The organism is Clostridium sp. AM58-1XD, from assembly GCF_003464085.1.
Taxonomy (GTDB): domain Bacteria; phylum Bacillota; class Clostridia; order Lachnospirales; family Lachnospiraceae; genus Lachnoclostridium_A.
The window spans coordinates 1-57,671 of sequence record NZ_QSDR01000001.1 but is presented as its reverse complement, the minus strand read 5'-3'; the positions used below and the strand labels follow the sequence as shown (position 1 = coordinate 57,671).

At 46.3% G+C, this 57,671-nt stretch carries 52 protein-coding genes, 2 pseudogenes and 1 other annotated feature (1 of these 55 running past the window's edge); of the genes and pseudogenes, 9 read left to right on the top strand and 45 right to left on the bottom strand.

Translation table 11 applies throughout. The features are described from left to right. Nucleotides 1-164, top strand: partial view of a LysR family transcriptional regulator gene (locus tag DXA13_RS00260; RefSeq protein ID WP_118241182.1) — the 3' portion only. 193 nt of this gene lie to the left of the window's left edge; only the last 164 of its 357 coding nucleotides appear in the window; its start codon lies beyond the left edge, outside the window; its stop codon occupies nt 162-164. A 4-nt stretch (nt 165-168) separates the two neighbouring features. Here DXA13_RS00260 and DXA13_RS00255 read toward each other — a convergent pair whose 3' ends face one another. The 6 genes from DXA13_RS00255 to DXA13_RS22605 form a co-directional block, all read right to left on the bottom strand. Next, nucleotides 169-1,203 (bottom strand): XdhC/CoxI family protein, encoded by a 1,035-nt coding sequence (locus tag DXA13_RS00255; protein WP_181995474.1) that lies wholly within the window; start codon nt 1,201-1,203, stop codon nt 169-171. Nucleotides 1,204-1,240: 37 nt separating this feature from the next. Beyond that, complete coding sequence (hemW, locus tag DXA13_RS00250; protein ID WP_118241180.1) at nt 1,241-2,404, bottom strand: radical SAM family heme chaperone HemW; 1,164 nt, start codon at nt 2,402-2,404, stop codon at nt 1,241-1,243. Then, nucleotides 2,394-4,208 carry a translation elongation factor 4 gene (gene lepA, locus DXA13_RS00245; protein WP_118241179.1) on the bottom strand — a complete coding sequence of 605 codons (1,815 nt, stop codon included), beginning with the start codon at nt 4,206-4,208 and terminating at the stop codon, nt 2,394-2,396. The genes hemW and lepA overlap by 11 nt, the downstream gene beginning before the upstream one ends. Before the next feature lie 105 nt (nt 4,209-4,313). Next, the gene (locus DXA13_RS00240; RefSeq protein WP_118241178.1) at nt 4,314-5,615 is read right to left on the bottom strand and encodes a stage II sporulation protein P; all 1,302 of its coding nucleotides are present in this window, start codon (nt 5,613-5,615) and stop codon (nt 4,314-4,316) included. Between the two features lie 95 nt (nt 5,616-5,710). Beyond that, complete coding sequence (gene gpr, locus DXA13_RS00235) at nt 5,711-6,556, bottom strand: GPR endopeptidase (RefSeq protein WP_347559627.1); 846 nt, start codon at nt 6,554-6,556, stop codon at nt 5,711-5,713. Then, on the bottom strand, nt 6,553-6,741 hold the full coding sequence (locus tag DXA13_RS22605; protein ID WP_347559626.1) for a hypothetical protein: 189 nt from the start codon (nt 6,739-6,741) through the stop codon (nt 6,553-6,555). Before DXA13_RS22605 ends, gpr begins: the two co-directional genes overlap by 4 nt. Nucleotides 6,742-6,929: 188 nt before the next feature. Here DXA13_RS22605 and rpsT point away from each other — a divergent pair, with 188 nt between their 5' ends. Continuing rightward, nucleotides 6,930-7,193 carry a 30S ribosomal protein S20 gene (gene rpsT, locus DXA13_RS00230; protein WP_118241177.1) on the top strand — a complete coding sequence of 88 codons (264 nt, stop codon included), beginning with the start codon at nt 6,930-6,932 and terminating at the stop codon, nt 7,191-7,193. Nucleotides 7,194-7,554: 361 nt separating this feature from the next. Further along, nucleotides 7,555-7,791, top strand: a complete 237-nt coding sequence (locus tag DXA13_RS00225) for a helix-turn-helix transcriptional regulator (RefSeq protein ID WP_118241294.1) — start codon at nt 7,555-7,557, stop codon at nt 7,789-7,791. Nucleotides 7,792-7,850: 59 nt separating this feature from the next. Here the strand turns inward: DXA13_RS00225 and DXA13_RS00220 are convergent, their stop codons facing one another. The 3 genes from DXA13_RS00220 to DXA13_RS00215 form a co-directional block, all read right to left on the bottom strand. Further along, nucleotides 7,851-11,363 (bottom strand): InlB B-repeat-containing protein, encoded by a 3,513-nt coding sequence (locus tag DXA13_RS00220; RefSeq protein WP_181995473.1) that lies wholly within the window; start codon nt 11,361-11,363, stop codon nt 7,851-7,853. After that, the gene (locus DXA13_RS20820) at nt 11,321-11,800 is read right to left on the bottom strand and encodes a hypothetical protein (RefSeq protein ID WP_181995472.1); all 480 of its coding nucleotides are present in this window, start codon (nt 11,798-11,800) and stop codon (nt 11,321-11,323) included. Before DXA13_RS20820 ends, DXA13_RS00220 begins: the two co-directional genes overlap by 43 nt. Nucleotides 11,801-12,183: 383 nt before the next feature. Then, entirely contained in the window at nt 12,184-13,206 is a 1,023-nt protein-coding gene (locus DXA13_RS00215) for a hypothetical protein (protein ID WP_147347970.1), read from the bottom strand. 309 nt (nt 13,207-13,515) lie between these two features. Between DXA13_RS00215 and DXA13_RS00210 the strand changes: the two genes are divergently transcribed. Then, on the top strand, nt 13,516-14,193 hold the full coding sequence (locus DXA13_RS00210) for a rubredoxin (RefSeq protein ID WP_118241174.1): 678 nt from the start codon (nt 13,516-13,518) through the stop codon (nt 14,191-14,193). A gap of 4 nt (nt 14,194-14,197) precedes the next feature. Then, nucleotides 14,198-14,686: a 4Fe-4S binding protein gene (locus DXA13_RS00205; RefSeq protein ID WP_118241173.1), complete on the top strand. Its 489-nt coding sequence runs from the start codon at nt 14,198-14,200 to the stop codon at nt 14,684-14,686. Between the two features lie 140 nt (nt 14,687-14,826). Here DXA13_RS00205 and DXA13_RS00200 read toward each other — a convergent pair whose 3' ends face one another. The 8 genes from DXA13_RS00200 to DXA13_RS00165 form a co-directional block, all read right to left on the bottom strand. After that, nucleotides 14,827-15,096, bottom strand: coding sequence for a DUF1905 domain-containing protein (locus DXA13_RS00200; RefSeq protein ID WP_118241172.1), 270 nt, complete (start codon nt 15,094-15,096; stop codon nt 14,827-14,829). Nucleotides 15,097-15,109: 13 nt separating this feature from the next. Further along, nucleotides 15,110-15,544 carry a flavodoxin gene (locus tag DXA13_RS00195; RefSeq protein WP_118241171.1) on the bottom strand — a complete coding sequence of 145 codons (435 nt, stop codon included), beginning with the start codon at nt 15,542-15,544 and terminating at the stop codon, nt 15,110-15,112. Between the two features lie 24 nt (nt 15,545-15,568). Continuing rightward, nucleotides 15,569-16,174, bottom strand: a complete 606-nt coding sequence (locus tag DXA13_RS00190; RefSeq protein WP_118241170.1) for a DUF3793 family protein — start codon at nt 16,172-16,174, stop codon at nt 15,569-15,571. A gap of 398 nt (nt 16,175-16,572) precedes the next feature. Beyond that, nucleotides 16,573-18,987, bottom strand: a complete 2,415-nt coding sequence (locus DXA13_RS00185; RefSeq protein WP_118241169.1) for a substrate-binding domain-containing protein — start codon at nt 18,985-18,987, stop codon at nt 16,573-16,575. A 48-nt stretch (nt 18,988-19,035) separates the two neighbouring features. After that, entirely contained in the window at nt 19,036-20,241 is a 1,206-nt protein-coding gene (locus tag DXA13_RS00180) for an MFS transporter (protein WP_118241168.1), read from the bottom strand. A gap of 448 nt (nt 20,242-20,689) precedes the next feature. Continuing rightward, nucleotides 20,690-21,001 carry a YbjQ family protein gene (locus tag DXA13_RS00175; RefSeq protein WP_118241167.1) on the bottom strand — a complete coding sequence of 104 codons (312 nt, stop codon included), beginning with the start codon at nt 20,999-21,001 and terminating at the stop codon, nt 20,690-20,692. Nucleotides 21,002-21,103: 102 nt separating this feature from the next. Further along, on the bottom strand, nt 21,104-22,489 hold the full coding sequence (locus DXA13_RS00170; protein ID WP_118241166.1) for an MATE family efflux transporter: 1,386 nt from the start codon (nt 22,487-22,489) through the stop codon (nt 21,104-21,106). After that, the gene (locus DXA13_RS00165) at nt 22,486-23,106 is read right to left on the bottom strand and encodes a TetR/AcrR family transcriptional regulator (RefSeq protein ID WP_118241165.1); all 621 of its coding nucleotides are present in this window, start codon (nt 23,104-23,106) and stop codon (nt 22,486-22,488) included. Before DXA13_RS00165 ends, DXA13_RS00170 begins: the two co-directional genes overlap by 4 nt. 185 nt (nt 23,107-23,291) lie before the next feature. On the opposite strand from DXA13_RS00165, the gene DXA13_RS21340 reads away from it, so the two are divergent. Further along, on the top strand, nt 23,292-24,143 hold the full coding sequence (locus DXA13_RS21340) for an HD domain-containing protein (protein WP_243008889.1): 852 nt from the start codon (nt 23,292-23,294) through the stop codon (nt 24,141-24,143). A 5-nt stretch (nt 24,144-24,148) separates the two neighbouring features. Further along, complete coding sequence (locus tag DXA13_RS21335; protein WP_243008888.1) at nt 24,149-24,646, top strand: HD domain-containing phosphohydrolase; 498 nt, start codon at nt 24,149-24,151, stop codon at nt 24,644-24,646. Here the strand turns inward: DXA13_RS21335 and DXA13_RS00155 are convergent. The 23 genes and pseudogenes from DXA13_RS00155 to DXA13_RS00040 form a co-directional block, all read right to left on the bottom strand. After that, nucleotides 24,603-24,968 carry a hypothetical protein gene (locus DXA13_RS00155; protein ID WP_118241164.1) on the bottom strand — a complete coding sequence of 122 codons (366 nt, stop codon included), beginning with the start codon at nt 24,966-24,968 and terminating at the stop codon, nt 24,603-24,605. The genes DXA13_RS21335 and DXA13_RS00155 overlap by 44 nt on opposite strands. A gap of 24 nt (nt 24,969-24,992) precedes the next feature. After that, the gene (locus tag DXA13_RS00150; RefSeq protein ID WP_347559633.1) at nt 24,993-26,246 is read right to left on the bottom strand and encodes a DNA polymerase IV; all 1,254 of its coding nucleotides are present in this window, start codon (nt 26,244-26,246) and stop codon (nt 24,993-24,995) included. 222 nt (nt 26,247-26,468) lie between these two features. Further along, nucleotides 26,469-27,053 (bottom strand): SOS response-associated peptidase family protein, encoded by a 585-nt coding sequence (locus DXA13_RS00145; RefSeq protein WP_118241162.1) that lies wholly within the window; start codon nt 27,051-27,053, stop codon nt 26,469-26,471. 55 nt (nt 27,054-27,108) lie between these two features. Continuing rightward, nucleotides 27,109-27,249 (bottom strand): annotated as a pseudogene (locus tag DXA13_RS00140) (TIGR04076 family protein); the annotation flags it as partial. A gap of 52 nt (nt 27,250-27,301) precedes the next feature. Beyond that, on the bottom strand, nt 27,302-28,522 hold the full coding sequence (locus tag DXA13_RS00135; RefSeq protein WP_118241293.1) for an MFS transporter: 1,221 nt from the start codon (nt 28,520-28,522) through the stop codon (nt 27,302-27,304). Nucleotides 28,523-28,870: 348 nt separating this feature from the next. After that, nucleotides 28,871-29,791 carry an AraC family transcriptional regulator gene (locus tag DXA13_RS00130; protein WP_118241161.1) on the bottom strand — a complete coding sequence of 307 codons (921 nt, stop codon included), beginning with the start codon at nt 29,789-29,791 and terminating at the stop codon, nt 28,871-28,873. 162 nt (nt 29,792-29,953) lie between these two features. After that, nucleotides 29,954-31,177: a tyrosine--tRNA ligase gene (gene tyrS, locus DXA13_RS00125; RefSeq protein WP_118241160.1), complete on the bottom strand. Its 1,224-nt coding sequence runs from the start codon at nt 31,175-31,177 to the stop codon at nt 29,954-29,956. 182 nt (nt 31,178-31,359) lie between these two features. Further along, nucleotides 31,360-31,606, bottom strand: a binding site (T-box leader). Nucleotides 31,607-31,715: 109 nt separating this feature from the next. After that, a complete protein-coding gene (locus DXA13_RS00120) occupies nt 31,716-32,282 on the bottom strand; it encodes a TetR/AcrR family transcriptional regulator C-terminal domain-containing protein (protein WP_118241159.1) in 567 nt (188 codons plus the stop codon). Between the two features lie 55 nt (nt 32,283-32,337). Next, the gene (locus tag DXA13_RS21330) at nt 32,338-34,017 is read right to left on the bottom strand and encodes an ATP-binding protein (protein WP_243008887.1); all 1,680 of its coding nucleotides are present in this window, start codon (nt 34,015-34,017) and stop codon (nt 32,338-32,340) included. 35 nt (nt 34,018-34,052) lie between these two features. Continuing rightward, nucleotides 34,053-35,609: a PAS domain-containing protein gene (locus DXA13_RS21325; protein WP_243008886.1), complete on the bottom strand. Its 1,557-nt coding sequence runs from the start codon at nt 35,607-35,609 to the stop codon at nt 34,053-34,055. Between the two features lie 117 nt (nt 35,610-35,726). After that, nucleotides 35,727-36,566, bottom strand: a complete 840-nt coding sequence (locus DXA13_RS00110; RefSeq protein ID WP_147347969.1) for a hypothetical protein — start codon at nt 36,564-36,566, stop codon at nt 35,727-35,729. A 19-nt stretch (nt 36,567-36,585) separates the two neighbouring features. After that, nucleotides 36,586-37,806, bottom strand: a complete 1,221-nt coding sequence (locus tag DXA13_RS00105; RefSeq protein WP_118241157.1) for a cation:proton antiporter — start codon at nt 37,804-37,806, stop codon at nt 36,586-36,588. A gap of 240 nt (nt 37,807-38,046) precedes the next feature. Then, nucleotides 38,047-39,300 carry a GGDEF domain-containing protein gene (locus DXA13_RS00100; RefSeq protein ID WP_118241156.1) on the bottom strand — a complete coding sequence of 418 codons (1,254 nt, stop codon included), beginning with the start codon at nt 39,298-39,300 and terminating at the stop codon, nt 38,047-38,049. Nucleotides 39,301-39,312: 12 nt separating this feature from the next. Continuing rightward, complete coding sequence (locus DXA13_RS00095) at nt 39,313-39,849, bottom strand: V4R domain-containing protein (protein WP_118241155.1); 537 nt, start codon at nt 39,847-39,849, stop codon at nt 39,313-39,315. 35 nt (nt 39,850-39,884) lie between these two features. After that, nucleotides 39,885-41,060: an enoyl-ACP reductase FabV gene (gene fabV / locus DXA13_RS00090; protein ID WP_118241154.1), complete on the bottom strand. Its 1,176-nt coding sequence runs from the start codon at nt 41,058-41,060 to the stop codon at nt 39,885-39,887. A 215-nt stretch (nt 41,061-41,275) separates the two neighbouring features. Next, a complete protein-coding gene (locus DXA13_RS00085) occupies nt 41,276-41,662 on the bottom strand; it encodes a hypothetical protein (protein WP_147347968.1) in 387 nt (128 codons plus the stop codon). After that, nucleotides 41,659-41,868 (bottom strand): hypothetical protein, encoded by a 210-nt coding sequence (locus DXA13_RS00080; RefSeq protein WP_118241152.1) that lies wholly within the window; start codon nt 41,866-41,868, stop codon nt 41,659-41,661. Before DXA13_RS00080 ends, DXA13_RS00085 begins: the two co-directional genes overlap by 4 nt. Next, nucleotides 41,865-42,251 (bottom strand): MGMT family protein, encoded by a 387-nt coding sequence (locus DXA13_RS00075; RefSeq protein ID WP_118241151.1) that lies wholly within the window; start codon nt 42,249-42,251, stop codon nt 41,865-41,867. The genes DXA13_RS00080 and DXA13_RS00075 overlap by 4 nt, the downstream gene beginning before the upstream one ends. 78 nt (nt 42,252-42,329) lie before the next feature. Continuing rightward, the gene (locus tag DXA13_RS00065; protein WP_118241150.1) at nt 42,330-43,631 is read right to left on the bottom strand and encodes an ABC transporter substrate-binding protein; all 1,302 of its coding nucleotides are present in this window, start codon (nt 43,629-43,631) and stop codon (nt 42,330-42,332) included. After that, on the bottom strand, nt 43,628-46,540 hold the full coding sequence (locus DXA13_RS00060; RefSeq protein ID WP_118241149.1) for a response regulator: 2,913 nt from the start codon (nt 46,538-46,540) through the stop codon (nt 43,628-43,630). The genes DXA13_RS00065 and DXA13_RS00060 overlap by 4 nt, the downstream gene beginning before the upstream one ends. A 409-nt stretch (nt 46,541-46,949) precedes the next feature. Further along, nucleotides 46,950-47,426: a flavodoxin gene (locus tag DXA13_RS00050; RefSeq protein ID WP_118241147.1), complete on the bottom strand. Its 477-nt coding sequence runs from the start codon at nt 47,424-47,426 to the stop codon at nt 46,950-46,952. Nucleotides 47,427-47,476: 50 nt separating this feature from the next. After that, a complete protein-coding gene (locus DXA13_RS00045; protein WP_207662136.1) occupies nt 47,477-48,478 on the bottom strand; it encodes a DUF362 domain-containing protein in 1,002 nt (333 codons plus the stop codon). Nucleotides 48,479-48,513: 35 nt separating this feature from the next. Continuing rightward, nucleotides 48,514-49,056, bottom strand: coding sequence for a flavodoxin family protein (locus DXA13_RS00040; protein WP_118241145.1), 543 nt, complete (start codon nt 49,054-49,056; stop codon nt 48,514-48,516). A gap of 127 nt (nt 49,057-49,183) precedes the next feature. Between DXA13_RS00040 and DXA13_RS00035 the strand changes: the two genes are divergently transcribed. Further along, complete coding sequence (locus DXA13_RS00035) at nt 49,184-49,624, top strand: MerR family transcriptional regulator (protein ID WP_118241144.1); 441 nt, start codon at nt 49,184-49,186, stop codon at nt 49,622-49,624. 162 nt (nt 49,625-49,786) lie between these two features. Here the strand turns inward: DXA13_RS00035 and DXA13_RS00030 are convergent, their stop codons facing one another. From DXA13_RS00030 to DXA13_RS00025, 3 genes are all read right to left on the bottom strand, one after another. After that, the gene (locus DXA13_RS00030) at nt 49,787-52,531 is read right to left on the bottom strand and encodes a GGDEF domain-containing protein (protein ID WP_118241143.1); all 2,745 of its coding nucleotides are present in this window, start codon (nt 52,529-52,531) and stop codon (nt 49,787-49,789) included. A gap of 468 nt (nt 52,532-52,999) precedes the next feature. Continuing rightward, nucleotides 53,000-53,416: a hypothetical protein gene (locus DXA13_RS21220; RefSeq protein ID WP_207662135.1), complete on the bottom strand. Its 417-nt coding sequence runs from the start codon at nt 53,414-53,416 to the stop codon at nt 53,000-53,002. Between the two features lie 191 nt (nt 53,417-53,607). Beyond that, nucleotides 53,608-54,852: an AIPR family protein gene (locus DXA13_RS00025; RefSeq protein WP_207662134.1), complete on the bottom strand. Its 1,245-nt coding sequence runs from the start codon at nt 54,850-54,852 to the stop codon at nt 53,608-53,610. Between the two features lie 93 nt (nt 54,853-54,945). On the opposite strand from DXA13_RS00025, the gene DXA13_RS20815 reads away from it, so the two are divergent. Further along, nucleotides 54,946-55,254: a hypothetical protein gene (locus DXA13_RS20815; RefSeq protein ID WP_181995471.1), complete on the top strand. Its 309-nt coding sequence runs from the start codon at nt 54,946-54,948 to the stop codon at nt 55,252-55,254. A gap of 88 nt (nt 55,255-55,342) precedes the next feature. On the opposite strand, the gene DXA13_RS00015 is transcribed toward DXA13_RS20815, so the two are convergent. Further along, entirely contained in the window at nt 55,343-56,383 is a 1,041-nt protein-coding gene (locus tag DXA13_RS00015; RefSeq protein ID WP_118241142.1) for a virulence RhuM family protein, read from the bottom strand. An 823-nt stretch (nt 56,384-57,206) separates the two neighbouring features. Next, a pseudogene (locus tag DXA13_RS20810) lies at nt 57,207-57,671 on the bottom strand (hypothetical protein); the annotation flags it as partial.

Sequence of the window (57,671 nt, the reverse complement as noted above, 5' to 3'; positions counted from 1 at the left end):
TGGGATTCTCCCTGATTATTAAACAAAAAGGCGGAGCCGGACACGCCGGCTCCGTCCTAACTCCCGAAGGAGCGGATTTATTAAAAAATTATCAGGAATTTGAAAGCGCCTCACGTCAGGCTGTAGGCGCTCTGTTTCATCAGTATTTCGGAAAGGAGGGCTGACAGCTTATGCCTGCTGTGAGGAAGCCCGTACAAGGATCAGTTCTCCTGTTATGCTGACCGCGATTTCCTCTGGCGTTTCCGCCCTGATCGGCAGACCGATTGGTGTTGAGAAACGTTTGATCTGGTCATCTGAAAATCCATCTGCCGCCAGTTTTTCCGCAATCACTGCTGTCTTCCTGCTGCTGCCCATCACACCGATATAGCGGGCGGGTGATGTAATCACCTGTTTCTGTACAAGATAGTCGTACTGATGACCGCGGGTCATGATGCAGATATAATCATCTTCCGTGATTCTGATTTGATTCCGTATATTCTCAAAATCTCCTGTTATAACTTCATCTGCCTCAGGAAAGCGCTCTCTGCAAGCAAATTCCGGTCTGTCGTCAAAGACGGTACAGCAGAATCCTACCCGGTTGAGCAGGGGTACAAGCTCTGCCGCCACATGACCGGCGCCAAATATATATACCTTTCCGTCTTCTGATGTGTACTCGCAGTATACCATCTTCTTTTTATCTTCCGAAACCAGTAAAATGCTCTTTCCTTCCCTGCAGGTCAAGCAGGCTTTTTTTATGTCCTGTTCTTCTTCAGACAGCTCCTGTTCGGAAAGGGCCTTCAGCCTCCATTCCCTTTCGCTGCCCGCTTCCACTTCTAAAATAAGCCAGCACTTTTCCCGGCGGTTAGCCGCTTCGCAGATCCGTTCCAGCTGCTTATAGCTGTCCGTCTGACTCCCGTTCAGATAGTGAATCCAAAAGGTCAGGCTTCCTCCGCATATCATCTTAAGGCTGTCCGCTTCCTCCTGGTTCAGTCTGAAAAAACAACATCTGGATTTTTTCTCCTTCAGCACTTCAAGAGCCATGAGAATACCGCGGTGTTCCACTTCTCCGCCTCCAACCGTTCCAATCACGCTTCCGTTCTCTCTCACGGCCATTCTGGAGCCGGCCCCTCTCGGCGTGGAACCTGCGCTTTCCACTATCGTCACCACCGCCAGGCTTTCCCCCGATTTCAGCAGTCTTTTTATATCATGAAAAATTGTCTTCACTCTTGTTCTCCCGTCAACGATGTCTCGCCATGCCGTTTTACAGAATAAATTCACTGAGGGCATAATTGCTCACATCAATCCCCCTGTCTGTCAGCCAGATCCTGGGCTCTCTCACTTCCAGCAGCCCTTCGTCTCTCAGCTTATTAATCTGCTGTCCGTAAACATTCCACATGTTCTGACCGAACCTGGAGGCAAATTCGCTTCCAGATACGCCCTCCATCATACGGAGTCCCAGAAACATAAATTCTTCCATTTTCTCCTTTGTGTCAAGGAAACTGATATCCTGATAGAGGCAACCTGGAAATCCCTTTTTGGTGCTTGTATCCAGATATGTTCTCAGATCATTTTCCTTGCAAAACCGGTATCCGCTGACATAGGACGAAGCTCCCAGGCCAAGGCCAATATAATCGACGCCTGTCCAGTATCCGATATTGTGGCGGCATTCCTTTCCAGGCTTTGCATAATTGGATATCTCGTACCGCTGGTACCCGTATCTGGCCAGAATTTCCTTCGTCAGATAGTACATCTGCCGTTCTGTCTCTTCATCCGGCAGGGGAGGGTATGCATTTTCTCCCTTCCCGTATATTTCATAAAAAGGCGTTCCCTCTTCTACGATCAGACTGTAGGCCGAAATATGCTCCGGTTTCAGCATGAGGACTTTTTTCAGCGTCTTTTCCCATGATTCTACCGTCTGTCCCGGAAGAGCCGACATCAGATCCACATTCACGTTGTCAAAACCGGCCAGGCGGACCCTTTGATAAGACTTCAGAAATTCGTCATACGTATGAATCCGCCCCAGCACCCGCAGCTCCCAGTCATCTGCCGACTGAAGCCCCAGGCTTATGCGGTTGATTCCGGCCAGACGGTAATCCGCAAGCTTTGGCTGTGTCAGTGTTCCTGGATTTGCTTCAATTGTGATTTCCGCAGTCTTCATCACGTCGTAATTATCCCAAACAGCCGCCAGGATCTGTACGATACATTCTGACGGCAGGACGGACGGAGTCCCACCTCCGATGAATATGCTGCTCACCTCATATTCCCGAAGGCCGGCGCTCTCTGCGCGTATTTCTTCTATTAACTTGTCCGCATATGCCCGATGCGCTGCGGCCGGCGTCACGAATGACAGGAAATCGCAGTATTCACATTTTCTGGCGCAAAACGGTATATGGATATACAGTTCCAGCTTCTTTTTATTCTTCATCTAATTTTAACACACTCATAAATGCTTTCTGTGGTATTTCTACACTGCCGATCTGGCGCATACGCTTCTTGCCTTCCTTCTGTTTTTCCAGAAGTTTTCTCTTTCTCGAAATATCACCGCCATAACACTTGGCAAGTACGTCCTTCCTCATGGCTTTCACCGTCTCGCGGGCAATGATCTTGCCTCCCACGGCCGCCTGAATCGGTATTTCAAACAGATGTCTCGGTATCTCATCTTTCAGCTTTTCACACATCTTTCTGCCGCGCTCATAGGCAGAGCCTTCAAATACGATGAAGGAGAGTGCATCTACTTCCTCCCTGTTCACAAGGATGTCCAGCTTTACAAGCTCGGAGCGCTCGTATCCCTTCATCTCGTAATCAAATGAAGCATAGCCTTTCGAGCGTGATTTCAGCGCGTCGAAAAAGTCGTAGATAATTTCGTTCAGCGGAAGCTCATATTTCAATAGAGCTCTTGTCGTTTCGATATATTCCATGCCCAGATAGACTCCCCGCCGCTCCTGGCAGAGGCTCATAATCGCTCCTACAAATTCCGTTGTAACCATGATTTCAGCCGATACGATCGGCTCTTCCATGTATTCAATTTCCGTAGGATCAGGAAGATTTGACGGATTCGTCAGCTCAATCATATCGCCGTTATTCTTATGGACACGGTAGATAACTCCAGGCGCCGTCGTCACCAGGTCCAGATTATACTCCCTTTCCAGCCTCTCCTGAATAATCTCCAGATGAAGAAGGCCTAAAAATCCGCATCGGAAACCAAATCCAAGGGCAAGGGACGTCTCCGGCTCATAGAAAAGAGAGGCATCGTTGAGCTGGAGCTTCTCCAGCGCATCTCTCAAATCGGGATATTTTGCGCTGTCCGCCGGATAGACGCCGCAGTAAACCATAGGCGTTACCTTTTTATATCCTGGAAGCGGCTCATCGCACGGCTCTTCCCTGTTTGTAATCGTATCGCCCACGCGGGTGTCCTTTACATTTTTTATACTGGCCGTGACATAGCCTACCATACCTGCATCCAGTTCATCACAGGGAATGAACTGCCCGGCTCCGAAGTATCCTACTTCCACTACATCGGCTGCAGCTCCCGTAGCCATCATCTTAATCGGCGTCCCTCTCCTGACCGTACCTTCCTTAATTCTGCAGAAAACGATCACGCCTTTATACGGATCATAGAGAGAGTCAAAAATCAGAGCCTGCAGAGGCGCTTCTCTGTCCCCGGAAGGAGCCGGTATCTTATGGACGATCGCCTCCAGCACATCCTCCACATTTAAGCCGGTTTTGGCCGAAATGCGCGGTGCATCCGCCGCTTCAATACCGATCACATCTTCGATCTCCGATGCCACCCAGTCCGGATTGGCGCTGGGAAGGTCGATTTTATTGATAACCGGAAATACATCCAGATCATGATCCAGTGCAAGGTATACGTTGGCCAGCGTCTGCGCTTCAATTCCCTGGGCCGCGTCCACAACCAGGATTGCTCCGTCACATGCAGCAAGGCTTCTGGAAACTTCATAGTTGAAATCCACATGGCCTGGAGTATCAATCAGGTTGAAGATATACTCTTCTCCGTCTTCTGCCTTATATACGGTTCGGACAGCCTGTGATTTAATCGTGATTCCCCGTTCCCTCTCCAGGTCCATGTTGTCAAGTACCTGCGACTGCATTTCCCTGCTTGTCAGCAGCCCTGTCTTTTCAATAATCCTGTCTGCCAGCGTGGATTTTCCATGGTCGATATGCGCTATAATACAAAAATTCCGAATCTTACTCTGGTCAACTGATGCCATATTTTTCCTCTTTTCTAACCGGGCGAGGCCCGAAATTTCTTAATGGTGAGCGTTCACGCATCCCCTTTCGGGGCATAATGCTACGAATAGAAATATACCATTTTTTTATTTTCCTTGCAACACCATATCTAAAACTTCTGCCAGAGGTTCCATGGCATTTTTGGCCTCTTCGTATGTATTCGTCTGTGCTCCTACTTCGATGAGTGCCGAACGCGGCCGTACATGCAGATTATATCTCAGCCCTTTTAAGTATATCTTTCGCGTAAGACCCGGAAAATATTCCGCCGCCTTCAGCTGCATCTGAAAGCTGAACGCCAGGTTGGATTCCAGGTTTGGATTAGGCAGATACTCGATCGGCCCAGTAGGAGTCCTGCTCATCCCGTCAAAAAACATGATCGGCGCCGTCTGCTTCCCATTTACTTCCGAAACCATATGATATCCTTCCTTCACCCCGTCTCTGTGGATATCCAGCACCACTTCAATAGAAGGATTTTCCTGAAGAATCCCCGAAATTCCTTCCAGGGCATACGTATAAGCCCTGCTTCTGTCTAATTTTCCGTCCCTCAGATCATAAACGGAAGTGTCATGAATGACGTTGTACCCTTTCGCTTTCAGCAGCTCTGCCAGATAGCTGCCCAATCCGACTACCCCTGCCTCCGTATTCTCCGGTCCGTAATCTGCAAACGTCTCCTGGGAATGGGTATGATAGATCAGGATCTGCGGTTGATCTGCCGTTTGTGCCAGGCTGAGATCACGGTCCAGAAAGGCTGCAGCACTCATAATATCTCTTCCGGCCGTCGTGGATGAATGAACACTGAAAAAGTGGCTCATCATAAAATCGTAGTCTGCCAGCTGCTCTCTCGGATAAACCAGCCCTTTCCCAGGAAGTGCTTCCGCTCCAGCTTCCGCTGTATTTTCCGCCAGCTGTGCAGGAGATTCTTCACCCTTTCCTCCTGTTTGGCCACTTTCGCTTTCGTGGTTTTCTCCAGCCTGTGTATCCTCGCCGCCCCAGCCGAGAAGAGCTTCATATTCCGTCGCAAACCGCCTGTTGTCTACATATGTCTGATAGGAAGGATCTTCCCTTCCTGCTGTCAAAGCCGTTTCTTCAGAGACAGTTCCGTATCGGTAAAGCGGCAGGCTTTCCCACAGCCAGTCCAGCCACCATTCCTCTCCCTTATTTTTCTGTACATTTCCTTCGGCCGCCGATCCCGCAGGATAATAATGGCGGAATATCCATCCGAAAAGGAGAGGTGCCCGTTCTCTCCCTTCTTCTGCAACGGTCCTCACCTGATTTTCCAGAACCGTTTTCCATGTTTTTCTCCCTCCAAACAGTACAAGTACTGATAAAAGAAGGATTCCAAATGTCCTCAGTCTTTTTTTCTGACGTCCATATCTTCCATTTTCCATCCTTCCATCACCTGTTTTTCAGCCTATTATCATCATATGCAGGGAAAGGTCCGAAAATATATTGTTAGCCGGAAAGATTACGCGAAAGCACCGCCTCAGCCTTCTGAATGAAAAAGAGCTTTGTGAATTCCTTCAGAAATGGTAAAGCTGAGCATCTTAATAGTTTCATCGATATCCGGAGGCGTCACATAGAAAGAGCCAAATTCCGGTTCGAGAATTTCCCGGATAAATGCATACTGCTCTTCTGTCCCCATGTCCTCCACAAATTTTCCAATTTCCTTCGTCCCCGGATTTTCCTCTAAAACTTTGATCATGGCGTATACCGTATCCTGAACGATGGCTGCAGCTCCCACGACCGTCGGCACGCCAATCGCCAATACTGGGATGCCCAGGCTGTCTTTCGTCAGCCCATGCCTGTGGTTTCCCACGCCGGAGCCAGGATGGATTCCCGTATCCGTTAGCTGAATCGTCGTTCCAAGACGCTTTACGCTTCTCGCCGCCAGCGCATCAATTGCAATAACCGCCTTTGGTTTTGTTTCCTTAATAATACCTCTTAAAATCTCAGCCGTTTCCATGCCGGTCTGAGCCATAACCCCCGGTACAATTCCGCTTATAATAGGAAAGTTTTCATCTCTTCCGTTTCTTTCCAAATGCCTCGTTACCTGCAGATTGCCAAGGACTCTCGGGCCAAGGGAATCCGGTGTCACGTAATGATTGCCCAGCCCTACCACGAGCACTTCCTGTGCTTTCATCCCATGGTTCTCCTCTCCGGCCGTCTCCTGGAGAAGGCGGCGCACATGAACGGCAAGTTCTTTCGCGACTTCCTCATGATAGCTTTCATCTTTCCAAGCCATCCTTCCGGCTTCCAGAGTGATATAAGTTCCTACCGGTTTTCCCATGGCCTTGGCTCCCCGTTCATTTTTAATAATAACCTCAGTCATATGGATTCCCTTTTCATCTTCGTTCCACTCTTTGAAGGAACTCCGTTCAGTCTCTTTTTTTCCTCCCGGCTCCCCTCTTTCTCCTCCAGCGCCAGGTCTGTTCTGATTTCAAATCTTCGTTTCATTCTCGTTTTCCCTGAAATTCTTCGTCTCTTTTCTGCTGTTCTGAAATGCGCTCTTCTCATACCAGTCTCTCCTTCATCATAAACTTTCCATTCTCATGGTATTTTCTGCAAAAAAACGTGAATTATGTATTGACAGACGGAAGAAGATTCGCTAAAATACAATAGTATGTTTACATTGAACTGTCCGTGTCCAGGCTTTGATGCAAACCAACGATTATAATGATTAAGATAAATTGGAGGTGTACAGATTGGCTAACATTAAATCTGCTAAAAAAAGAATTTTAGTTAACGAAACCAAAGCTGCTAGAAATAAAGCGATCAAATCTAAAGTGAAGACTTCTATTAAGAGGGTTGACGCTGCTATCGCTGCCGGTGACAAGGCTGCTGCACAGGCAAGCTTAGTAAACGCTACAACTGAGATTGATAAGGCTACTACCAAGGGAGTTTATCATAAGAATACAGCTTCCCGTAAGGTATCTCGTTTAGCAAAAGCCGTTAACGCAATGGCTTAGTCCGAGAAGTTTTATTTATATAATTTATTAACCCATGAAGATAATCTCTTTTCCTGCGGGTGTGGCAGGAAGAGAGATTTTTTGTTATATCAAAGGAGCTTGTTCCTTTGATATAACAATCCATCCGGGCAAAATGCGGTACGTTTAAAGTCCGGTCTATGCGTGGTCTGACGCTTTGCTGCTGCATCCCCATATTCGTAATCTTTCTTAATAATTTCTTCATTTCGGGACATTAATATCATCAATATGATAAATAATTATTATCCGTATTTGGATAATAATTTTTAGTGGATAATTGTTCAAATATGGATAATATACATTATCGGAGAAGAACGGTTTAATGTTATCAGAGGTGAAGATTATGATTAGCTACGACAGATTATGGGAAACGATGAAGAAAAAGAACACCAGCCAGTACCGTTTAATTAAGTATTATGGCGTCAGTGCGGGGCAGATCGGCCGCCTGAAGAAGAACATGTATGTATCTACCCATACGATTGACATGCTTTGCAACATCCTGCAGTGCCGTGTCGAGGATGTGATGGAAGTTAAGCCTGATTGGACGAAGGAAATTGAAAACAGACCTGATTTGGATTAGGTTTGGATCTGTATGCGGGAAGTGCTGTGATGATCTTATTCACAGCCTTCCCACTATCTTTACCTTGCTGCAGGCAGCTTCATTCCTTCCGTAAATTCCATATCTACGCAAAGCGCTCCTTTCGAACCGTCTGAGACAGGGTTGAAGAAATACCACTTTCCGTCAATCATATTCCAGTCCGTATACATTCTTCCCATTGTTCCATCTGATACGCCGTGGAGATAGTATCTTTTTCCGTCCTGATCCGTGAACCATCCTGTCTGCATATACCCCTTTTCATCAAAATGGTACCATTCCGTTTTTCCCTGATAAGTGAGCTGAAACCAACCATCTTCCGGCCATGTTCCATCAGGGAATCGATACCACCAGCCCGTTTTGTCAAGCACCCAGGTTCCATTCTGATCCTGTTCTATATTTCCCGATCTTCCTGATCCGCCGCCGGAACTTCCGGAGGATGAACGGCCGGAGGAACCGCTTCCTCCCCTGTGTCCATCGGAAGAATTCTCCTCCTTTTTTCTGTCATCCTCTGTTCCCGGCTTTCCGTCTTCTCCATTCCCCCAAATTTCGTCGTCTTCTGTCCCAAACGCCCCGTCTTTTCCCGGCCGGGTATTCGTCCCGTCTCCATTGTCGATCCAGTCGTCTTCTGTGCCATATTTTCCATCCTCACCAGGATGTATCGGTTTGTCGTCTTCTGTTCCCGGCTTCCCGTCTGTACCGTTCCACCAGATTTCATCGTCTTCTGTCCCAAACATTCCGTCCTTTCCCGGTCGGGTATTCGTCCCGTCTCCATTGTCGATCCAGTCGTCTTCTGTGCCGTATACCCCATCGGGACCCGGATATATCTGTCTGTCATCCTCTGTCCCCGGCTGTTCATCTTCTCCATTCCACCACCGCTCATCATCTTCTGTTCCAAATATTCCATCCTTTCCCGGGCGTGTATTTGTTCCATCCCCGTTGTCTGTATAATCGTCCAATGTACCGAATTTTTTATCCTGCCCCGCATGAATTTTTATCAGGTGTCCGTTTTCGTCATCCGCCTCGTAATAATCATCCGATGTACCGTAGGTTCCGTCGCCTCCCGAATCGATTTTTTTATCATCGCTATTGCCTGGAATTCCATCTCTTCCGTTCCACCAGAGCTCATCATCCTCCGTGCCGAATATCCGGTCGGTTCCCGGCCTCTCATTCCGGTCCGCAGCACTGATTCGGTAATCATCCTCTGTTCCGAATGCATGATCCATACCGGCAAAAATCCGTTCTCCGCTCTCCCCTATGTAAAAATCATCTGCAGTGCCGAATATCCTATCTTTTCCGGGATATATCCTCTTATCATCGTCTGTTCCGGCCTCCTGGTCATACCCGTTTGTATAGTATTTATCATCGGCCGTATCGTACACTCCGTCCTGTCCCGGCCTTCTGTTTGTACCGTTTCCAAGGTCTTCGAAGCGCAGTTTCCAGCTTGCTGTAAGCCTGATATCTTCCAGATCCCGATATACCGTATCCTCAGTTATTTTCCCTCCGTTTTTTTCGTGAAACCATCCTAAAAAGGCGTAATCTTCTTTTGTCGGGACAGGCAGCTCTCCGACCGGGCGGTCATAACGGACCGCCTTCGTTTTCACCAGGCATGTCCCGCCGTTGGGCATAAACAGAATCCTGTACTCTGAGCTGTCCCACTGAGCAAAAAGATGTATTGTATCGTCCTGTACGGAAGCCAGATTTTTAACCGCCTGACCGTCTTTCAGCCGTTCTCCTTCCCCACTTTCCGTCAAAGACCAGCCGGTGAATTGATATCCTGTCTTCTGAAACGTATTGCCGGTCAGATTTTCCGTACGGTCATATGTAAGAATCTGAACAGGCATCTGCCCCCCTGTATCCCCGTTCCCATGCCAGGAAATGATATACGTCACGGGCAGCCATTTTGCCTTTAAGCGGATCACCTTCTGATCCTCAAATGTAAGATTTCTTATTTTTTCCCTATCCCTGTATACGGCTTTGCCGTCTTCCTCCCATCCTGCAAAACGATATCCAGTCCGTCTAAACGCATTGGCCGTCAATTCTTTTTCTTCATCATAGAAAAACATCTCGTTTTCCATCTTTCCTTCTTCTGCCCCGCCGCCATCAAAATGGATCTGATAGGAATTGGGGGTCCACCTGGCATAGACGGTCAGATCGCGGGCTGGAATACGGCTGTTTTCCGTTATCCTAGTTCCGCCCGTCCTGTCGTCCCACCATCCTGTAAACTGGTACCCCGTTCGCGTACTCACAGGCAGCCGGCCGATAGCAGAATCATATTCCTTCGTCACCGATCTGCCTTCCGTGCCGCCGTTTCCATCAAAAGTCACCGAATAGGAGTTAATCTGCCAACGGGCGTATAAGTGTATCGTTTCGTTTCCAGTCAAAGTCAGATTTTTCACTTTCTGACTTTCCTGATATGGGGTCCCAGTTCCGTCTGTAGTCCGGTTCCATCCCATGAAACGATATCCTGTCCTGGTAAACCCGTTGGACGCCAAAGGGGCCTCCGTATCGATATAATGCGTGGTCTTTTCCGTTGAACCACCTGTACTTCCATTACCGTGATACTCCACATAATAGAGATTGGCAATCGTTTCCAGGCGGATACCGCAGCGAAGGCAGTTTTTTATTTTATAGCCCGGAACCGACGAAGTATCATAGTCAGCCGGATTCTGATGCCCAAGGGCTGGGAGTACTTCATTTACTTCCATTCCGCATGAACTGCATGTCCCTGTAACAGAGCCTGTTTGGGTACAGTCTGGTTCTGTTCTTACAAGGCCGCTGTGTTCATGAGCCTGGATACATACCTCAGAAAGATCGATATTTCCAACGCAGGAACGGATGAAATTGTTGTCTCCGCCTTCCCCGTCAGCAGCCAGATAACGGATTCCATATCCGTAACCGGTAATGTATGGACTCGGATTCGTCAGCACCAGCGTACACTCGACATGGGGAACAGCGGAAAATCCTGTCGACTCCCTTTCATATTCTTCGTACCATTCCCTCTTTGTTCCTGTTATTTTATCCGCAATTTTTACGCGGCCAGCTGCATTTTTCTGCGGGACAGTCGGATTAACTTTTTCACATACATAGCTGCCGTCCTCTTCCTCTTTCCAGGAAAGGTACTGGCAGATTCCATCGTATTCTGTTTTCAGGGTGTGATTTGTTACAGATGAGGTTTCCGGATAAAAACCGGCATAAGATTCTCCCGACAGAGAGACATGATTAATTAAGATTCCAATGCTGAACGCATATTTGGATTTCGAATTGTCATAATTGCAGCGCCCCAGTTCATCCACATAACGGATGGTAACGGTATTGCCACTCCTGGTCACAGCCGCAGAGGCCGGACTCCAGGAACGCAGAAGAGCCCTTCGGTAAGACCATGTTCCCGATACTCTGCCGGATTCATCGCAGAGATACCATCTTCCCTCCGTCTGGTCACGGCCCAAACCGTTTTCCATATAGCCGTACATATAATACCATGTGTGCTCTTCTTCTCCGTTCTTAACAGCCGTCATCCATACATCATAACGGCTGCCGTCCGGATTTTCACCCATACCTTCCTTCTTAATTCTGCTTGCCAGAGAATCCGTGCCAAGTCTGTCCTCCAGTTCCCGAAACTCCTTTTCCCCGGCCGAAGGTGCCTGTATATATATGGCGCCAGGCTTTTGTACTCGTCGTCTGCAAGTATGAGCTCCGCATCTGATTCCACCTTTCCTGTGCTGCTGCATGGATACCAGCCTGCCAGTTCCTCTTCCTCCATCCGGCCGTAAACTCTCCAGTACTGCTTTTTATCTCTTCCTGTAAAGGTATAAGACATGTTATTTTCTTTCGATTTTCTGTAATACCCAGGAACGGTTTCCGGCTCATCATATAAAAACGTCCAGGGCACTTCCGAGGCGTCGCCGCCTCTTCCCATATCTCCTCTTCTGTGCGCCATTCTCCCAACTCTGCCTGCCGCAGTTCGGAAGGACTGGCCGCTGCCGTAATCCATTCTCCTTCCCCTGCCCCTTTATTCTGACCATAAGCCAACACCGGCGGCGCTGCTGCCCAGGGCATGACCATAAATACGGCCATGAGGGCGCAGATTTCCCTGATTCTTTTTTTCATCTGCATTTCCTCTCTTTCATTTTTGTGTATCAAAAAATGACGGTACTCTGTGAAACGTACCTGTTTCCATAACCAGTTATTCTATTACAAATAAAATTGGATAATGTGTCCTGACCAGGACAAATGAATCTGAGAATTGCCGCGCGCAATCGGTTTTGATTGGTAGACTTACTATATCATTCACCGTTTGCCGCGTCAATGGCCTATAAAAATTTAATAATTAGGCGATAGCTGTTCCGAATGGGGGCAACATGCCATTTTAATTACCTACAGATACCAAACGTTTAAAAAATATCCGGCTGCCATGCTGGTGCAGTTGGCGGCGACAGAAAAAATCAGAAGCCTGCGTGATGTGAATTCAGGATAGACATGCGTGTATATTCTCCACTCCGCCGCAATAACTGCCGCTTCCAAAAGCACAAATGCCATTGGATATGGTATGCCGGATGATCCTGTCAGATAGAGGGCCAGATTAAAAATGAGATTGCTGACTAGATTGACGCGTATAATCCATTTAACCGGCCTGATTCGAAATAAAAGTCCCGCCGCCGTCTCCGTCACAACCGTAAGCAGGATGGAAAGCAGGAGTGGCAGAACGAGAAACAGGATCATCAGCAGCAGATACGCCGGCCCCGGTCTTTTATATAGATGGGTCTCCACCTTGTTACTGCTCACATCCCATGTAACGGCCCCAGTCAAATAGCTGCCTTTTTTTGCTATCGTACATTCCGGCGATATTTTGAGGATATTGCCCTGGACGTCCAGAAGCGCCAGCTTTATCACAGGGTATTTTTCCTTCAGCTTTTGGAATTTTTCCATTCCCTGGGCCGAAGTATAGAAATAAGCGACTCTTTGGCTTACCTCATCTCCATTATTTGGCGTACTCGTGTATACTGGTTCTTGACCGGTCAGAATTTTCCCCGGCTCTCCATCCCGATGATGGAACATATAGCTTACATAACCGCCTTCCCTGTATCCGGCCGCCTCCGTTTCTTCCGAAAACCCGCATTCCTTTACGGCCTGTGCCATATTTTCTGTGTAATCATCCTCCTCTATGGGAATCAGGATATCTACATACGCTGCATCCGGTATATCCGCATGTTCCAGCCGAACTCCCAGGTACTGAACAGGCGCCGGACTGTTGGCGAAAGCCTCCGACGGACGGCCTGTGGCGGCTCCAATCAAAACGGCTGCTGCCAGTGCCAGAGAACAAAAGTTATAAAACGGCCATTTTTTCTCTGTTCCGTCTGCAGAACTGCTTCTTAATTTTTCAATACGTCGAAACATCATTTTCCCTCCTCTGCCAGAGCGGACATCCATAGAAAAGAAAGGCCATACCTGTATAAACTCCAGCAACGCGCCGTCTGGCATCTCTATTATATCAAATATGGCCATAAAAGAAAATCCAGAAAGGTCTATTAGGCGGAAACTGCAATATACTGATAAAATATACGGTCCGTCCCGAAGGTCTTTGCAGAATTTCAAAATCAATAATAGTTACTATTGTGATTATATCACGGAACTGCTATCGCATTTCTGGTATACTGATATCACATCGGGGAGTATTAAACAGACCGAAACGAAAAGGGGGTTCTATTCATGAAGAAATTTGTATGTACGATCTGCGGCTACGTATACGATGAAGCGGCAGGAATTCCGGACAGAGGTATCAAACCGGGAACAACATGGGAAAATCTGCCGCAGGACTGGTCATGTCCATTATGCGGCGCACCAAAATCAGCGTTCCGAGAAGCAGAACAGGAAAAAAATGTGAAAGAGCCGGAGCATGTAAACCAGAAAGAGGAGATTCAGGAAGACGGCGACCTGAGAGAATTATCTTTTGGGGAACTGAGCGCCATCTGTTCCAATCTTATGAAGGGCTGTGAGAAGCAGTATCTTTCGGAGGAAGCCGGCCTGTTTGCAGAACTGGCTGATTATTTCAAATCCAAAGCTTCTTTGCCGGATGAATTCAGTACATATCTGCTGTCCAGGGCGGTTTCAGAAGATCTGGCCGCGAAATTTCCCGCGGCTGCCGCTGTAGCAGAGGCAGCAGAAGACCGAGGTGCAAAAAGAGCTCTCGTCTGGAGTGAAAAAGTAAGCCGGATGATGGAATCTCTTCTGAACCGGTACCAGCAGGAACAGGATTTCCTGACCGAACATACCAGAATATACGTATGCGATATCTGTGGCTTTATTTACATGGGAGATACGCCTCCCGATATCTGCCCGGTCTGCAAAGTTCCAAATCTGAAAATTACAGAGATAAAAAGGGGGTAATCAAATGTTTGCAGTGAGAAATATCCGATTATGTACGAAAGACTGTCTTTGCCTTTATGTATGTCCTACCGGAGCAACCGATACAGAAACAGGCCAGATCGACGCTTCGAAATGTATCGGGTGCGGGCTCTGTGCCGGCGCATGTCCGTCCGGGGCAATTTCCATGGTGCCTGAGAAATATCCGCCGCAGCAGAAAAAAGCAGAGAATATGGCTACACACCTGAAAAGACTCGCAGCAGGCAAGGTGCAGCAGGAAGCCGCAGCCCGCGCTCTTGCCCGTATAGAAGACCCTGAACTACGCCTGTTTGCACAGGCTCTGGAGAAGTCAAACCGGCTTATGGCGGAAGATTTATATCGTGAGGCCGGATATATGCTTCCTCAGAGTACAAATACCCATAAACTTCTTACATCCATGGTATCTGGCAGCCGGCCCCAGGACTTTCCTAAAGAGGCTGTCAAGCGGCTGCTAAAGCTCCTAAAGACGAATGATTAAAAGGATCATATAACAGAATAACGATTTTTCCAGATAACAAAAAGACGCCTTTGTACGGAATTTCTCATTCTGACTTACGCCAGCACAAAATCCCGTACAAAAGCGTACATGTTTCACTTCTGCACCATCTTCTTTTCCTTTTATTCTCTTTCCCGGACTGTTACGTGTACCATATCGCCAGGCTGTTTTCCTATAGCGGCCCTGATTCGTTTCTGCATCCCCAGGATATGGCAGGGTGTTTTCATTCGTACCAGGCTCCCGTCATATTCCATATCGTCAAAGGAAGCGTGGACCTTTACACGTCCCTTTCCAAATTCTTCCTGTACAGAAAAAGGAATTTCCACATAAGCCCCGTCTATATCAGGAACCTTTTTAATCACTGCGTCAAATTCATAGATTTTCTGGTTCACAGCCGCTCCTTTCCTATGCCATGCCTGCCAGCGCTTTCCCCAGTTGTCTGCACTTTTCTGACGTATCGTCATCAGGAGCTTCCTGGCTGATTACGCCTTCCCCGCCGACAATATTTGCTCCCGCATTCATCATTCTCTCTTCCCATTCACGCATCCACTGGCCGTCTCCCCATCCGTAAGATCCGAACAGTCCTATATTTTTCCCGGCGGCAAATCCTTCCACTTCCGTCACAAAGGGTTCCATTTCCCCTTCTTCCAGAACTTCGTCTCCCATTGCAGGGCAGCCCATGGCAAATACGGAAGCTGCCTTCAGCTGGTCCATGGACACCTTCGAAATATTCACTATCTGTGGCTCCTTTCCTGCTTCCTTTACCCCTTCTCCTACGGCCTCTGCCATGGCCTGTGTATTGCCTGTCTGTGACCAGTATGTGATTATAATATGTTCCATTTTACTTATCCTCCTTATATTCGATCATCCGAATTCTCTTCTTCTGCACATTTCCAGGATCTCCCGTATATTAATTCCCCGCCTCACCATATCCATAACAACCGCCTGGGCTATGTCATACGTTCGAAATGTTCTTATGGCTTCAGCCAGGTTTCCATACACCTTCCAGTATCCTGCACACAGGAAATTCTTTCCCTGATTTTCCATAAAACCGGCTACATCTCCAGCCGGATAACCGAGAAGAAGCCCGATTTCGTGAGGGAAGCAGCAATCCTTATCCATATGATTCGTATATCTTTCACTCACTCGTTCCAGAACTTTATCAAGCTCCATCTTTCTGTAGCCCAGCCGTTCCATCATATCGTTCACATCTTCTCTATTCAGATAATCTTTCATTCTGTCTTTTACATATAAAAGAAAAGTGACTTTTTCCTCTGATTCCCATAGAATATAACAGGAAATGTCCGTCTGTTCAAAAATCCTCAAAATATTCTGTTTCTGCACTGCAGGCACAGTCAGCAGATTCGACATTTTTACAGCTGCCAGCAGCGGTGCACAATGAAAGGCAATACGCGTTTTAATCTCATCAAGATTCATATTTTTCAGGATTTGAAATGCTTCTTCACTCATTCGTTCACTCCTTCCCGGGTTTTTATCCTCATTTTATCTTTCTGTAACAGTATAAGTGAGCTCACATATTTTATACAGAGTTAGTATCAACTAACTCTGTCATATTTTAACAGCTTTTCCTCTTTCATTCAAGCGCTTTTATTCTTTTGATAATAGTTATCAATTATCTTCATTTTAGCTGAAATAAAGGACCGGCTGAAAGTATTATAAAAAGCATTCAACTTTTTGCAACACCCTCAGTCAGTCCCTGATCGCTCTTACTTTTAATAAAAAGCTTTCTTATCAAAATATGAAAACAACTGTATTTTGGAATATCTTGCTGCATTCCTGCTGTGGATATCTGTCAGACGGCTGTATTTTCCTGCGCCAGTATCAATTTTCCTGCCGCATAACTATGATCAGTCATTCGCCATGTATCCCGTCAAAAGCTTCACAACGGTTCTGCCCTGGCTGTCAGACAAGCAGAAGTAATTTCCTCTGCTTACAGCTCTGAACCGTTCATCTTCTGCTAATATTTGTTCTCCATCATCATCGATCGGCATTCCTGCATAATCATAATAGATTATTTCATCTGTCTTTTTGTCAACTATACTTATTGAGGACTCATAATATTCACATGTGATGTCCTTTCCGCCTGCTATAAGCTGATCCATGTCATATATGTATAACTCTCTCTGATTCTCCGGTCCCGTCTCTATCATTATCAGCCGGCCGTATTTCCTGACATTCGTGCTGTCATCAAACGTTCCTCTGTATACGTATTCCTGTCCTCCAATCCCATCACCTACGGTAATTGTATTGTTCTGAAGGCTGTAAAAACAACCGTTTTCCAGATATCCGTTAAATGAGGCGCCGGAATTCGTTTTCAGCGGTATCCCGTTTTCATCGTACAGGCTCACCTGAGTTCCTCTGGTAATCGAAAAGATGCCGTCCCAGAACCAAACGTCTTCTCCCGGAGCATTTAAAAGGCGTTTTTCCTGTGAATCATATGCGAACTGCTGGTTTCCGCAGCGAAGATTCACAATCCTTCCCATCTTATTCCTACTTTCAATATATGGACTTTTCCCCGGCTCGACGCTCATTTGGGCAATTATCTCCTGAGGTATCATATTCATATCCAGAAATATGCTTCCGTCTTCCTGATACAATACCGTACCTGCGCCGTTCATAGAAACAGAGCAGATTGGACCTGCAACCATATAATCGTAAGTTCCATACGGCGTGAAATCGACGGTTCTGACCAGTTTTCCCTCTAAATCATAGATTTCAGACTTGTTTTGTTCCTTGTTCGTTCTCCATATGTAGTGGTCTGTTTCACTGATAGAGATATTTTGGGAATAATCCAGCTTCAATATAGGATTCCAATCCTCATCAAAGTATTCACGCGTATCTCTGCTGTCCGCCCTGCCAAGGCCGTTTCCGATTCTTGTGATGTAGTTGTATTCCGGAGGAAGGATCCACCTGTTTCCCGGCAGATCACGGACTCCATATGCATAGGAATCCGCCGTTTCCTTTTTCACGATAACAGGCTGGTCAATTCGCATAAGAGCTACGGGGTCCGTACGGTTGTCATCCATCGTATAATCCCTGATCAATTTCATGTGCTCCTTATCCCTGTGAATCAGTAGGGTACCTGGTGTCCCAAGAGCATACATTCCGTCTACGGCAATCCTCTCTTCATCTTCCAATTCCATCATCCCATCGAACACTTCGCTTTCCAGAAGGCCCCCTTCTTCCTCTGTTTCTACATCATTCACTGCCACATACCCTAAGCTTTCAATATACGCCTGCCCTGCATCTTCCGTCAGCCATTGGAAGAGACGGTACTCCGCCGAATCCTTTGGACTGTCTTCGCGGACAGCGGCATAAAATTCATTCACGTATGGATATTTCCCTGATTTGATAGTCCTGTTGTCCGGCTCCACCTGATTTACAGCCATAAATCTCAGCCCCGGCACTTCATACATATTTCTGGCATAAAAGTATACGGAATATCCGAGAGCATTCTCGTCATTATTGTAAGAGGCCACGGCGTCCATCAGTTCTCCCATCTCACCTGCTACTCTCGTAGTCGGCGCTTCTGCCATAGCGGTACCTTTCATAACCAGCTTTTCCATCAGATTCTGGCTTCCGGAATCTGACGGCCTCTGAAACGCAGCGATTTCCCTATCCGCTCCGCCAACCTCTGACCAGTTGTCAATTTTGCCCGAATAAATATCCACAATCTGCTGTTCGGTCAATGATTGAACCGGATTTCCCTCGTTTGTCAGAAATACGAGAGCATCTTTTCCAATGGGCTGAATCACCAGTTTTTCATCGCTCTCTTCCATCGTTTTATAGAACTCCTCTGACGGTTCATAAGCGATGACAAGATCCGCCCTATCCCACAGCAGGCTGTAATAAGCATTCGTCGTCTTATAATGCCTAATGTCCCTTTCCGCTTCCTCCTGCGTTGCTCCTGTCACCAGACGATAAAGTCCCTGGGACAGGGGAAGGGTAGCAGTTGAACCATCGACGACAGGATAATCGCTTTTGGACATCTGCGGTACATCTTTGCCGAATGCACCGGCTCCTTTTATTTTCAGGTCGCCCAGTATAAACGGCTCTTCTTCCCATTCCCCGCCTCTCACAGCCTCTTCGTCTCCATCGTCTTTCGCTTCTTTGGCTGCGTCCTCTTTCTCTCTTTCCGCTTCCGAATCTTCTGATTTTGCCGCAGTCAGACCTGTTTCCGTTCCATTATCCCGATTTTCCTTCTGACAGCCTCCCAGCAGTACGGCAGCTGCCAGAATCCATATTATTCCTTTCTTTTTCATACCATCCCTCCATATCGCAGGCCTGAACCGGCTTGCTTTTTCCTGTTATTATCCTTTATTAACAGCCTTCTCAGCTGCGAACTTAAACCAAACTCCCCATGCAGCCAGAAGGATTCCGCAGACAATAATTATTGTCTGTATCTTTACCATGTCTCCCAGAGGACCAAAGCCCAGAATTGCCACTGGCATAACTCCCTGGGAAACAAACTGCAGCAGAGAAAATACACGCCCCATATAATCCATGTCCGTATGCTTTTGGATCACCACTGTCTGCGCCGTAATTAAAAACGGCAGGAATATTCCACAGATACAGTCCAGCATCAGGTACAGCCAGAATTGTCCCGTGAATCCCATCAATGCAAATGTTATGCCAAAGCCGGACAGCGATACGGCAATTGCCGTAATCTTATTATTGAAATCTCCCTTCCATGCGATCATGATTCCGCCTGCAATGGACCCGGCCGTCCAGAACATTTCATTTGCCGTCAGCCTCCATACCTCTTCCCCAAAAGTTCTGGACACCATCAGAGGAGACAGAAACGAGGCCGGCGTGATCAGGATAAACGTAACCGCATAGCAGATCATGAGCACTCTTAAGAAGGGATGACGCCACGTATAGGAAATACCGCCTTTCAATTCCTGCATAACCGTACTTTTTTCCCTGTCCGCCGCCTTTTTTTCCTCCATTTTCATTCGCGACATAATCATGACGGCAGCGGCAGCCGTCGTAACATCCACGAGAAACGTCCATTTGATCCCCATAGTTCCCAGAATCAATCCGCCGACAGCCGGCGAAATCAGCAGCAGAATATTGTTGGCCGTTTGATTGATCCCATTGATTCTGACGAGATGGCTTTCCGGTATGATCTGCGGATAAAGGGCGTTGACCGCCGGAGCCTGAAATCCTCCGCCCATAGAGCGCAGGAAAGAAACCACAATTAAAAATGCCACGCTTTCTTTTCCTGCCTGAAATGCCAGAAATGCTGCCAGCGTTGCAACCGCTGTAAAACTGTCCGATATCATAATAATCCATTTTCTGTCATACCGGTCCGCTACCACTCCGGCCCACAGAGAAACGATCACCTGGGGAAGAAGCGTTGCTATGGTCGCCGCAGTAATCCATATCCCCGACGACGTTTTAAGCGTAATATACCATATAATGGAAAAGCCGACCACAGAGGAACCAAAGATCGAAAGGTTCTGACTGATCAGGAACAGGGCCGCCTGCCTTTTCCAGTTTTTTTGTTCGTTCATTCCGTAATTCTCCTTTATCGTTCTTATTTATCACATATTCGGAGCGTTTTTGCTTTACAGGACACAATTTCCCTTAAAGCAAAAACGCAGGCAATCCCTGCCGGAGATTGTCTGCATACTTAATAAACGAACGGAAATAAACCCAGCGACTGGGCGCACTGACCATGTATTCCATCTATCCGTAAAATAAGTACAACAAGAAATCCCTCCTGCAGGAGTAAGCCGATTTTTTATTGAACAATTATTTTAGAAACGAATAGAATGCCTCATGTTCGTGCAGTACCTCCTTAATTTTTCATTATAATATCCGCTCGGCGGCTACGGGGCCTGCGGCTAATCATAGCGCCCGGATTTCTGCAGAAACGCAGAAACCGGTATGCGCAGGTACAATGCCGCCATGCGGCCATTGTACCATTTTTCTGTCGGTTTATCAATCGGAAAATCTTTGTTATGAAAAGCGTACGGCTGTTCCGTAGGCCATCACTTCTGCAGCTCCCTGTGCCACGGAACTGCTGTTATAGCGCGCCGCCACGATCGCATCCGCGCCAAGTGATTCTGCCTGCTTGATCATTCGGTCTGTTGCCAGTTCCCTGGCCTGTTCCATCATCTCGTTATAGGAAGTCAGTTCCCCGCCTACCAGAGTCTTAAAGCTGTTCATAATGTCTTTTCCGGCATGAACCGTCATGATGCTGGATCCTTTGACGAGCCCGATTATTTCGAATTTATTGTCACCTAAGTTTTCTGTTGTAACAATGATCATTCCTGTTCCTCCTTTGCCTGAAACGGATTTGCTGATAGTTTCAGTATACTGCATTGGAAGAATTTATTTATTACTATTTGTTTAATATTCGCTTGCAGTTTTTTACATTTCCGAGTCCCCGCGGATCACTCCCATATTGTGCAGGGCCGTCTGTTTCATCGGCTTATAGGACAGGGCGCATACGATCAGCGTCAGCACATCTGCCAGAGGCTGCGCCAGACAGAGCCCTGCCGCACCGTACAGACCAGGAAGCAGGAGGATCGCAGGTACATAAAACAGCCCCTGACGGATTGTGGAAAGGAACAGGCCGTACCGGGAAGCCCCTATGGTCTGGAATGTAATCGTCATCATATAACAGAGCCCAAAAGCAGGATACAGGATCACCTGGGAAATCAGAAGCTTCGCACCATACTCGATCACGGTTGGATTCTGGTTAAACAGCATGATCAGTGGTCTGGACAGAAACGTATATGTGCAGCTTACCAATATAGACAGAAGCAGCGTAGTTCTGGATGAAAAATGGGCACTCCTGCTAAACCGTTCTCCATTGCCTGCGCCGAAAGCATAAGCCGCCACCGGCTGATATCCCTGCATGAACCCCATAATTACATAACAGCCGATCAGTATGAGCCGCTGTACCACCCCATATGCAGCGATGATCAGGTCGCCCTCCGGCAGGGCCGCAGCGGCGATATTCGTCAGCGACGTGGCAAGCGCAAGACAGATCTGTATGACCGCAGAAGGAATTCCAATCATAATCACTTCTTTGAACAGCTTTACCGCCGGTTTTATATAACGCCTTCCCAGTTTGATAACCGAGCGCCCGCTTCCATAATACCATACGAGTATGCACAGCGTTACGAACTGAGAAAGTGTCGTAGCCAGGGACGCGCCGCCTACGCCCAATCCCAGGCCCCAGTCGAACATAAATACAGGATCCAGCGCCACGTTCAGCACCGCTCCTGTAATTACTGCTATAGAAGATATTCTGACAGAAGATTCTGCCCTCGCGGCACAGTTCAGGCTTTGAGCCGGAAGATTTGCAAGGGCGGCTATGAACATCCATAATGCATAATCCTTGGCCAGCGGCATCACTTCCTCCGATGCGCCAAAACTGCGAAGCAGCGGTTCCATCAAAAGAAGACCTCCGAAGCACAGAACGGCTCCGATCACTGCAGAAGCCGCCACCACGGTCGATATGGTGATATTTGCTTCTGTTTTCTTCCCTGCTCCTAGCTGTCTTCCAGCCAGAACGGCAGCTCCGGCAGCAAATATATTTTCTATGGATACGAAAATCAGAAGGAGCGGCAAGGTAACGCCTACGGCTGCCAGCGCCGTTTCGCTGTGCAGCATCCCGATATACGCCGTATCCACGATATTATATACCGCTTTCGCCAGCAGAGCCAGCGTAGCAGGAACAGCCAATTTGATAATAGCCTCCGACGGTCTGACATCCGCCAGCAGCGATTCTGCTTTTCTCTCCGTCATAATTGTGCGCCTTCTTTCTCTGCCACACCGTAAAGCATGACGTAAATGGATTTTCTGCAGATTTCTTCATACGTTTCCGGCTCTGTCTGACCATTTTCATCCATCCTGTATCTTGCACTTGCATAATCCTGGTACAGCCGGAACACATCCACAGCCTCCTCTACAGTCATGCCGCCGCGCAGCTTTACTTTCGAAAGCTGCTCCGTAAGAATCGATACATTCCGTCTGTCAAATTCTTCTTTAATCCTGCTGATTTCGCCAAACAGGTGCGCGGGCGGCATGACAACTGCATCGCAGAACACCTTCTGGTACAGAGGATTTTTTTCAAAAAAGCAAAATCTCGTTTCAAAATAATTCTGCAGATTCTTATGAATGCTTTCATCTGAAAACCTTTTTTCGTTCAGCATGGCCGTCAGACTGTCAAAGCACTCTTTCACGCATGCCAGATAGACTTCATCCTTGTCTTTAAAATAATGATACAGGATTCCCTTTGAAATTCCTCCTGCACTGCATATGGTATTAATTGAGCTTAAACCGTAACCTCGTTCTCCAAACTCCTTCATGGCACTCTCCAGAATCTTCTGACGGCTGAGCAGATTTTTTTCCTCACGCTTCATAAACGCCCTCCTCGTAAAATAGACTTACAAGTTTGTTTTTTATAGTTTACCAAAAACAGACCCATAAGTCTATATATTATATATAAAGTTTTTATGAAGTTTTTCTTTTCTGCCGCCATGGTATATGATAGACTAAATGGTAGTGTATGCAGTGGTCCACATACTGCAGAAGGGAGAACTTACCTTTGAAATATACAGAATACATAAGCAATAAAAGCATCCTTGGAATCATTGAACGTGTCTGCAGCTATGTCGATCCCAGGCTCATGGATCACGGTATGCGGGTATCTTACCTGGTCTGGAAAATGCTCGCCCCCCTGGGAACTTACAGCAGGGAAGCGCTTAGAGATATCTGTTTTTTATCGATTCTTCACGATATCGGCGCCTATAAAACAGAAGAAATCAACCGCATGATCGACTTCGAAACGGATCATATATGGGAACATTCCATCTATGGGTATCTGTTTATGCGCTGCTTCTCACCCCTGGAAAGCAGGGCCGGCGTCGTTTTGCTGCATCATATTACATGGGATGTCTTACAGCAGCAGGAAGAAGTCAGCGATGAAATAAAGGAAATTGCCCAGGTTCTCTTTCTTGCGGACCGCATCGACGTCTCTATGGAAGTAGAACAGAACTCATGGGAAAAGACTCTGGAGATCGTACGCGCCGGCAGCGGAACGCGTTTTTCTCCTGCTGCCGTCGCTCTGGCAGAAACGTTGACCATCACGCTTCCCCTCGAAGAAGCGGCTATGGCAGATACGCAGTATTACCACACGCTCTCCGATTATCTGCTGACCCATGCCCAGATCACGGACTACCTGAAAATGATCATATTCTCCATCGATTTTCGCAGCCGCCATACAGTCACCCATACCGTAACCACCACTTCCATCAGCGCAGAGATCGCAGGCCATATGGGTTTGGACGAAGATATCTGCAATCAGATCGTCTGCGGCGCCCTTCTCCACGATATCGGAAAAATCGGTATTCCTGTGGAGATACTGGAATATCCCGCCGTCTCAGCCCTCAGGCTATGACTGTTATGAGAACACATGTGGATATCTGTGAAAAAATTTTCGGTGGTGAAATCGAAGAAACCATAGAGCGTATTGCATTGCGCCATCATGAAAAGATGAATGGTTCGGGTTATCCGAAAGGACTATGTGCGGCTGATCTGACCATTCCGGAACGGATCGTTGCGGTCGCTGACATCATAAGCGCCCTGGCTGGAACGAGAAGCTATAAGGAGGCTTACGGCAAAGACCGCATCATCTCAATTCTGACAGACATGATCCGGAATAATCTCATCGACGCTGACATCACGGGAACTGCCATATCCCACTATGACGAAATCATGGAGATTACCCGCATCCGCTGCAGTCCTCTGATCTCCATTTATCATGGAATACAGGACGAATATCAGGCGCTCATGCAGGCTTCTTCTGCCAGCCAAAGGATACGCATGGCCTGGGAACGAAGTTTTTCTCAGCCGGATTTCATGCCTGCAGAAGGTTCATCACCCACCGTCCTTCATCGATAAAGAAGAGGAGCCTTACTTCTCTCTGAATCCCCTGGTGCCTCAGGACACATCCGTATTCTACGGAAGGGATGCCGGAATAATTCTTTTTTTCACTGTAGGTGATCTGAAAATCACGGACAGTCCGGATGATCCCTTCCTCATCTTCAAATTTTATCATAAGCGGCATACACCTGCCGCCGGATGTATACCAGCATTCACATGCAATATTAATCTGCTTTCCCCGCAGGATTCCCGCGCTGCTCTGTCCACAGTTTGTACCGATTCCGAAGGCCATGACTGCCGCTCCTTTCCTTTCATCTTTCTTTTCATCATCTTTCTTCACATTATCTTTCTTTTCGTCAGTCTTTTATTCAATCTTCAGACGACTGTAATCAACGTTCCGTTTTTCCCTGGAAATCCCTCCCTCCATATGATCCAGGGGGCTTCCCGCAAATACCGCCCGTTTCAGGCAGTCATTGCCGAATCTGCCCCTGATTCTGTCCACCGTACCATCCATCTGCTCCAGCCTTTCATAATCATTTTCGTCGAACAATTCCATTTGCCTCGGCGTATCCTGATCTCTCATCCGGCTTGTATGAATCCCCAGATGACGGATCGGCGTTCCATCCCACAGCTCGTCAAAAAGGCAGCAGGCGGTCTGATGAATCTCGTTTGTAATATTGGTAGCGTTTCCAAGGACTTTCTGATGAGAGGAATAGCCCAGGTCGAAAGTCCTGATTCCCACAGATATTACTTCTGCCTTTACCCCATCCTGACGAAGCCTTGTTCCAACCGTCTCGGCCAGGGCAAGAAGTACGAGTTTTGCCGTTCTTTCGTCTTCCACATCAAATGCAACCGTCGTACTGTTGCCGTAGCCCTTGTTTGGCGGCGCTTCCGTCTGTACCAGCGATACGTCCATGCCGTTGACAAAATTCCAGATCACTTCTCCGTGAGACTTCAGATGCTGCCTTAAAATCTGAGGTTCGGTAACGGCCAGATCACCAATCGTCCTGATCCCCATGGAAAACAGCTTTTTTGTCGTCGCTCTGCCGACAAAAAACAGCTCTGAAACAGGCAGCGGCCACATCTTCTGTTTCATTTCTTCCGGAAACAGAGTGTGAACCATATCCGGTTTTTTGAAGTCAGAAGCCATCTTAGCCAGCAGCTTATTGCTGGAAACTCCTATGTTCACCGTAAATCCCAGCTCCTGTTTCACCTGCTCTCTTATTCTATTGGCAGCGGCCTCCGGCTCTCCCCACAGTTCTTTCGTTCCTGTCATGTCAATAAATGCCTCGTCAATGCTGTACTGTTCCACATCAGGGCTGTATCTCTTAAAAATTTCCATCATCGCATTGGAAGCAGCTTCATACAATCCGTAATTCGGCGGCGCCGTCACCAGATCCGGACATTTCTGGAATGCTTCCCAGACGGCCTGTCCCGTCTTGATCCCGTACCGTTTGGCCGGTATGGACTTGGCCAGAATAATCCCATGGCGCTTCGACATATCGCCTGCAACGGCGGATGGAATTTCTCTCAGGTCCAGCTTTCCTCCCAGATTTTTAAGACGGTGCACCGCCTCCCAGCTCAGAAAAGCAGAATTAACATCCACATGAAATATCACTCGTTCCAAACATTTGTTCACCTCCTGATACTCTCATGGTACCAGAACATACGTTTTGTTTCAAGTGGAGGTTATTACCATTTTTTCATTCAACAAAAGGGTGTTGCAAAAAGGGAAAAAGCATTGCCATCGATACCAGATGTAATGACTTGGCCACTGCCTGGAACGAAATCTGGTGTCGATGGCATGTCTGATTTTACTTTTGCAACACCCTCTATTTCTCTAAAACAGCGTCTGCTGTTCGTACTCCGCCCGTTTTTTCAGAAGAACCGGCGTCTGACCAAGGATTTTTTCCGTGGCGGAATCATTCAGCACCCATTCCTTCAGTTCATTCTCCTCCAGAACCAGCGGCATCCGGTCATGGGTTCCGATCATAGACTGGTTTGCCTTCGTCGTCAGAATGACAAATCGGTCCTCTTCTTCAAACCGGCTGTAAAATCCCGCCATGTAGATCACCGGACGGTCATGGCGAAGAAATGTTATCTTCTCTTTGTTTCTGTTCCATTCATAGAACCAGGCCGCCGGAATCACCGCGCGGCGACGACGTATTCCATCGGAGAAAAGGCGCTTCTCCAGAACCGTTTCTGATCTGGCGTTGAATATCACGCCCTTTCCCTGAAAACCAGGGAATCCCCATCGCTGCCACGACAGCTTCAAACTGTCTAATCCTCCAGTCAAAACGGGAGCTGTATCCGAAGGGTGGATATCGTATCCGAGCCGTTCTTTTTTCAGTTTATTGTCCACCGTCTGAATAAGCTTTTCAATCTCTTTTGCCGTTTCATCATCTACATAATATCTGCCGCACATAATGGCACCTGCCTCCTGATTCTCTCTTTCTTCCGCCGTTTTCTTTTGCCTCGTTTTAGCGTACCGGCGTATAATCGATTTCCGACTCCTTTTGTGTAGCCTTTATCTTAAAAATAACCGGCCTCAGCCCGTCGTTACAACTGCATATTGCCACCCCCGGGACTCTGATCCAGTCTCCGTAGTAGAACAGCTCTTCCTCGCCAGGTTTATCTATGCTACATTATACACGAACCGTAAAGAAATATTTATCAGAATCCCGCCCTTTTATCGAAATAATTCAGTTTCCAGACTGCAAAAGAGATCAGTACAACGGCTGTTCCCGATACTGTCAGGAGTTTCTGAATGCGGATCACATCGGCCAGGGGGCCAAATACGGCCATTCCAAAGGGCAGCGCACAGGAAGAGGCAATCTGCATGAAGCTGAAAACTCTGCCCTGCATGCCGGAGGGGACCTCCTCCTGAACGGTTACGGTAAGAGGCGCGTTATAGCACGGAGACGTAATTCCAATCATGGTATTACACAGCAGATAGATGAGAAATATGGGAGCTGTTCCCAGTCCAATCATCAGCCCTCCGTAGGCGGCGCCTGCCGTCATCGTAGTGTTCAGTTTCTTTTTAAATCCTCCCCACGCCGCAATCAATATTCCTCCCAAAACCATTCCCAGGCTGTAGGTCATCTCGCTTGCCGTCAGCCTCCATACCTCCTGTCCGAACGTTCTGCTTACCATAAGCGGCGTCAGAAAGGCGGATGGACTGATCAGAAAAAGGACGGTCAGCTGAAACAGAAGCAGCCGCCTGACCAGACTGTTTTCTCTGAGATAGGAAAATCCACGTTTCATCTCCTGGAATCCGGAGGTTTCCCCATTTTCCTTCTTCTCATAAGGGGCCACATAAACGGTGGACGTTAGCCCTACTCCGATCACTGCAGTAATCACATCGATCAATAGAGTCGCCTCCAGAGAAGCCGCTGTTAAGACAGCTCCGCTTAAAGCAGGAGCAATGAACATCATGATGGAAGACAGGGTGCTGTGAATGCCGTTGACTCTCATGAAGTGTTCCGAAGGAACAATCTGAGGAATGACCGCATGGACTGCAGGCGTCTGAATTCCTGTCCCCGCAGACCGTACCGCCAGCACTGCAAATAAAAGCAGATTGCTTTTATGGCCTGTGAAAAATGCGGCGGCCAGCAGCAGCGTGGAAACGGCGATTACAGAGTCGGAAATCATGATCATCTTCCTGCGGTCGTACCGGTCAATCCACACGCCTGCGAACAGCGAGATCAGAATCTGCGGCAGAAATCCGCACAATGTAGAAATTGTCAGCATCTTTCCCGACGATGTCGTAAGGGTAATATACCAGATAATGGCGTACTGAACAATGGATGATCCCAGCAGCGAAATCGTCTGGGCAGATAAAAAACGTATCATGGAACGTTTCCAGTCGGACCCTCTCGTATTTAACTCTTTCATATTAATTCCTTTCAAAAATAAAGCTTTTATATCATAAAAGTACTTCCTGTGATGCAAAAAGGCTGCGAGCGAAACACCGCTCACAGCCCAATCCAAGTCGGAAAAATTCTTCTGTTCATCGGAAAATTGGTACACAAACCGGACATACGAAAGCGTATGTATCCAGATACGAATACCTATTTTCCGATGAAATCAAAAGCATTTACGCTCCCAGTTTAAGCTCCGTACAATGTTTCATCGGTACCATCTGCACAGAGCTGATTCGTCTTTTCAATTCATCTATTATTATCCGCTTCATAGTCGTCTTCCCCTATCAGCTTTTTATCATATCATAGATGTCCGCCGCAGTCAATCAGCTGCCTCGCTCAACATCTTACTGTTGTTCCTGTATTCTGTGGGTGTGCAGCCAACCGCGCTGCGGAAAACCTTTCCAAAATAGCTGCTGCTTCCAAGGCCGCAGGAATGGCAGACTGCCGTAAGCGGCTCATCTGTCTCAGCAAGCATGGTACATGCCCTTTGAAGGCGGTAATTCTTCAGACATTCCAGAGGCGTCGTATGAAGATATTCCTGGAACAGGCGAAAGCATGCTCTCTGGCTGATATGGGCTGCTTCTGCGATCTGGGCGACCGTAATTTTCTCCGCATACTGTTCGTAAATAAAGGCAAGCATAATTTTTACCAAATCCCCGGCAGAGGCGGAAGGCGCAGCTGCCGTAAGCGCGTCTGCAGAAATATCCAGCAGTCCGCACCATATTTGCGACAGCATGGACCGCAGCTTCATCTCATAATTTTTCTCCCCATCCGACAGGCAGAATGATTCCTTCAGCAATTCCACCAGTGCCTCATGTCCCTGCTTCTCCGGAAAGAATCCGATGATCTCCAGCTGGGCGGCGGTAACAACAGGAACAATGTAGTTCTGTTCGATCCGTCCCCCCTGGACACCGCTGATTAAAGAGACATCAAATATATGATTGAACTGAATAATATCGCCGCTTTTTTCCGCAGGCTTCGTCATATGGAGAACATTGGAATTGACAAATCCGCCGGAACCGGCCGGAAAGACCAGCTTTCCTCCAGGCGTATAGTATTCCAGTTCCCCATTCTGAATATAAAACAATTCAACCGCCTTATGCCAGTGCCACGGCACATGCCCGCCGATATATTTATTGACCCGGGCACAGGAGGAAATATACGGAAAAGCGGACGTAAAGCCGGGAAGCACCTCTTCCTTGCTCCCTGTTTTAAATTCGATGCTCTGAACATCCCTCAACGCTTCCTGCCCCCTCCCGCCTGCTCCATAGATTCATCATGAAAATTTCGTTTTCCACAAAAACAAATGATGATTTATTATAGCAGAAGCAGACGGCCATCGTCAATAGACGGTCATCTGCCTCATTTTCTCCGTATTATCCAGAAGCATCGCTTCCATTGTCTATTTCATAACCGCCTTATGGAATACTTTCTTCCCCTTTCGTATCCTGATTCCCTCTCTCAAGGCAGAAACAGGCACCATCTCTTCAACTGACCCGACCTTCTCTTCTCCCGCCGTAATTCCGCCCTGCTGGATCAGGCGTCTCGCTTCGCTTCTGCTGGACGCGAGCCTGCAGAGAATGAGCAGATCCACGATATTCACCCCCTCTTCCGATATCTGGTCTCCCGTCAGTTCGGTCGAAGGCATGCTGGAATCATCTCCCGCTCCTGCAAACAGGGCGTATGAAGCTGTCTTCGCCTTTGCCGCCTCATCCTCTCCGTGTACCAGCGCCGTAAGTTCATATGCCAGAATTTCTTTCTTCTCATTAATGCGGCTGTCATCCCATTGTTCCATCTCTTCGATCTGCTCTAATGGCAGGAAGGTCAGCATGCGGATACATTTCATTACGTCCGGATCTCCGATATTTCTCCAATACTGGTAAAATTCGAACGGCGATGTCTTCTCAGGGTCCAGCCAGACGGCTCCGTTTGCCGTTTTTCCCATCTTGTTACCCTCGCTGTTCATCAGCAGCGTAATCGTCATGGCATATGCATTTTCCCCTGTTTTCCGCCGGATCAGATCCGTGCCTGCCAGCATATTGCTCCACTGGTCGTCACCGCCGAACTGCATGTTGCAGCCATAGTGATCATGGAGGTATAAAAAGTCATAAGACTGCATGATCATATAGTTGAACTCAAAAAAGCTCAGCCCCTTTTCCATTCTCTGCCTGTAGCATTCTGCCCGGAGCATGTTGTTGACGGAAAAGCATGCGCCTACATCTCTCAGCAGGTCGATGTAATTCAGCTGCAACAGCCAGTCGGCATTATTGACCATAATGGCTTTATCTTCCCCGAATTCGATAAACCGTTCCATCTGCTTTTTAAAGCAGTTGCAATTGTGCTGAATTGTCTCCGGCGTCATCATGGACCGCATGTCGGTCCGTCCGGAAGGATCCCCTATAAACCCTGTGCCTCCTCCCAAAAGCACTACCGGCTTATTGCCTGCCATCTGCAGCCGCTTCATCAGACACAATGCCATAAAATGGCCGACATGAAGAGAATCTGCCGTAGGGTCAAATCCGATGTAAAACCGGGCGCCTCCATGATTAATCAGTTCCTTAATTTCCGGTTCATCCGTGACCTGGGCAATTAACCCGCGGGCCTGCAGTTCTTCATAAATACTCATTTTAATTTCCTCCTTTGATAGAATGAACAAGACTTCGCTAAAGCGAACTCTCGCGCCGAGCGCAGTACCCGATAAAGCGGGGCACGCTGTTCATAGCGGAGCGCTTTTTACTTTCCAGGAATCAAGCGCTTTACAAGAACAAGGTCCTTCCTGGAAAGTAAAAAATCCCCTGTCCCAAAAGGACAGAGGACGAAATCGTAATTTCCGTGGTACCACCTCTGGTTCGGATACTCCTCACAGAATACCCCTTATCGTGTGCTGACGCACACATACGCGTTATCGGGCGCACCCGTCTTGCCCTACTGTGCGGATGCAGTTCAGGAAGCAGCTCGGGAAGGTATTCAGAACAGATCCGCATGCATCCTCACACCGGCCGGATGCTCTCTGACAAGGGACTTCTGCCTTACTTGGTTCCGTCAAAGCCTTCTTATTACATCACACATTTTATCAGATGGTTCCATCTAATGGAAGTCACAGAATGCCTCATGTGTGCCATTCTGAAGTCTCTGATTCGAACCAATCCCGCTTTCCTGATTCTTTATTCCAGATAGGCCAGCACTTCCCGGGGCAGCGTCCGTTTAATCAGATCTGCCAGCACTTCCTTTTCTTCCTTCATTCCGCAGATCAGCCACCGGATCACCATGTCCGTGCCGCCTCTGGCCGCAATTTCAATGGCAAATTTCATCTCTTTCGACCGGATATCGGCGCCCTTTGCAATTAAATACGTTTCATACGTCTTCCTGGTTACGTCGATGTCGTAATTTCTGAGACCATTCACATCACGGCTGGAATAAGCGTTCCTGAGAACGGCCGCTTTCTGCTCACAGATGGCAAGATACTTCAAAAAAGCAGTTTCCCAGTCGGCGCCTTCCGTAATCTGCCCGAAGCTCCCTTCAAAGAACTGGGAAAAGAACCAGCTTGCCAGATCATATTTATCCTGAAAATGACGGTAAAATGTCCTGCGGGACAGACCGGCTTTCAAAACGATTTCACTCACCTGGATATCGTCCAGGTTCTTTCCTTTCAATAGTTCTTCCAGCGCCTGGGCAAACTTCCGTTTTGCTGAATTCTCCACAGTACTTGCGCCATTTGCCCTTACAGCCATTCTCCTGTCCCCTTTCCTGTCCGTCTATCTAAAAATTTACAGTATAAGCTCCCGTTCAGCTTTCTTTTTTCGACTTTATCCAATCGTGCATGACATCCAGAAGTCTGTTGATTTCCAGAGGCTTTGCCACATGTTCGTTCATTCCGGCCTGTTTTGCCTGATAAGCATCATCTGCAAACGCATTGGCTGTAAGCGCTATAATCGGAATTTCCGCCGCATCTGGCCGTCCTCCCCCTTCCCCCAGTCTCCTGATTGCCCTTGCCGCGCCATAACCGTCCAGCACCGGCATCTGAATGTCCATCAGAATGATCTGATATGTTCCCGGAGGATCCGAAGTGAATCGCTCCACGGTTTCCTGTCCATTCGATGTGCACACGGTCTGAATTCCGGAAAGGGAAAGCAGTTCTACCACGATCTCCTGATTGAGAAGATTGTCCTCTGCCAGCAAAACCCGTGTTCCAGGATCAAACGAGGCCTGTACCTTCGGAACCCCGGAAGCTGTTCCCGCCTGGTCCGTTCCATCTCCCTGCACCAGTTTCAGATACAGGGTCGCCGTGAACACCGTTCCGCAGTTCAGCCTGCTTTCCACCTGTATCGTTCCATTCATCATCTGGACGAGGCTGCGGGTAATCGCCAGTCCGAGTCCGGTTCCCTGTACCTGGCTGACGCGGGAATCCTCCGCCCGTTCAAACGGAAGAAACAGTTTCTCTAAAAATTCCGGCGCCATGCCTATGCCATCGTCTTCTACCGCAAATTCAAAGCAGCCCACTCCTGTTTCACTGGAAAGTTTCTCTTCCAGCCTGACAGAAATATGGCCTTCGTCCCGTGTGTATTTCACGGCGTTTGACAGCAGGTTGAGCAGAATCTGTTTTACACGGACATCATCCCCATGTACGGCATCGTGTTCGAGATCCTTGACATTGACGGAAAAATGCTGGTGTTTTCGTTCCATATCCGGTTTAATAATCTGAGCCGTCTCCTTCAAAATGTCGTTCAGGCGGAATTCGTTCTCATTCAGGCTCACATTTCCTGATTCAATCTTAGACATATCCAGCACTTCATTGATCAGTCCAAGAAGATGGCTGCCTGAAAGGTTTATCTTGGACAGACAGTCCGCAATCTTTTCATCATTTCCAATATTTTTTTCTGCAATGGCCGTCATTCCCAGGATCGCGTTCATCGGGGTACGGATATCATGGCTCATCTTAGAAAGGAAATCGGACTTTGCCTGACTGGCGCGGTTTAATGACGCATACGCCTCTTCCAAAGCGACCTTCGCCCTTTTTTCTTCTTCATAATATTCCAGTTCCCTCTGTTTTTCTGCGCTGATATTTCGGAAAGCGATGATGACCGTTTTCGGGCTGCCGCCGTTTGACGCCACCGGATGCGCTTCCATACGCAGCCACAGAGAAGGCTGGCTATTTCTGAACTCCACCTCTATATGTTCATTTTTTCCTGTCAGTTCTCTGAGCAGCCGGCCTCTGTCGCAGATATCCGCGACCTTTTTTTTATCTGAAGAATCAATGTCTCTCAGAATATGGCTGCACAGGTCTAAAGAATAGCTTCCGGTCCGCGGCAGGCCAGTCCCCTTATAGGCTTCCGGCATACGCACTGCATAATAGCTGTCCTGCTGCAAATCTACATAAAAAATGCTGACATAAACGCCATTGATCGCCTGCAACGCCGACTGGCTCATGTAAAGGCGCTCACTGTTTTCCGACAGTTTTGATTTCATGCTGTGAATATTGTGAAGTGCGCCTACGACACGGCTTAGCTTCCCTCTTCTATAATCATCCTGCTGTCCGCCCTGTACCAGATGTATTCGTCCTGCGCTCCGTTCGGGACAGTACAGCGGACTTCAAATACCTCTGTTCGTCCGTTGCAGATATTATCAATTACCGTAGGCACATCGTCCGGATGGACGATCCTGTCTGTCCGCAGTACGCTGGAATAATTCTTAATTTCATTGCGGATTACTCCCCGCCCTTCCCTCGGTTCATAGCTGATAAAGCAGTCTGAGTCTATCAGGTATTCGAACATAACGGAAGAACTGGCTTCCATCGCCACGCGATACATATCCTGTTCCCGGCTCAGCCGTCTCTGAAGGGCTTTACGCTGGGTGATATCCACGATTGTGCGCTGCATGACGGCCTCTCCATCGGAAGTCAGTCCGACAATCATGCTGGTTCCTTCCATCCAGTGTTCGGAACCATCCTTCCACCGCACTTTGTATTCCCCATCTCTCCTGTCGCCAATCCTTTTCAGCTCTTGGTACGTTTCCTGCAGCTTGATTCGATCTTCTTCCGCCACAGCTCCCAGCATGCCCTCCTGCCAGTCGCTGCACCCTTCTTCCATGTTTTCATATCCCATAAGCAGCAGCACTGCCTTATTCAGCGAGATCAGGCGGTAGCTTCCGTCACTGCACCGCAGAAAACGAATAATTCCACACGGCACCGTATCATAAATACTCGTGAGAAGCTCTGTCTGTTCTCTCAGCCGCTGTGCGTCTTCTTCCGCCCGGGTAACATCCAGGTAAAGACTGTTTACCATCCACTGGCCCTCTGCATTCAAAGCCTTTTTTCCACTGTCAATGACCCATTTCAGGCTCCCGTCCTTACAGCGGACACGGTACCGCGTTGAATATACAAGGCCCCCGTCCCGGAACGCTTCTTCACAGTCGGCCAGTGCTTTCGGCAGATCCGGCGGATACACGTTTCCGACCGCCGTCCCTCCGGTAGCTTCCATAAATTCTTCCACCGTATAGCCGAACAGGGCGGCCGCTTCCCTGCTGACAAATGCAAAAGAATACTGATCATCATCATTGCTGATTTTAAGGCCTCCGGCAATCGATGACATGATCACTTCCAGCTGCCTGTTCTGCTGTTTCGTCTCCTCTTCCAGGAGCGCCAGGCGCTCCTGGACGTAATTGTAAGACTGCCTGCCGATTTTATCCGGAAAATGTTCTCCAGCCATCATCTCCTGGTATGGATTGGAACAGTGGATATGGGCGCATTTCACCCCTTCGTCCGTATCCTGAAATACGAAAGTCACCCTCTGATGAACTTTCAGATACATCTCGGAACTGGGGTCCGTCGCAATCCACATCCGTCCCATAACCACATATATCCCCTCGGACGGACATATCACATCATATTGTTCGTCCCAGATATTACACTTTGGTATTGCCCCCTTTAAATTCAGAAACTGGTTTACACACGCAGCCCTCCCTGTCAGGCACTCTTCCTCTCCCGTCCCAAGCCAGGAAAACTGCGGCGAAAACATGCCCGTAATCCATTCTATATCATGTTCACAATAGTGCTTATGCATAATGAGGCTGGCAAGCTTTTCACCTCTTCCAAATGCTGTTTATCCTTTGTATCTGTATTCGTTCCCACGCCGTATTTACCTGCTTTCCCCATTCGTTAGATTTAAAATGAAAGACCGTTATTTCATCAGTCCCGTATTCTGGCCCCTTTCCTTCAGAAGTGATTTCAGATATTCTGCCGCTGCATCCAGCAGCTCTTCCTCCAGCTCCCATGGAATTTCCAGCTTCCCCTTCTGAAAAATTTCCTGTTTCATTTCATTTTCACTTCTTTCCCTGTCTGCAACGTCTGCATTTCCCGCATAGTCTGTATCTCCCTGTATCAAGCTCAAATCCTCCAGCCAAAGACAGATTCCCTTCTTTTGAACCTTTTCCTCCGCCCATCTGAGCAGTTTTTCTTTCACTTCTTCTCTCTCCATGATGGAAATAATACTCTTTTCCACTCCGTCAGGTGCCATATTCACAAAGGCGTTTGCCGCCAGATTGACGCTGCCTTCCGCAATATGCCTGAATATACTGCCGCCCAGCTTTTCCGCCAGCCTGCCTGCCGCATCGCCGATCTTCTGATGAACCAGTTCACTCTGCATAAGGCCGTTGTAATCCACTTTTACATCCTGCAGACAGAGCAGAAGCCTCTCCTCCTCGTCCTGTATCATGGAGATATCTCCAATCTTAAAGTTCCTTCCCAATTCGTCCTTTTCCAGAAAACGGTTTGTCAAAACGGCAAGCTCCTGCCCATAGAACATGACGAGGCGGCACAGAAGCTCGCTTTTTCTCCTTTGAGGAAGCAGCTCCAGAATACCCAAAACGGCCGTTATTGAGTCCTCTCCCATTTTCTTTTGAAAACGGACCAGCAGATTCGTCGTCTCCATTTTTGCACACTTGTTAAGGACAGCCGGAAACAGACTGGAAAAGCTCTGTTCATAATCAATTTCACTGATTTTAATTTCGCCGTGAATCATCTGTATTTTTGCCTCCCCGTCACTGGATTTCTGCATGCTTTGTCTTATCTTTTACGCATCCTGAACGCAGAATCGCAAATTTTGCGCAGGCAGGACCAACCATCTCATAGAGAACGGAAGACGACAGAATAATCGTTAACAGCTGTTTTCCTACCTCCGGCGGCAGAATTCTCTGTCCCAGCGCCGCCAGGCCGATGGATACTCCTGCCTGTGGAACAAGGCCGAATCCCAGATAATCCGCTACATTTTTATCCATGTGCACAGCCCGGCATGACAGCCATGCCCCTGCATATTTCCCCACAATCCGCGTAATAAAATATACGATCCCGATCACTCCGGCCGTTTTCAGCGAATCGATATCCAGCTTCATGCCGGATTCAATAAAAAAGAGGGCCATCAACGGCGGCGTGAAATTATCCAGCTGATGAATCAGTTTTTTGTCTTTCGTCGTATTGATATAGACGGCGCCGAAAACCATGCAGGCCAGAAGCGGAGATACATCCACCAGCGCACAGAGACCGGAGATTCCTAACAGTCCGGCCAGAAGGAGAATCAGCCTGCTGTCCTTGCTTCTGTCAGGCGTCATGATCTTTTTCAGAATCAGAGCGCAGGACGCTCCCAAGACGAGGGCCAGAACGTTGTAGACCAGCGGCAGCACCACATCTTTTCCGTTCAGCGCTCCGCCAAAATCCGCTGTTACAACGGCGGATGCAAGGCTGAATGCGAGCAGGCACACGGCATCATCCAGCGCCACAACTTGAAGAAGAATCCGTACAAAATTTCCTTTTGCATGATACTGCTTAATCGTCATGATGGTGCTGGCAGGAGCGGTAGCCGTAGCAACGGCGCCTAAAAGGAGCGCAAAATCCAGCGACGTTCCAAACAGCAGTCTGGTGACGGCAGTAACCAGGAAGCCGGCCGTCAGTGATTCAGCCACCGTAATCACAAAGATTCCCTTGCCCGTCTTCTTCAGTTCTTCCACTTTAAAAAACTTTCCTACACCAAAGGCTATGCACGCCAGTGCAATGTCGCTGACAAAGTCCATATGTTCTACAAGCCCGGCGGGGATCAGCCTCATAACCCCCGGCCCAATCAGGACTCCGACGATGATGTATCCTGTCACCTTCGGCAGCCGGAACAGATTTGTCACCCTTGTAAATAAAAAACCGGCCAGCAGGATCAGGCACAATGCCAGCAGAATGCCGGCCGTACCTTCCATTTCTACCTGAAACAGTGCCATAAGAACACCTCCTTATCCCTTTTTCATGGGAACTAAGGGCCTCACATCACGGACCTCTTTTCAGCCGTCCGGACAGAGTCCGCTCTGGAAACGAAAGTCTTCAATATATAATATATAATTATACGTTCGGTCGTTCGGATAGTCAACTTATTAAAGTTCAATGGATAGTCCCCGCCGATTGCAAAATACCGGGGCCGACACCTGCTGTTCAGGTTCGTGCTCCGGTATCGATATCGGCATTTACTCTTCTTTGCTGCTGCCGTAATATTTCTTTTTATTCCTTCTTTTACATTCGTACATCCTGGCATCCGCCAGTTTAATGATTTCTTCTACGGTCAATGAATTGGTCTTTCCCTTGATTTCCACCACTCCATAGCTGAAGCTGGCCGGATATTTTTTTACATTTTCTCTCACAAAACATTCCAGCGCATCTGCAAACCGCTGTTCCACCGCTTCTTTTTCTCCATTTTGTATAATCACGCAGAATTCATCCCCGCCGATTCTTGCAAACAAATCGGTAACACATAACGTGTTTTTAATCGCGGACACAAAGCTGGCGATATAATTGTCCCCCTCATTGTGGCCGAACTGGTCATTCACATACTTCAGGCCGTCCATATCCAGATAGCACAAAACCAAATCGGCTTTTTCCCTCAGAAGCGTTTCCATATATTCGCTGAAAAACAGCCTGTTCCGAATTCCTGTGGACGGATCAAAATATGCCTTGCTGGTAAGCTGCCTGGCTTCTTTCTTTTCATCTGTTACGTCCACTACGATATGCGCGTAGGAATTGCGCCCGCGCCATTCGATATGAAAGGTGGTAATGCGGAAAAAGCCCTGCTCTTCATCGCCCATTTCCCATACCTTATACTGCTCATTATCCTGCCAGTTTACGATGCTGTTTCGGAACGAAAGCCTGTGAACACACAGATTGCAGAAAACGGAATCGACCTTTTTCTCTTCTTTCCTCTTATTGCAGTATACAATATCGCGGTTTTCAGCATCGATTACGAGAATCCATTCCTTCCTCTTTCTCGTCATTTCTACAAGGAGTTCATTATACTCTTCAATGACTTCCGCCTTTTTTTCAGCCTTTTCAGCTTCTTTCTTCAGAAGCGCTTCCCGCTCTTTCAGCTGAGCCGTCATAGTGTTAAAAGCTTCGGAAAATTCTCCGAGATATGATACGTGCTGGGAATAGTCTCCTGCTGCCACCTGTTTTGCCTGCCATGTGAGATGCCTTAAATTAGCATGCATATTTTTGAGGTTCACACACAACGGATTATCTCTGGAAGGGAATCTGCCCGACAGATTTCCCCTGGAAATATCTGCAGAGTATAGAAGCATCTCTTCCACTGCTTCCTGCAGAAGCTGAAGCCCTGCTCCCAGTTTCCGGTATGGTTCATCCAGCTTTTCCAAATCCAGCTGATCCGTCTTCTGGTCATAAAGGATACTTCTCAAATATTCAAACAGCAGTTCACAATTATCTTGCACCATACAAACGCTCCATTATTCTTTTGGCGCCACCCGGAATCTGCAGACACGGTCGCCCGTTGCCCAGCAGTCAATCTCAACGGCACAGTATTCTCTTCTCATATAAGTGGAAAGAATTCCTGAAATAAATCCCTCATCATAATTGCAGACCGTCTCTCCCAACAGCGGCAGACCAGAGCAGTCTGCGTCTTCCGAAACGGTGAGAATCATTTCTCCCGTTTTCTCATCGATCGATTCCATCCGGAGAATTCCTATTTTCAATTCTTCCAGACGGGCCTGCAGCATTGCGATAAACGGATTCAGCTCCAGTGATAGATCCAGCATATGTTCGGCAAAATACGCCCCTGCACGATAACCGGCATTTCGGAAAATAGAGACCTGTTCCTCTTGTCCAAACTGTTCCGACAGCTGTTCGCGAAGCGAATATTCCATCAGGCGGTAAACGGCTATCGGAATCGCATTCCCCATATTTCCCCGGTCGTCTGCATTATAGTTCATATATTCAGATAAACTCAGCTTTTTCTTATTATCCAGAAATATATTATGCTTCATTTTACGCCTCTTCCTTAAACATCAAATTTACATCTCTATTCGGTCAGGCTTTTAATCTTCCTGTCCGTTTCCGTATCCTGATCATAATCGATCGTTTCAAATCCGAACCCGAACAGATGGTAAAAGTCCTCCCAATAGCCGGAAATGTCGGCATACTCTTCCAGATTATCATCAGTTATGCGGTTCCAGCAGTCAACCACCTTTTCCTGAATATCGGTGCGCATCTCCAGATCATCCAGCCGGATGCGGTTCGGAATATCTACAACCGGTTCATCCGCATAGAGATATTCATTCCACAGGCGGTACATCTGTTCAATCGTATCTTCATGCGTCCCTGTTTCTTTCATCACATGATACAGCACCGCAATATAGAGCGGCACAATCGGGATCGCAGAACTGGACTGGGTAACGAGTGCTTTATTGACAGAAACATAGGATGGAATCCCTTCCTTATGAAGTTCCAACGCTGTTGCATAAAGATGCTGCTTTGCGTGTCCGATCGTACCGCCTGCATAGATCGGGTACGTCATTTCCGGCCCAATATAGGAATAGGCAACGGTGCGGGCCCGTTCAGACAGCACTCCTGCAGATTTCAGCGCATGGATCCAGTCTTTCCAGTCGTCTCCTCCCATCACCCGGTCAGTCGCTTCAATTTCCTGTTCATCAGCAGCCGGAACGGTGGTCTCTCCCAATTTATTGTGGGACAAATCAAGGCTCTTGCTGGTAAAAGGTTTTCCCAAAGTTTTAAGAACAGATGTATATACCGTTCCGTCCGGCATCGTCCTGCGGGGAGCCGCCAGGGAATATACAACGAGATCAACCTGGCCCAGATCCCTGCGAATCAGGGAAATCGTATCCTCTTTGATCTGCTCGGAAAAGGCATCGCCGTTAATTGTCTTTGCATAAATGCCGTCCCTCTCCGCAAATTCCTCAAATGCAGCCGTATTATACCATCCGGCCGTAGCTGTACGGTTTCCGGAAGCGGCTCTTTCATAGCAGACACCAATTGTAGGGCACGTGCCTCCAAATGCGGCACAAATACGTGAGGATAGTCCATATCCCGTTGACGCACCGATTACCAGAACTCTCTGATTCGATTTCAGGCCCTGTTTGCTTTTTATGTATTGAATCTGACGGGATACGTGTTCCCTGCACCCCTCCGGATGGGCTGTTATGCAGATAAAATCTTTTACTCTTGGTTTTACAATCATGATACAATCCTTTCCTTCAAAACCGACCTGACTGAACCACAACGGTTTGTCCGACAAACAGTTATGTGACGGTTGCCGGCCTGGTCCTCGGATCAGGCCGGCAATTTACCAGCCGAAGCAGATACTGAATGAACATTTTTTAAAATTTAAACAAACGCATATCTTTTGATTTCCAGCTTATTATACACCATTTTTACAATTTGAGGAGTTTTTTATTAAAAACTGCCTGAAGTTTCCTCCTCTGTTCCTTCTTTTTCTGTTTGATCCGACTGCATGATTGTATTTTTTAAAGCTTCGAAATCACTTGTGTAATCGATAGAAGAATATTTGTCAACCAGCAGCCCAAACGCATATGACCTCCAGTTGATATTCAGCATGACCCATTGCAGGTCTTTATCCTGATTGTTGATTCTGACATCAGCCTTACATTCAAACGCCTTCATTCCATTTATCACAATTGCTTCTGACGTTCCATTTTCATATTTCTGGAATATTCCCTTAAATGCATCCACAAAGACCGCCTGGGCCTCTTCCATATCCTCTTCCGACAGCTCCTCATAGGAGCCGATGGCGCTGTCATTATCCTGGACCATCAGCATCATATTGCTGTCCTGGTAAAACACGGTATTTGTCTGCAGCCGCAGGCTTTCGTCATCCCATCTTTTCGGAATGGTATATTTGATATCTCCACTGTCTTTTCCACCAGTTCATCCGTCTCGTACAAGGTGCTCGTTTTCAGTGAAGCACTGCAGCCCGCCAGTAAAAGTAGGCCCAGAAATAGAAGAATAAATTTAATCGCCCTCATCATCCGGTTCCTCTTCCCTTACTTTTGTTTTTTATTTCAAAGCGCTTTCTGATTTCCAGCGCCTCCTCCATCGTATTCTTCCACCCAAACCGGCTCAGATCCACACGCCAGCCCTCCTCTGTCCGGACGACCTCCACGCCTTCCCCTTCCAGAAGCAGTTTCTGCATATCCCATGTCTCGAAAGAGCCTGCCCCGCTCAGTATTCCCCTCGCATTTACAATCCTGTGAGCCGGAACCATGTCTCCCGCCAGTCCCTGGCGAAGGGCGTAGCCAACCTGACGGGCGTTCTTCGGTTTCCCGCAGAGCAGGGCAATCTGCCCATAGGTAGCCACTTTTCCATATGGGATATAACTGCATACGATTGACATGTCCTTATAGAAATCCATAGAAGCCCTCTCTTTTTTAAACGATAAGCAGAATAGCTGTAAAGACGATGAGAACAAAAAATATGATCCCAACGATTTTTACGGTCTTCCATACTGGGCAATTTCTTCCAACTGCCTGGAATCATATTCTGCCGATACCTCTGCAACACTTCTTCCCTCGCAAAGCTGCTGGCTCAGATCACGCACCGTATTCCATACATTAAAATGCAGTCGGAAATCCTGATTCGGAATCTGATTTCCCTCCGCTACGCAGGCAAGAATCGTACTCGACTGGGAGGGATCCGGAGCCGTGGCATTTTTAGAGGAAGAGATCTTTCCCAGATTTTTGGCAAAGGAATCCAGTGTTTCCGTCCTGCCCAGCGCTTCCACAATTGCAATGGCCGCATCCAAATGTTTTGAATCCGGGTTGATTGCCAGCCTTTGATCGGCGCCCACAACACAGATTGAACCGTTTTCCAACACCGGTAAAGGTGTCATTTCAATGCGAAATGGATAGCCTTCAAAGGATGCGCCGCGATAGATCGCACAGATAAACGCGCAGTTCCCTTCTATGAAAAACTCTTTTTCCTCTTCTCTGGACGGCAGTGTGGCGAGTGCCCTTTCCGGCTCAATATATCCTCTGTCTATCATCATCTGCAGGAAAGCAAATCCCTTTTCAATATAATCGCTGACTGCTGCTGTACCGTCCGAAAGCGCCTGCAGCTTCTTTTGTGAATCCTCCCCCTGATATACATCGTAAAGCCCTGCGCACATGACAGGAACCGTCAGCGCAAAATCCTTATTCGCTCCGTAGGGCAGGATTCCATTTTCCTTAAGCGTCTCGCATACCGTCAGAAACTCATCCAGATTTTCCGGCACCTTAAGGTCATACTGTTCCAGCATATCCACATTCCATATAAATCCAAAACATGTATAAGACAGAGGAAGAGAGAATACCTTCCCGTCATAAGTACTCTGTATAAGTGCATCCTGCGACAGATTTTCTATGCACTCCAGGTTGGACATATCATAAATATAGCCCTTTTCATCGAACTCCAGCACATCTTCCGCAGGAATCAGATACAGATCATCCGCATTTCCGGATGACAGGCGTTTCAGAAGAAGCTCCCTGTAGGATAATCCTTCATCCGCATAATAGCTCGCAGCGTCACTGTAAATAGCAATATTGGTACGTTCATCCTGATTCAGCACTTTTCTGCAGCATTCTTCGATCACGCTCGATACCGATTGATTCTGTGTAAAAATTGTAACAGGCGTTTCCGGAATACTATCATCCAGATACAGTTCCGCACCCTTCTGCCCCTTCCCACAGCCGGCACACAGCGCTGCTAAAACGATAAGCACGCCTGTCAGATATCTTCTTCCAAACTTCCGTTTCATCCCATTTCCCCCGATTTCTCTGTATGATCTAAAAAATGCCGGAGCGTGCTGTATAATTTATCCAGCTCCACAGGTTTTCCGATATGTGCATTCATTCCTGCATTCCTGCATCTTTGAATATCTTCTTTAAATACATCCGCCGTCATGGCGATCACCGGAACGGCAGCATCCGCCCGCCCCGAATTCCGGATAGCCTTCGTTGCTTCCAGTCCGTCCATCTTTGGCATATGAATATCCATAAGGATCATCTGATATTCTCCTACACTGCTGTTTAAGTAGAGTTCTAACGCTTCCTTTCCATCCCGTGCGCGATCCACAACAGCGCCGCTGCTTTCCAGAAGCTCTACGATAATTTCCCTGTTCAGTTCATTGTCTTCGGCTGCCAGGATTCTGATGCCTTTCAGAAGTTCCGTTTCATCCTGTATCTGCTGCTCTGTCTCCTGTTTTCTTCCCTCAATATGATAGCTCAGCTGTTCCAGAAGCCCGGCCTTGAAAACCGGCTTCGTCAGAAAACCGTTAATTCCGGAACGGACGGCCTCATCCTTCACGCTTTCCCAATCATATGCAGACAACAGAAGAATCGGCACGTCCCTGCCAAGCCGGTTCCTGATCTGTCTCGCCGTTTCCAGTCCATCCATTTCCGGCATTCTCCAATCAATGATGACCACGCGGTAATCATCCCTTCTTTCATGAGCTTCCCAGGCCAGTTTTACCGCATCCGCCCCATTCAATACCCACTGAGTACGGATCCTGTTTTCCTGGAGTATCACCTCAATGCTCTCACATGTGTCCCGGTCGTCATCTACGATCAGCGCGGAACAGCCGGCCAGATTCGGAAATTCCTGTATCTGCTGTTCCGGCAGTTTGAGAGGAATCTGTACGGTAAAACGCGATCCCTCATGTTCTCTGCTTTCGACACGGATCTCTCCGCCCATCATATCTACTATGCTCTTTGTAATCGCAAGCCCCAGTCCAGTGCCGGTAACCTGGCTCATCCGGCTGTCTTCTGCCCGTTCAAAAGGCCTGAATATCCGTTCCAAGAATGAATCGCTCATGCCAATTCCATTGTCGCTGACTGCAAAGCTCATCTGCATGGCGTCCGCATCGATGGGAGTTTCCGTAATCTGAAGGCTGATTTCTCCGCCTTCCTGAGTATATTTCACCGCATTTGACAAAAGATTCAGGAAAATTTTCTGCAGATGCAGCCCGTCGCTGATGACCGTGTCATGCTCCAGTATCTGGGATTTCATCTTAAGACTCTGTCCCTTTTTATCCATATCCGGCTTAATGAAAGAAAGAAGATTGGCAATCAGGCTTGGAAGGTGCACATTTTCTTCTTTAAGGCTGATTCTTCCGCTTTCAATGCGTGACATATCAAGCACTTCGTTAATAAGCTCCAGCAGGTGACCGGATGCTGCCGTGATTTTATTCAGGCACGTTTCCACCTTTTCCCGGTCATCCAGATTCTTCAGAGCGATGTTTGTCATGCCTACGATCCCGTTCATAGGAGTTCTGATATCATGAGACATGGATGAGAAAAATGCTGTTCTGGCACGGTTGCTGTTCTGGGCCTGTGTCAGAGCATCAGCCAGCTGTTCCCGTATGTTGTGTTCTCCTGTCGTTTCATGGAATACAGCCAGATACTGACCGTAATCCGCCGGGATCAAATGAACCGCAATCCAGCGTTTCACTTCATTGGCTCCCGTTCCTATCATGGATTCCCTCATAACTTGTTCGTTCAAAGTGCCATTCATAAATCCGATCCTGGCGGTGTCCTCCAGCGCAAATCCGCTGGCCTCAAATACCTTCTCCGGCCGTTCCAGCACCTGCTCTCCGGAAAGCCCCAGAAGTCCAGGCAGGTTATCCGACATCAGCTCTACCCTGCGGATTGACGGCGTATAGAGCAGGAATGCAAAATCTATATTTGCAGAAAGATTGCCAAACAGCTTCTCTCGGTATTCCTTCTGCTTTACGTCCGCCTTCATAGACTGCCTTCCAGCCAGCAGCCCTGCAATGGAAATTCCTCCCAGCAGAAGCAGGCAGAACATACAGCAAAGCATTGTGATGATGGGAGCCGCCTCCTGCTGAAGAACCTCGCGGGGAATAACCGTAATCAGATAACAGCCCTGGGGCGCATCTACCGGCAGAAAACCTAATAAAGAGTTCTCATTTCCATCCAATACCACAAGTGTTCCTGTTTTTCCATCCCGGATCACCTGACGGAGTGTTTCCAGCACGGCCTCGCCGTTCCCCTGCTGCGCCAGATAGCTGTAAATATCTGTCTTTGCTTCTGTTCCCCTGGACTTAATGATAAAATTTCCGGTACTGTCCACTACATAGGCGGAACCAGCCCCATTATGAAAGGTAAACAGTGCCGGGAGGTTATAGTCATTTATAATCCGGTCTGCATAAATCGCACCGATCTGTTGTTCTCCCTTTATAACAGGGGACTGGTATGTAATCTGAATACGCCCGCTGGAGCCATGATAAGGAGCTGACAATCCATCCGTTCCTTCTGAAATCGCTGATTCATCAAAAGGCAGATCTGATATCTGAACCGTATGACCTTCACTGTCAATTCCTTTCCCCTCCATATTGATGTAAGAAAAACGGTAAAATTCCGTGGATTCCGCATACTTTTCCAAAGTCTCACCGATCATGTCCTCCTGCTCCATAGCCAGCAGATCAGCCAGGGTAAATAAAAGTTCCCTGTCAAGGGCAATCTTATTATTCAGTCCCCCGTTGATGACCCGGCTGGACGTCAGAAGACTCTGATTTGCACTGCGGTTCATTCTGCCAATAATATGCACAAGAAAAAAAATGGATATCGACAACGCAATCACAAAAATTACCGCTGATGCCGCCAATATCGCACCCGATTTCTTTTTCTCCTTTGCGTCTGTTTTCACATGAATACCTCCAAATTTTTCTTTTGTATCTGCTGAAATTGACAGAATACCTCTCCTGCACGAAGATGCATCCTGCGCTTTAACCGTTCGCCTGCTCTGCGTATAAAATTACCGGTGCATCTCAGGACGGTTCTCTTTTTCGTTCTCAAACATAATAATGTAAGTATAACAAAACCTATTGGAAATAGCAATATTCAGCATTGCATTCGCAGGTCTGCCGGCTGCAGCTTCCGAACAAGGTCTTTCCTGGAAAGCAAAAAAGAGCGCCGCAGAAAAATCATTTTCCCGATACCAGATGGAGACTCCGGCCAGCGTCCGGAACAAAATCTGGTATCAACGACATATCTGATTTTTACTTTGCAACACTCTTTTTAAGTTCATGCTATTCTATTAAGTTCATGCTATTCTATTAAAGGTAGTTCTCTGCCCAGATCTTTAATTCGTTCTCGCTGACCCCGCCGGAAAACCGTTTACCTTCTTTCAGGTATGCGCCCGGACAGGATGGGGCCAGTTCCTTATTTGTGCTTCCCATTCCGCTGCCTCCGGAAGTCGCCAGAGTCACGACTGTCTTTCCGCGCAGGTCATACTGCTCCAGAAAAGTATTGATAATCGTAGGTGCAACATACCACCAAATAGGGAACGCCACGAAAATCACATCGTACTGTGCCATATTTTCCACCTTATTTGCGACAGGCGGGCGGAAGGATCTGTTATTCATCTCTACACTACTGCGGCTTTTCTTATCCATCCAGTTTAAGTCTGCGTCCGTATATGGGATTTCCGGGTGAATCTCATGGAGATCAGCCCCGATTGACGCGGCCAGACGTCCGGCTACCTCTGCCGTTACTCCGCTTGCGCTAAAATATGCTACCATTGCCTTGGACATAGTAAATTCCTCCTTTATTCTATTTTCGTTCCCATAAATTCAGATCGTCCTCAGCCAGTAAAAGGCCTCACGTCTTTTACTGCCTCATCCGCACCGACCTGCCTGTTGCTGTTATCAATGTCTATAAGGATATATTTGTCATTTCCCATTCCCAGTTCTTTCATATAGCTAAGCTGCCGCAGCCCGTGACGGGTCTCCATCCGCTCCACCAGGTCTTTATGGTCGTTCTCATCCAGCGCATACACCAGATCAACGGCGGCCTGATCTGCTGCAAGAATATCTGTGGAAGCGACAATTCCGATATCCGGAGTAACTACCGGAAGCGCGGCACAGCCCTCACAGTCACAAGATACAGACATGTTGCGGAGTACATTAATATATGCAATCTGCTTTCCAAAATGATCCACTGTCGCTTTTGTAGATTCCGTCATTCTCTCCATAAATTCTTCCATGCCAATATCCCACATATCGTCAGAACCTGGTGTTGTATGGATCATTGCTTTTCCAATACGACCGTCGGCACATCCGATGCCGATATTCTTGTTGGAACCGCCAAAACCTCCTTTTGTATGCCCTTTAAAATGGGTAAGGGCAAGCATAGAATCATATTCCAGCAGATTCTTTCCCATTGACATTTCGGTGAACCATTTTCCACCCTTTACCGGGAGCATAACCGTTCCATCCGTATCCATAATATCTACCGGGCAGAACGTCCAGCCGTTCACCTGCAGAGTTTCCCTGTGCAGTTCTGTGGTGTAACGGTCGCCTTCATAATATGTATTCGTTTCAATAATTGCAGCTTCCGGCAGTTCCCTGCAAATCAGCTGTTCCACCCAGTCTCTCGGGATGATGTTCGGACCATTTTTCTCGCCGGTATGAAGCTTGATTCCCACCTTACCGCTCAGACCGGCACTCACGCGTTTGTAAATCTTTCTTAAGCCTTCTGAAGAGAGCTCTCTTGTAAAATAAACGACGGACTCATTTCCCGACCTCTCTCTGTACGGCACATAGCGGTCTCCACTCGTTCCAGGAATGATTTTTTTATAATTCACACCGATTACCTCCTGTTTTTCGTTTTCCGTTAAGCTCATTGAATTGATTTTCCCATTTCATATGCTTTTTTAAGCGCCGGATGGCTGTCGATCTCTCCTCCTTCGTTTACTCCGCCTGCGAAAACAGTTCCTTTCAGCCGCGCTTTTTCATAGCAGGCGATCCAGCCGTTCAGGCCATGAACAGCGCCTTCATCGACCCCTTCTCCATCCTCTGCCGCTGCGGAAAGCATGTAAATATCACGGAATGCGTAATCCGAAGGAAAAAGCGAATTCGTGCGGTCAATCAGCGTCTTCATCTGCCCGCTCATTTCATAATAGTAGATCGGAGTCGCCCAGACAATCACTTCTGCCTTTTCCATCTGATCTGCAATCGCAAGAGCGTCATCCTGAATCACACACCTTCCGATTTTCTGGCAGGCCAGGCACCCGCTGCAGAAGGCTATGGATTTGTCCTTCAGCGACACCATCTCTACTGTATTTCCAGATGCCTCTGCACCTTTTTTAAATGCCTCTGCCAGCATTTCAGAATTGCTTTTGTTCCTCAGACTGGTACTTAAAACCAGAACTTTCTTCGCCATTATAATATCCTCCTATAAACAATTTGACTTTCTTACCACACTGTGATATTCTCATTGTAATACCTGAACCTAACTTTAGGTCAATACATTTATGAAAAATATTTCCCATACGATTTAGGAGGATCTTATGTATACCATCGGACAAGTATCTGAAATGTTCCAACTGCCAATTTCTACATTGCGTTACTATGACAAAGAGGGGCTTTTTCCAGGTCTGACCAGGATTTCCGGCGTACGGAAATTCGGCGAAAATGAACTGGAACGGCTGCGTGTAATTGAATGCCTGAAACAATCCGGCGTGGAAATAAAAGATATTAAACAGTTCATGCAATGGTGTGAGCAGGGGGAATCCACCTATCTTCTGCGCCATGACTTTTTTATGCACCAAAAAAAGGTCATGGAAGCCGAAATTGAGCAGATGCAAAAAACTTTGTCTATGATTCGTTACAAATGCTGGTATTACGAACAGGCGATGAAAGACGGCAGTGAAAACCATATTCTGGAGATGCTGCCCGATCAGCTGCCGCAGGAAATACAGGCTTTATACGATCATGCGCGCGGGAAATAACGATGGACAAGTAAAAAGCGGGAGTAACGCACCCTGACAGGAAATCGCTGTAATCTCCTGTCAGGGTGCGTTACTCCCGTTCACTGATATCATCATGTCCGTTCGGAACGGCTGAAGCTTCACACCTCCCTTTCGAAACTGAGAGAATTTTTCCATGATCCGTTAACGGCAATTCCATACGGATGATTCTCTCATATATTTTTCTTCATACTCTGAAATCGATATGGGCTTGCTGAACAGAAAGCCCTGCACAGTTTTGACCCCATATTTTCTTAAGACGTCCAGCTGCTGTTCATCCTCTATCCCTTCAGCAATTAATTGAATCCCCATTTCATTGCACATGTCTGCCATTGTACCAATTATGATCTGCGCTCTTCTATTTGAAACAATATTTTTTACAAATCCCTTATCTATTTTTAATACGTCAAATTTCACTAATGAAAGCAGGGCTAAATTTGAACTTTCCACACCAAAGTCGTCCATTGCAACTCTAAATCCTGAATTCCTTATCTGATCGATTCTAGTTATCAATGTATCCAAATTTGTGAAACTGGCGCTCTCCGTAATCTCTATTTCCAAATACTTTCTTTGGATATGATATTTATCACTGATTGCTTCGATTCTTTTCAAGAAACTGTCGTCCATAAAAGTGACCCTTGAAAAATTGCTGGATATGGTATAAACAGCATTCCCCTGCTTCGTCCAAATGCTCAGATTTTTACATACCTCTTCAAATACATAATAATCAATCTTACTAATCAGGAATGTATCTTCTAACACCGAAATAAATTTATCTGGTGTTATCATTGATCCATTGTCATCCTGATAGCGGATCAATGCTTCCGCCCCGACCATCCTGCAGGTATCCACCTCTATTTTAGGCTGTAAATACACTTTAAAATTTCGATTTTTAATTTTATGATTTAGCAGATCCGGATCATCTAAAAAAATCAGTCTGTCATTATTATGCCTGTAACGGCTGGTAGCATGGTGTCCCTGGTAAAATCTCTTTTTATCCTCATACATTAATTCATCCGCTTCTTTAATAATATCCTGAATATGAGTGCATTCTTCATTCCACTTACATCCTATGGCGGCCTGACATTCATTTTTCTCAAAAGCATTTTTTAGTATCTGAACATTGTCATAAAAGAATCCCTCCGTAATATCTATATAAATGATTACGAACTCATCACCGCCGATCCGGTAAAGATGTTTTGTAGCTGCTTTACTTTTCACAATATCGGCACATTCCTTTATCAGTTTATCTCCGGCATCATGGCCAAATGAATCATTAATCTCTTTCAGCCCGTTAATATCTAAATAGACTGCTCCAACAGAAGCATTGCTCTCTTTAAATTCAGATACATCCTGGATAAAACGGTTTCTATTATAAAAAGAAGTCAACCGGTCTATCTGGCTCAGCTCAAATAACATTTTTTCATTTTCATTTCTCTGCATGGTAAGGGAAAGAAAATACTGGACCGTCTGCAGAAACGGAACCGCTACTTCAGCCATACCTAAATCCTGGTTATCCAATCCTATTGACCCGTTTACTTTTCCATTCTTCATCAGAGGAACCCAGATAATATTTCGTATTCCCTGCTGATTTAGCAGTTCATATCCCGTAGGGAACGTATCCTTCATTTCTTCAACATCATTGATAACGACCTTTTTGTGTTTCTCCAGCTCATCCAGCCATACCTGGTAGTCACCAATTGGAATGTTCTGAAGATGGTCGATCTCCGGCGCAATACCTTCTTTACACCATTCTGCAATATTAGAGTAATAATTGCCATTAAAGACAAAAACATAAGAACGTTCCGCAGAAAACAGCGTACCGATATATTTCAAAACCTTTGTAATTGCACTTTCTATGTTGCGGTTATTATATAATTCCCTGACACATGCGAGCCGGATATCATCTCTTTCCAGTCTTCTTTTCAATTCATTCTTCTCATTGTTGGCCTCTGTAATGTCAAAAGCAATCTCCATTCTTGCAGCACGGCCATCCCATTCGATCAAGCGGTCTTTCAAAAGATAATGTTTTTTTATAATGGGATTTGTATACTCCCAGGAATATGTCTCGTCCTTTTTTAAAAATTTATTCGTACAAAAAGAACACGGCTCTTCAAATCCCTGCAAAACTTTATAACATTTTACATTTGGCTGCCTGTCGTCAATCTGAAACATTTTCTTACCTGCTTCATTGACAAACAACAGTTCATATGTATCCATATCCGATACATACATCAATTCTGAAATCTCATTCATAGGAGCCATTAATTCCTGAGCTCTCTTTGACAGCTGCTCGCTCTTTTTTATATTTTCCTTTTCCGCTTCAATTAATTTTTTCCGGCGTTTTTCCTGATAAATAGTAAAAACAGAGCAGCCAAGAGCCATCAGGACAAAAATAAAATTCATAACTACGAGCGACTTTCTTGCGCTCTGTACGGTCCGTTCCGTATATTCTTCAGCGATAAATACCGTATTATTGGCCAATTCAAAATAATCTTCGCTCAGTTCATAAAGCAGCTGGCCAGAAGAAACTTTTCGATTATTGTATATCTGTACTTTAATGACTTCCCAGTCATTTTCCATTTCTCTTAATGAGGCCTGAAATTCTTCACTGTCAAGCTTTATCAGGTTTAATTCATCACTCCCATTGGAAAGTCCTGACAAAATCTTATCCAGATAGCGAATCAGTTTATCATCCGGATCATGATTTAGTTCCTTTTTTATGAGCCTCTGCGTTGCGCCGCGAACGATACCGATATAATTTATGACTCTTGCATTTCCCTGTAAGTCATCCGTCAAGTCAAGAGACATTAGTGCTGTAAAAATAAGAGCTATACAAAATATGATCGGGACGAAAATTCCACCTAATTTCGTTATAATTTTCCTCATATCATCGCCCTCCCTTGTTTTAAAATTTCTAGTGATTTATATATACCCATCCCTATACGGTGCGATTATAATTACTGCATGTATATGAAAGTTCTCATGACACAAAGATCCAACCCGGGCAACAGCCGTTCCATGTCCGCTTCATCCGACACCTTTGCCGTTAAATTTGGGCTTCGTCCTCTTTGTTCACATACGTAATAATTAATAGAATAATTGATTCGAGTATATCAAATAACAACAGAAATAGCAATATTACGACACGATTCGAATGATGCTTGCAAGGTCTGAAACCATGGTGATCAAGGACTGAGGGACCATACTATTCTGATAAAGTACTATTTGTTTTGGCCTGTCCCAAGTTGCCATAATCTCCTCAATACAGTTCTGAATATACCAAAAAAGGCTCCGAAGCAACATGAAATTTCAGCTGCGGAGCCTTTTTTCCTATTTTAATTTTATCTTTATTATTTAATCAGCTGTCCATCTGGAATCGAAATCTTCTTTTTCCATCATAAGCCCGGCATTCAGTTGAGAAAGAATCTGCTTTCCGCCTGGCATCATTTTTAAAGAAGCCAAATACTGTTTGATAGCCGTTCGTAAATCTTTCAATGAAGTTTTCGACTTAATCCAGTTCTGGGGCACAAACATCTTTCCATTGTCTGAAGCTTCAGAAGAAGCTGTTTCCAATGCCATATTCAAGCAGCTGCCCGCTGTTTCGATAATTGTGTCCAATAGCCCTGCCGTATTTAATTTTTCCAATACAACGGATGGGCATGGTACAGAATCGTTCATCTTGTTAACTTCACACAAAATAACAGAAATTGCATAGAGCTGATGGTATGGGGCATATGCCTTCATTGCCAGCAGCGTTTCATTCAATCCCATCGGATTTTCCTTATTCCATTTCTTTAAGAGCGATGTAAACAGGACATTCAGAGCCTGAACATTTTCCGGAGAATATTCTCTATGGAACAACTGGTCAAAATATTTGTCAAAAATTTTTGTCTCACTGTAAGAGATAGTAGGTCTCTGAGAATGCCATGCAATCAGCTGCTTGCCAAGATCCGTAAGATTAACTACGTGGCCGTATTGTATCTTGCCGTATCTACTTTCTCACCGCGTTTTGTAATAAAATATCCATCCGTATAAAAAAGTTCATATGATTTTTTCATTGCAAGCACTGCCTTGTCATTACTGCGGAGGTCACGTGCCTTAACGGCGCTCTGACTATTGGTTGAAGTACTGATTTTGTCCGCACGGTCCGAATCGCTGATTTCATAAAATCGAAACATAATATACGCATCGGCTGCTTTTTTAGCCGCTTCACTTGAGCTGTAAATAGTACTGAGTGATTGACAGCCATTTACAACATTCAATTCTTTTACGGATAAAATCTCATCATGAATAGACATCTGGGAACAGATAGCCGTAATACCGTTATGTAGAAAAAAGAAATCGCCGGCATCTTTTTTGATGGTATGAGCAATTCCCTTGTTTACCTTATTGCTGGTTCCTAATGACTGACGTACATTCTTGCGAAATAGACTGCCATCTTTAATTCCTGGTATTTTCACACAGTCTTTTAATGGTAATGCGACAATAATCGCTTTTGTATCACCAATCATCAGCTCCATATACTTTCCATGTTCCAGTGAGAACTCATGGTTGATGTATGGCCTGTTTCGGTTTAATGCCTCATCATATTTAAATCTCAAGGTATCATTGTCAACTACGGTCAGATTTGCGCTCAACGTCTCACTTTCAGCTAATTCCTTTTGAAATGCCGCGAGGTCGTCTTTCGCTGCGCCGGTCAGTGTTGATGTTGTAATCAGTTCAAAACAAATTTCATAATCGTCTTCAAGCGCATTTGACATCTCATTAATTTTCACCTGGAGCCGATTATTTGCACCTTCCTGCAAATGAACTAAATCCTTAATCTGAATCCATGATGACAACACTTCTCTCAATGGTTCGGCATCAACCATATCGCCGCTGTAAAATTTCCCCTGAATAATATAGACCGTGCAGGATTGATTATCAATATAGATAGCATCGATCTGTTTATCTCCAGCACCATCGGTGATGCAGTCTTTCGCCTCGAATGTATCAAGATTATGAATATTCCGAAGGTACCATGCCACAAAACGCTGACCGTCATTCGGAAAGTTATTCTTATAATAATCTTGATTTAATTCGCTTAAAATCTTACTGTACATTTTCCCCTCCAAGTACTCATTTAATATCTTGCTCAATAATAATTCTTTTATCTCACGCTTTCCCTGTATTTCAATTATATCATAAATTTGAAGACTTGAAGACACCTTTCGCTTCTCCAGAACTCCCTTAAGCAGGGGGTCTCCTTATAAGATCTAGACCGCTTCCTTTGCAAAGATCCTATTGTTATTCCCAAAGAAGTGAACGCACGAAGAGTATCCGACTGGTATCACAAGGGGACTTTCTATAATGCGAAAAACTTCTGTGTTCACCGTTATCACTATACCATTGCATACAAGTATTCTTACAACGGTAAAACGGCAGACAGAAAATACCGGGAAACCTTAAGTAATTCCAGCGCAGGTATCAGCCTGGCAAAACAGCAGCCGCACCAGAAAGACCAGATTATCACTCTACTCATCATCCAGGGACAGTCCCCTTACCAGGTTATCACCAATCTTCTGGAACTCGAATCTTCGGTGTTAAAAACCTTATCAATTCCGGCATAATTCCGCACAAACTTCGTAATTTGTTGAGTGGATAATAATGATGGCGGGAAGGTATACTCCTCCCCCGGCGGAAACGGTATATTTATCTTTACACGTCACTTTGATCCGCTTGATGTTCTAATTCTATTAAATATTTATCATAGTCTGACATAAATAATCGATCCTGAACAATACGATATTTTTCAAACTCAGTCTCTGCATGAAGCTTAGCCTGTTCCGCACTAACTTTTCCCGGTCCCATCAGCAGTTCGTTCCCGTTAAACTCCAAAAAACCATCAAGTCGCTTTGCCCAGTCCTCCATACTCATTGGTATTCTTCGTTCCGCCTGTAACTCCGCATAGTCAAGATACAGTGAAACGATTCTCTGTAAATAGGACATTTCCTTTTCGCTCAGATAATTTTTCGCCACAGTAACATCTGCCTTAACAATTTTCCCATCCGGCGCTGATTCCCACGTTGTCAGGCCCATATGTTCTTTTTCGGCATTTGCACGCTCTACAATCAATTCCGCTGCTGTATGCCGATGTACGGCCCAATGCATCTTGTTCTGTACCATTTTAAAAAACTGCCGGGTAGTCTTGGCATCTTTGTCGTAATCAAACGCTGTGGCATAGAGATCTGTAACCTTCTGATAAAATTTTCGCTCGGACAGACGTATCTCACGAATATTTTCAAGCTGACGTTCAAAATATTCATCGGTGAACATATGCCCTTTTTTCAGACGCTCTTTGTCCATCGTCCAGCCCTGAATTGTATAATCCTTGACAATCTGACCAGCCCATTTGCGGAATCTTACGGCACGATCGTTGTTCACTTTAAAGCCAACGGCAATGATTGCCTGTAAGTTATAATGTTTCGTACTGTAGGATTTACCATCTGAGGCAGTTATTAAGTATTTCTTAATAACTGATTCCTCGGCCAGCTCATTATCTTCAAATATCCTCTTAAGGTGCTGATTGATTGCCGATACAGAAACATCATATAAGGTTGCCATCATTTTCTGTGTCAGCCAAATGTTCTCGTCCTCATAGCGCATCTCGAAACTATCTGAGTTACTACCCGTAGATGCCACATATGTTAAATACTCTGCGGCTGAGCTGTGTATTGTAATCTCTTTCTTCTTTGTCATAATTTCTTTTCCTCAATCTTTATTTCCTCAAAAAATTATAGGTTTGAATATTCCCTAGTCCATTAAATATCCTTATATCGTATTACATCCAAATTAACATATTCGATCTTACGATTCACGGACCAGACACCTTCTTTTTGAACTACTCGAAATTCTTGAGCAGTTACCTTCCGCTCTAATTTCCAATTATTAAAAATTCTGCAAATATATACTCCTATAAATCCCAACCAGCCCATTAAATCTGTTTATTGCTTCACTATTTTACATTTTTCTTCAATAGTACAATACTTTCTGATTTCCTAGTGTGTGAAAAAGATTACCGCAAGACGTGGTTGAGCCTTGGCAAAAATTTTATTATTTTGACCAATTATTTACCCGCGTCTTATTTGCATAGTACCTGTCATTTCTTTCTATCTTACAATTTTTCGTTTTAACATTTCAAAAATCCTCGTTTTGACTACTTCTCTTATTACCCAAAACCTATCCTCGGAAGCCCACAAAAATTCTGACACAAACGCCATACGGAAATGTATGCATCTAGCAATGTCCTATACAGTTATTAAAATAGAGCGATTTTTAATCTGCCTCCAACGGAATTCTCCCCTTCGCTAACTGTTTGTCTATATCATGTGTAAGCTTTGATAAGGGCCGTTTCCCCCATGACTCTTTCCTTGTATCCGCCATATAAACCATTTTTTTTACTTCTTCACTTGAATGAAATAACATTGGGAATTTCATATAAATTTCTTTGATTCTTTCTGGCGTATTAATATACTTTGATTTTATAATATCCATGACATAATCAATATGCTTATTATACAACTCATCTAAATGAAGCTTTTTGAACTTGTGTATTAATAGTTGTTTGATTTATTGTCTCTGGCGTTCTTATTTCAATAATAAATTCACCTGATACACCTTGTAATACTTTTACGAAATTTGCACTATTTTTTATCTTAATCTCAAATTTTACATCATCACCGAACTCCTCATCATAGGGATATAAAATTGGTTTTATTTTAGTATCTAAAGATGATTTTGACATATTACATGTACTACAACTCGGAATCATGTTATACAACGATAAAGCCAAATATGGATATTTGCTTTTTGGATAGTAATGATCTAATTGTGGACGAACTTTTCTACTTGTAATAGCAAAGATATATTGCCTATTGCAATATGGACAAACAGATACATTCATTATTTGCAATATGGTATTAACAATTTTCCTCTTTGAATATCGATCATATCTAAAAATATTGTACAACAACTCATCTGAAAGTGC

Bases quoted from the DNA above. Each gene is read 5' to 3' on its own strand.
- hemW (WP_118241180.1), bottom strand. From the start codon at position 2,404: ATGAAGAATAAAAAGAAGCTGGAACTGTATATCCATATACCGTTTTGC.
- lepA (WP_118241179.1), bottom strand. From the start codon at position 4,208: ATGGCATCAGTTGACCAGAGTAAGATTCGGAATTTTTGTATTATAGCG.
- DXA13_RS00240 (WP_118241178.1), bottom strand. From the start codon at position 5,615: ATGGAAAATGGAAGATATGGACGTCAGAAAAAAAGACTGAGGACATTT.
- gpr (WP_347559627.1), bottom strand. From the start codon at position 6,556: ATGACTGAGGTTATTATTAAAAATGAACGGGGAGCCAAGGCCATGGGA.
- DXA13_RS22605 (WP_347559626.1), bottom strand. From the start codon at position 6,741: ATGAGAAGAGCGCATTTCAGAACAGCAGAAAAGAGACGAAGAATTTCA.
- DXA13_RS00225 (WP_118241294.1), top strand. From the start codon at position 7,555: ATGATTAGCTACGACAGATTATGGGAAACGATGAAGAAAAAGAACACC.
- DXA13_RS00220 (WP_181995473.1), bottom strand. From the start codon at position 11,363: ATGGGTGAAAATCCGGACGGCAGCCGTTATGATGTATGGATGACGGCT.
- DXA13_RS20820 (WP_181995472.1), bottom strand. From the start codon at position 11,800: ATGGATTACGGCAGCGGCCAGTCCTTCCGAACTGCGGCAGGCAGAGTT.
- DXA13_RS00215 (WP_147347970.1), bottom strand. From the start codon at position 13,206: ATGATGTTTCGACGTATTGAAAAATTAAGAAGCAGTTCTGCAGACGGA.
- DXA13_RS00210 (WP_118241174.1), top strand. From the start codon at position 13,516: ATGAAGAAATTTGTATGTACGATCTGCGGCTACGTATACGATGAAGCG.
- DXA13_RS00205 (WP_118241173.1), top strand. From the start codon at position 14,198: ATGTTTGCAGTGAGAAATATCCGATTATGTACGAAAGACTGTCTTTGC.
- DXA13_RS00195 (WP_118241171.1), bottom strand. From the start codon at position 15,544: ATGGAACATATTATAATCACATACTGGTCACAGACAGGCAATACACAG.
- DXA13_RS00190 (WP_118241170.1), bottom strand. From the start codon at position 16,174: ATGAGTGAAGAAGCATTTCAAATCCTGAAAAATATGAATCTTGATGAG.
- DXA13_RS00185 (WP_118241169.1), bottom strand. From the start codon at position 18,987: ATGAAAAAGAAAGGAATAATATGGATTCTGGCAGCTGCCGTACTGCTG.
- DXA13_RS00180 (WP_118241168.1), bottom strand. From the start codon at position 20,241: ATGAACGAACAAAAAAACTGGAAAAGGCAGGCGGCCCTGTTCCTGATC.
- DXA13_RS00175 (WP_118241167.1), bottom strand. From the start codon at position 21,001: ATGATCATTGTTACAACAGAAAACTTAGGTGACAATAAATTCGAAATA.
- DXA13_RS00170 (WP_118241166.1), bottom strand. From the start codon at position 22,489: ATGACGGAGAGAAAAGCAGAATCGCTGCTGGCGGATGTCAGACCGTCG.
- DXA13_RS00165 (WP_118241165.1), bottom strand. From the start codon at position 23,106: ATGAAGCGTGAGGAAAAAAATCTGCTCAGCCGTCAGAAGATTCTGGAG.
- DXA13_RS21335 (WP_243008888.1), top strand. From the start codon at position 24,149: ATGAGAACACATGTGGATATCTGTGAAAAAATTTTCGGTGGTGAAATC.
- DXA13_RS00145 (WP_118241162.1), bottom strand. From the start codon at position 27,053: ATGTGCGGCAGATATTATGTAGATGATGAAACGGCAAAAGAGATTGAA.
- DXA13_RS00135 (WP_118241293.1), bottom strand. From the start codon at position 28,522: ATGAAAGAGTTAAATACGAGAGGGTCCGACTGGAAACGTTCCATGATA.
- tyrS (WP_118241160.1), bottom strand. From the start codon at position 31,177: ATGAGTATTTATGAAGAACTGCAGGCCCGCGGGTTAATTGCCCAGGTC.
- DXA13_RS00120 (WP_118241159.1), bottom strand. From the start codon at position 32,282: ATGGCTGTAAGGGCAAATGGCGCAAGTACTGTGGAGAATTCAGCAAAA.
- DXA13_RS21330 (WP_243008887.1), bottom strand. From the start codon at position 34,017: ATGAAATCAAAACTGTCGGAAAACAGTGAGCGCCTTTACATGAGCCAG.
- DXA13_RS21325 (WP_243008886.1), bottom strand. From the start codon at position 35,609: ATGCATAAGCACTATTGTGAACATGATATAGAATGGATTACGGGCATG.
- DXA13_RS00110 (WP_147347969.1), bottom strand. From the start codon at position 36,566: ATGATTCACGGCGAAATTAAAATCAGTGAAATTGATTATGAACAGAGC.
- DXA13_RS00105 (WP_118241157.1), bottom strand. From the start codon at position 37,806: ATGGCACTGTTTCAGGTAGAAATGGAAGGTACGGCCGGCATTCTGCTG.
- DXA13_RS00100 (WP_118241156.1), bottom strand. From the start codon at position 39,300: ATGGTGCAAGATAATTGTGAACTGCTGTTTGAATATTTGAGAAGTATC.
- DXA13_RS00095 (WP_118241155.1), bottom strand. From the start codon at position 39,849: ATGAAGCATAATATATTTCTGGATAATAAGAAAAAGCTGAGTTTATCT.
- fabV (WP_118241154.1), bottom strand. From the start codon at position 41,060: ATGATTGTAAAACCAAGAGTAAAAGATTTTATCTGCATAACAGCCCAT.
- DXA13_RS00085 (WP_147347968.1), bottom strand. From the start codon at position 41,662: ATGATGCTGATGGTCCAGGATAATGACAGCGCCATCGGCTCCTATGAG.
- DXA13_RS00080 (WP_118241152.1), bottom strand. From the start codon at position 41,868: ATGATGAGGGCGATTAAATTTATTCTTCTATTTCTGGGCCTACTTTTA.
- DXA13_RS00075 (WP_118241151.1), bottom strand. From the start codon at position 42,251: ATGGATTTCTATAAGGACATGTCAATCGTATGCAGTTATATCCCATAT.
- DXA13_RS00065 (WP_118241150.1), bottom strand. From the start codon at position 43,631: ATGAAACGGAAGTTTGGAAGAAGATATCTGACAGGCGTGCTTATCGTT.
- DXA13_RS00050 (WP_118241147.1), bottom strand. From the start codon at position 47,426: ATGTCCAAGGCAATGGTAGCATATTTTAGCGCAAGCGGAGTAACGGCA.
- DXA13_RS00040 (WP_118241145.1), bottom strand. From the start codon at position 49,056: ATGGCGAAGAAAGTTCTGGTTTTAAGTACCAGTCTGAGGAACAAAAGC.
- DXA13_RS00035 (WP_118241144.1), top strand. From the start codon at position 49,184: ATGTATACCATCGGACAAGTATCTGAAATGTTCCAACTGCCAATTTCT.
- DXA13_RS00030 (WP_118241143.1), bottom strand. From the start codon at position 52,531: ATGAGGAAAATTATAACGAAATTAGGTGGAATTTTCGTCCCGATCATA.
- DXA13_RS21220 (WP_207662135.1), bottom strand. From the start codon at position 53,416: ATGGGATTGAATGAAACGCTGCTGGCAATGAAGGCATATGCCCCATAC.
- DXA13_RS00015 (WP_118241142.1), bottom strand. From the start codon at position 56,383: ATGACAAAGAAGAAAGAGATTACAATACACAGCTCAGCCGCAGAGTAT.